39 protein-coding genes are annotated in these 40,844 nt (G+C 63.5%); 28 read left to right on the plus strand and 11 right to left on the minus strand.

What is annotated here, in order from left to right:
• The first annotated feature begins 95 nt into the window (after positions 1-95).
• Genes ACLP4W_RS10485 through ACLP4W_RS10510 form a run of 6 tightly spaced genes read left to right on the plus strand, consistent with a single transcriptional unit; the run spans position 96 to position 4,195 of the window.
• Positions 96-224: a hypothetical protein gene (locus ACLP4W_RS10485; RefSeq protein WP_442386066.1), complete on the plus strand. Its 129-nt coding sequence runs from the start codon at positions 96-98 to the stop codon at positions 222-224.
• Between the two features lie 31 nt (positions 225-255).
• Complete coding sequence (locus ACLP4W_RS10490) at positions 256-1,074, plus strand: coniferyl-alcohol dehydrogenase (RefSeq protein ID WP_442386067.1); 819 nt, start codon at positions 256-258, stop codon at positions 1,072-1,074.
• On the plus strand, positions 1,071-2,348 hold the full coding sequence (locus tag ACLP4W_RS10495; RefSeq protein WP_442386068.1) for a cytochrome P450: 1,278 nt from the start codon (positions 1,071-1,073) through the stop codon (positions 2,346-2,348). The genes ACLP4W_RS10490 and ACLP4W_RS10495 overlap by 4 nt, the downstream gene beginning before the upstream one ends.
• 2 nt (positions 2,349-2,350) lie before the next feature.
• A complete protein-coding gene (locus ACLP4W_RS10500) occupies positions 2,351-2,551 on the plus strand; it encodes a ferredoxin (RefSeq protein WP_442386098.1) in 201 nt (66 codons plus the stop codon).
• Positions 2,552-2,607: 56 nt separating this feature from the next.
• The gene (locus ACLP4W_RS10505) at positions 2,608-3,369 is read left to right on the plus strand and encodes a crotonase/enoyl-CoA hydratase family protein (RefSeq protein ID WP_442386069.1); all 762 of its coding nucleotides are present in this window, start codon (positions 2,608-2,610) and stop codon (positions 3,367-3,369) included.
• A gap of 52 nt (positions 3,370-3,421) precedes the next feature.
• Entirely contained in the window at positions 3,422-4,195 is a 774-nt protein-coding gene (locus tag ACLP4W_RS10510; RefSeq protein WP_442386070.1) for an SDR family oxidoreductase, read from the plus strand.
• A gap of 80 nt (positions 4,196-4,275) precedes the next feature.
• Here the strand turns inward: ACLP4W_RS10510 and ACLP4W_RS10515 are convergent, their stop codons facing one another.
• Complete coding sequence (locus ACLP4W_RS10515) at positions 4,276-5,427, minus strand: acyl-CoA dehydrogenase family protein (RefSeq protein WP_442386071.1); 1,152 nt, start codon at positions 5,425-5,427, stop codon at positions 4,276-4,278.
• A gap of 186 nt (positions 5,428-5,613) precedes the next feature.
• On the opposite strand from ACLP4W_RS10515, the gene ACLP4W_RS10520 reads away from it, so the two are divergent.
• Both ACLP4W_RS10520 and ACLP4W_RS10525 read left to right on the plus strand, forming a co-directional pair.
• Complete coding sequence (locus tag ACLP4W_RS10520; RefSeq protein WP_442386072.1) at positions 5,614-6,660, plus strand: acyl-CoA dehydrogenase family protein; 1,047 nt, start codon at positions 5,614-5,616, stop codon at positions 6,658-6,660.
• Between the two features lie 124 nt (positions 6,661-6,784).
• Entirely contained in the window at positions 6,785-7,777 is a 993-nt protein-coding gene (locus ACLP4W_RS10525) for a hypothetical protein (RefSeq protein ID WP_442386073.1), read from the plus strand.
• A gap of 24 nt (positions 7,778-7,801) precedes the next feature.
• Here the strand turns inward: ACLP4W_RS10525 and ACLP4W_RS10530 are convergent, their stop codons facing one another.
• Entirely contained in the window at positions 7,802-8,971 is a 1,170-nt protein-coding gene (locus ACLP4W_RS10530; RefSeq protein ID WP_442386074.1) for an NDMA-dependent alcohol dehydrogenase, read from the minus strand.
• Between the two features lie 594 nt (positions 8,972-9,565).
• Between ACLP4W_RS10530 and ACLP4W_RS10535 the strand changes: the two genes are divergently transcribed.
• The 4 genes from ACLP4W_RS10535 to ACLP4W_RS10550 all read left to right on the plus strand — a co-directional run bounded on the left by ACLP4W_RS10535 (position 9,566) and on the right by ACLP4W_RS10550 (position 12,643).
• On the plus strand, positions 9,566-9,769 hold the full coding sequence (locus ACLP4W_RS10535) for a ferredoxin (RefSeq protein ID WP_442386075.1): 204 nt from the start codon (positions 9,566-9,568) through the stop codon (positions 9,767-9,769).
• Between the two features lie 79 nt (positions 9,770-9,848).
• The gene (locus ACLP4W_RS10540; protein ID WP_442386076.1) at positions 9,849-11,057 is read left to right on the plus strand and encodes a CaiB/BaiF CoA transferase family protein; all 1,209 of its coding nucleotides are present in this window, start codon (positions 9,849-9,851) and stop codon (positions 11,055-11,057) included.
• Between the two features lie 52 nt (positions 11,058-11,109).
• Complete coding sequence (locus ACLP4W_RS10545) at positions 11,110-11,412, plus strand: hypothetical protein (RefSeq protein ID WP_442386077.1); 303 nt, start codon at positions 11,110-11,112, stop codon at positions 11,410-11,412.
• 40 nt (positions 11,413-11,452) lie between these two features.
• Positions 11,453-12,643: a CaiB/BaiF CoA transferase family protein gene (locus tag ACLP4W_RS10550; RefSeq protein WP_442386078.1), complete on the plus strand. Its 1,191-nt coding sequence runs from the start codon at positions 11,453-11,455 to the stop codon at positions 12,641-12,643.
• Between the two features lie 41 nt (positions 12,644-12,684).
• On the opposite strand, the gene ACLP4W_RS10555 is transcribed toward ACLP4W_RS10550, so the two are convergent.
• Together ACLP4W_RS10555 and ACLP4W_RS10560 are read right to left on the minus strand one after the other, a co-directional pair.
• Positions 12,685-13,530, minus strand: coding sequence for an SDR family oxidoreductase (locus tag ACLP4W_RS10555; RefSeq protein WP_442386099.1), 846 nt, complete (start codon positions 13,528-13,530; stop codon positions 12,685-12,687).
• A 20-nt stretch (positions 13,531-13,550) separates the two neighbouring features.
• Complete coding sequence (locus ACLP4W_RS10560) at positions 13,551-14,741, minus strand: amidohydrolase family protein (protein WP_442386100.1); 1,191 nt, start codon at positions 14,739-14,741, stop codon at positions 13,551-13,553.
• 283 nt (positions 14,742-15,024) lie between these two features.
• Between ACLP4W_RS10560 and ACLP4W_RS10565 the strand changes: the two genes are divergently transcribed.
• On the plus strand, positions 15,025-16,035 hold the full coding sequence (locus tag ACLP4W_RS10565) for a dihydrodipicolinate synthase family protein (protein ID WP_442386079.1): 1,011 nt from the start codon (positions 15,025-15,027) through the stop codon (positions 16,033-16,035).
• A gap of 33 nt (positions 16,036-16,068) precedes the next feature.
• Here ACLP4W_RS10565 and ACLP4W_RS10570 read toward each other — a convergent pair whose 3' ends face one another.
• Positions 16,069-16,983: a TIGR03619 family F420-dependent LLM class oxidoreductase gene (locus ACLP4W_RS10570; protein WP_442386080.1), complete on the minus strand. Its 915-nt coding sequence runs from the start codon at positions 16,981-16,983 to the stop codon at positions 16,069-16,071.
• A 44-nt stretch (positions 16,984-17,027) separates the two neighbouring features.
• A complete protein-coding gene (locus tag ACLP4W_RS10575; protein ID WP_442386081.1) occupies positions 17,028-17,342 on the minus strand; it encodes a hypothetical protein in 315 nt (104 codons plus the stop codon).
• A gap of 231 nt (positions 17,343-17,573) precedes the next feature.
• Between ACLP4W_RS10575 and ACLP4W_RS10580 the strand changes: the two genes are divergently transcribed.
• The 6 genes from ACLP4W_RS10580 (at position 17,574) to ACLP4W_RS10605 (ending at position 24,808) form a co-directional block, all read left to right on the plus strand.
• Positions 17,574-19,190, plus strand: a complete 1,617-nt coding sequence (locus ACLP4W_RS10580) for a flavin-containing monooxygenase (protein WP_442386101.1) — start codon at positions 17,574-17,576, stop codon at positions 19,188-19,190.
• Between the two features lie 11 nt (positions 19,191-19,201).
• The gene (locus ACLP4W_RS10585) at positions 19,202-20,302 is read left to right on the plus strand and encodes an alpha/beta hydrolase (protein WP_442386082.1); all 1,101 of its coding nucleotides are present in this window, start codon (positions 19,202-19,204) and stop codon (positions 20,300-20,302) included.
• Between the two features lie 343 nt (positions 20,303-20,645).
• On the plus strand, positions 20,646-22,112 hold the full coding sequence (locus tag ACLP4W_RS10590) for an aldehyde dehydrogenase family protein (protein ID WP_442386083.1): 1,467 nt from the start codon (positions 20,646-20,648) through the stop codon (positions 22,110-22,112).
• A gap of 41 nt (positions 22,113-22,153) precedes the next feature.
• Entirely contained in the window at positions 22,154-23,062 is a 909-nt protein-coding gene (locus tag ACLP4W_RS10595; RefSeq protein ID WP_442386084.1) for an enoyl-CoA hydratase, read from the plus strand.
• 52 nt (positions 23,063-23,114) lie between these two features.
• Entirely contained in the window at positions 23,115-24,290 is a 1,176-nt protein-coding gene (locus ACLP4W_RS10600; protein WP_442386085.1) for a thiolase family protein, read from the plus strand.
• An 11-nt stretch (positions 24,291-24,301) separates the two neighbouring features.
• Positions 24,302-24,808, plus strand: a complete 507-nt coding sequence (locus tag ACLP4W_RS10605) for an SRPBCC family protein (RefSeq protein WP_442386086.1) — start codon at positions 24,302-24,304, stop codon at positions 24,806-24,808.
• A 7-nt stretch (positions 24,809-24,815) separates the two neighbouring features.
• Here the strand turns inward: ACLP4W_RS10605 and ACLP4W_RS10610 are convergent, their stop codons facing one another.
• Together ACLP4W_RS10610 and ACLP4W_RS10615 are read right to left on the minus strand one after the other, a co-directional pair.
• A complete protein-coding gene (locus ACLP4W_RS10610) occupies positions 24,816-25,055 on the minus strand; it encodes a hypothetical protein (protein ID WP_442386087.1) in 240 nt (79 codons plus the stop codon).
• A gap of 5 nt (positions 25,056-25,060) precedes the next feature.
• A complete protein-coding gene (locus tag ACLP4W_RS10615; RefSeq protein WP_442386102.1) occupies positions 25,061-25,783 on the minus strand; it encodes an SDR family oxidoreductase in 723 nt (240 codons plus the stop codon).
• 325 nt (positions 25,784-26,108) lie between these two features.
• Between ACLP4W_RS10615 and ACLP4W_RS10620 the strand changes: the two genes are divergently transcribed.
• The gene (locus ACLP4W_RS10620) at positions 26,109-27,605 is read left to right on the plus strand and encodes a class I adenylate-forming enzyme family protein (protein ID WP_442386088.1); all 1,497 of its coding nucleotides are present in this window, start codon (positions 26,109-26,111) and stop codon (positions 27,603-27,605) included.
• 37 nt (positions 27,606-27,642) lie between these two features.
• Positions 27,643-28,503 carry an SDR family oxidoreductase gene (locus ACLP4W_RS10625; RefSeq protein ID WP_442386089.1) on the plus strand — a complete coding sequence of 287 codons (861 nt, stop codon included), beginning with the start codon at positions 27,643-27,645 and terminating at the stop codon, positions 28,501-28,503.
• Positions 28,504-28,523: 20 nt separating this feature from the next.
• Here the strand turns inward: ACLP4W_RS10625 and ACLP4W_RS10630 are convergent, their stop codons facing one another.
• The gene (locus ACLP4W_RS10630) at positions 28,524-29,951 is read right to left on the minus strand and encodes an aldehyde dehydrogenase (RefSeq protein WP_442386090.1); all 1,428 of its coding nucleotides are present in this window, start codon (positions 29,949-29,951) and stop codon (positions 28,524-28,526) included.
• Positions 29,952-30,316: 365 nt separating this feature from the next.
• Here ACLP4W_RS10630 and ACLP4W_RS10635 point away from each other — a divergent pair, with 365 nt between their 5' ends.
• The 6 genes from ACLP4W_RS10635 to ACLP4W_RS10660 all read left to right on the plus strand — a co-directional run bounded on the left by ACLP4W_RS10635 (position 30,317) and on the right by ACLP4W_RS10660 (position 38,411).
• Complete coding sequence (locus ACLP4W_RS10635) at positions 30,317-31,603, plus strand: amidohydrolase family protein (protein WP_442386091.1); 1,287 nt, start codon at positions 30,317-30,319, stop codon at positions 31,601-31,603.
• A gap of 41 nt (positions 31,604-31,644) precedes the next feature.
• Positions 31,645-32,052: a Zn-ribbon domain-containing OB-fold protein gene (locus ACLP4W_RS10640; protein ID WP_442386092.1), complete on the plus strand. Its 408-nt coding sequence runs from the start codon at positions 31,645-31,647 to the stop codon at positions 32,050-32,052.
• A gap of 32 nt (positions 32,053-32,084) precedes the next feature.
• A complete protein-coding gene (locus tag ACLP4W_RS10645; protein ID WP_442386093.1) occupies positions 32,085-33,266 on the plus strand; it encodes a thiolase family protein in 1,182 nt (393 codons plus the stop codon).
• A gap of 63 nt (positions 33,267-33,329) precedes the next feature.
• Positions 33,330-35,651 (plus strand): CaiB/BaiF CoA transferase family protein, encoded by a 2,322-nt coding sequence (locus tag ACLP4W_RS10650; RefSeq protein ID WP_442386094.1) that lies wholly within the window; start codon positions 33,330-33,332, stop codon positions 35,649-35,651.
• 58 nt (positions 35,652-35,709) lie between these two features.
• Positions 35,710-36,921 carry an amidohydrolase family protein gene (locus ACLP4W_RS10655; protein ID WP_324439670.1) on the plus strand — a complete coding sequence of 404 codons (1,212 nt, stop codon included), beginning with the start codon at positions 35,710-35,712 and terminating at the stop codon, positions 36,919-36,921.
• A gap of 5 nt (positions 36,922-36,926) precedes the next feature.
• Complete coding sequence (locus ACLP4W_RS10660; protein WP_442386095.1) at positions 36,927-38,411, plus strand: aldehyde dehydrogenase; 1,485 nt, start codon at positions 36,927-36,929, stop codon at positions 38,409-38,411.
• A 6-nt stretch (positions 38,412-38,417) separates the two neighbouring features.
• On the opposite strand, the gene ACLP4W_RS10665 is transcribed toward ACLP4W_RS10660, so the two are convergent.
• The gene (locus tag ACLP4W_RS10665; protein WP_324439673.1) at positions 38,418-39,587 is read right to left on the minus strand and encodes a thiolase C-terminal domain-containing protein; all 1,170 of its coding nucleotides are present in this window, start codon (positions 39,585-39,587) and stop codon (positions 38,418-38,420) included.
• Complete coding sequence (locus tag ACLP4W_RS10670) at positions 39,587-40,000, minus strand: Zn-ribbon domain-containing OB-fold protein (RefSeq protein WP_442386096.1); 414 nt, start codon at positions 39,998-40,000, stop codon at positions 39,587-39,589. The genes ACLP4W_RS10665 and ACLP4W_RS10670 overlap by 1 nt, the downstream gene beginning before the upstream one ends.
• A 237-nt stretch (positions 40,001-40,237) precedes the next feature.
• On the opposite strand from ACLP4W_RS10670, the gene ACLP4W_RS10675 reads away from it, so the two are divergent.
• Positions 40,238-40,844: FAS1-like dehydratase domain-containing protein (locus tag ACLP4W_RS10675; protein WP_442386097.1), on the plus strand; the 607-nt coding region annotated here is incomplete at its 3' end.

Here is a 40,844-nt window from a genome sequence, read left to right on the forward strand (position 1 = left end):
GGCCACTAGGGTTCGGGTTGCCGAGCGTGCCGATCCGATGCCGCGCGGTCATGTGTTGGGTGTTGTTTCCCCGTGAGTTTGGGAGAGGGTCGCCGATGACCGAGAAAACCTCGCTGGTCACTCAGGACAACTTGGACGGCAACGGCGGTGGGGGCAACGAAAAGGTGCAGTACCGGATCGCCCAAACTAGTTCACCCAGCGCAGCCAGCATCGCACTGCCGTGAGCACCGACTTACTCAAAGAGAGGCGACTGCCGTGAGCTCCGGCCAGCGACGGATCGTTGTCGTCGGGGCGGCATCGGGTATCGGCGCGGCGACGTCCACGTTATTTCGCGCCAATGGTGACTACGTTCTGGCGGTCGATCGCCGTCCGGGAGGTGATCTGCCCGCGGATGACTTCGCGCAGGTCGATTTACGGAATCCCGCCGAGATCGCTGCACTGCTGGCTGGTCTGGGATCCGGCTGGGATGTGCTTGCTCATGTGGCGGGGGTGCCGGGTACCCATCCCCCGCTCGACGTGCTGACGGTCAACTACCTCGGGTTTCGATTGATGGCCGAGGGCATGGCGGGATTGCTGCGACCGGGCGGGTCGATCATCGGGGTCGGTTCGATCGCCGGACTGGCTTGGCAACAGCGCGCTGCCGACATTGCCGGGCTTCTCCGCGCTACAACCGCCGCCGACGTGGCCGCCTGGCAGGCAGAACAGGATCCGAACTACCCGGTATACAGCACCTCCAAAGAGGCCCTCATCGTGTTCGCGAAGCAATTCGCGGCGACGGCCAGAAGCCAGCACGGCGTTCGGGTCAACACGGTCAGCCCGGGACCCGTCGAGACGCCCATCCTGCGCGACTTCGAGCAGTCGATGGGCAAGGACATCCTTGACATCGCCCGGACTACTGTGGGGCGGCACGCGACCGTGGCCGACATCGCGCCCGTGATCGCATTCCTCGCGTCATCGGCTGCCAGTTGGGTTGTCGGTCAAGACATTCAGATCGACGGCGGATTCGCGAACTCAATGCTGGCATCCGCGCTGGTTGCGGTGTGGACCACGAAGCGCTCTTGGGAGGAAGTATGACTGTTGATGACCACTCTGTAAGGTCCCCGCACCCCTACCACCCGCTCGACCTATCCGCCTCTGACTTCTGGGATCTCGACTTCGCGAAGCGAGACGAGACCTTCGCCACGCTCCGCGCAGAACCCGGCCTCAGCTGGCACCGCCCGATGTCGTCGATCTTTCCATCCGAGGAGACTGGCTACTGGGCGGTCACCAGGCACGCGGACATCAAGTACGCCAGCCAGCACAACGAACTGTTCGGATCGCGCTTCGGCATCAGCATTGATTACCTTCCCGCCGAGGTACAACAGATCAGCACCTTCTTTCTGGCGATGGACCCCCCGGACCAATCTCGGTACCGCCGGCTGATCAGCTCGGTGTTCACTCCGCGGCAGGTGCGTTTGATCGAAGACCAGATCCGCGCCAATGCCGCCGAGATCGTTGACGGACTTCTCGAAAAGCTGCACAGCGGTGAAGAACTCGACTTCGTCACGGAATGCTCGGCCAAGCTGCCCATGCGCACCGTCTCCGACATGATCGGCATCGACCCCGCTGACCGGGAAGCGGTCGCGTATGCCGCGGAGGCGCTCTTCGGCGGCACGGATGCCGAGTACGCGAACACCGAAGAGATCGCGACGCATATGTTCGCCCAGCTGACGTTCCTGAATACCACTGGGACTGAGTTGGCGAAGCGCCGGCGCGCCGAACCGGCCGACGATCTCATGACCCGACTGGTCAATGCGGAGGTTGACGGTGAGAGCCTAACGGATAACGACATCGGCTCGTTCATGGTGCTATTGGCGTCGGCGGGCAACGACACCACCAAACAGACGACGTCCCATGGTTTCAAGGCGCTTGTCGAACACTCGGAGCGAATGGCTTGGCTGCTCGAAGATTTCGACAATCGCATCGATGCGGCCGTGGACGAGCTGGTGCGCTGGTCCAATCCGGTAGTCGCCTTCGCGCGAACCGCGTTGGAAGATACCGAACTTGGTGGTCAGCAGATCGCGAAGGGCGAAAAGATTGCGCTGTTCTACTGCTCGGGGAATCGTGACGAGGCGGTGTTCGACCGGCCGAGGGAGTTTGACATCACCCGGACACACAATCCACATGTCGGATTCGGTGGTGGGGGCGCGCACTTCTGCCTCGGCGCCCAGGTGGCAAAGATGCAGTTGCGGCACCTGTTTCACCAGTTGCTCACGCGCCTACCGCCCGTGCAGCTGGGTGAGCCAAAGTATCTTCACAGCAATCTGATCTACGGCATCAAGCACATGTCCGTCAGGCTGGTGGAGTGACCATGGTACGCGTCGAATTCGACCAGGACTCCTGCATCGGGAGCGGTATCTGCGAATCGCTCGCCGAAGACGTGTTTCGCGTCGGCGACGACGGGGTGATGACGCCGGTCACCGACGTGGTCCCCGACGAACGTGAAGGCGCTGTCACACAGGCGGTAGCGCGCTGTCCGACGGGCGCGATCCGGGTCCGCTCGGAGAGTTGAGCTCCAATCTGCAGTATCGCCGGCGTGCCACGGCCGGCCCGATCCGAAGGAAGTACATGGCAGACGAAGTGCTGACCGAGCGTCACGGACGAGCCCTGGTGATCACTATCAACCGGCCGGAAGCCAAAAACGCCGCCAATCTGGCCGTAAGCCAGGGGTTGGCGGACGCGGTTGATGAACTGGATGCCAACCCGGAACTGTCGGTCGCGGTTCTCACCGGAGCGGGCGGAACCTTCTGCTCTGGAATGGATTTGAAGGCGTTTTCTGCTGGGGAGTTCCCCGCCATCGAGGGTCGCGGGCTCGGTTTCACAGAGAAGTTGCCGAGGAAACCGATCATCTCGGCGGTGGAGGGCCATGCTGTCGCCGGCGGCACCGAACTTGTCCTTGCCACCGATTTGATCGTGGCGGCCAAGTCAGCGAGATTCGGCCTGCCGGAGGTCAAACGCGGACTTGTCGCGGGCGGCGGGGGGCTGCTTCGGCTGCAGCATCGCATCCCCTACCAGAAGGCTATGGAACTCATCCTCACCGGGGACACCTTCACCGGGGAGGAGGGCCTGGCCTTCGGGTTCGTCAACGTGCTCGCCGAGGACGGCCACGCGCTCGAAGAGGCGCTGAAGCTGTCGGAGCGGATCACCAAGAACGGTCCACTAGCCATCGCAGCGAGCAAGGAGATCGTCATCAACTCATCCGACTGGTCTTCGTCGGAGATGTGGCAGCGCCAGATGGAATATCTCATCCCGGTGTTCACCAGCAAGGATGCGCAGGAGGGGCCGAGGGCATTCGCCGAGAAGCGGGAACCGAAGTGGACCGGTTCGTAAGCCATTCAAAGGGCGAGCCGAGACCAGCAGTCTAAATGGAGAGGAATATCGAATGTCGTTGACAGGCAAGGTGGTCCTGGTAACGGGTGGAGCGGGCGGCCTGGGCGAGGCCACCGTCCGCCAACTTAAGGAGGCGGGTGCAAGCGTCGTCATCGCCGACATCGCCGATGATAAAGGTAAGGCGCTCGCCGACGAGCTGGGTGGCTCGGTGGCCTATGTCCACACGGACGTACTCGATGACGGCTCGGTCGACGCCGCGCTGGACACTGCCGGGCAGCTCGGCGAGTTTCGCTATGCGGTGATTGCGCATGGCGGTTTCGGGGTCGCGGAGAAGGTGATTAATCGCGATGGCGAACCGGCGTCGATGGACGGGTTCAAAAAGACCATCGATCTCTACCTGACCGGCACCTACAACGTCTTACGGCTCGCGGCCGCGCGCATCGCCAAGCTTTCGCCGTACACCGACGACGGGGAGCGTGGCGCGGTGGTGATGACCGCCTCGATCGCCGGATACGAAGGGCAGATGGGGCAATCGGCCTATGCCTCGGCCAAGGGCGGCGTCATCGGGCTGACCCTGGTCTCCGCTCGCGATCTTGCGGCGGTCGGCATTCGCGTCAACACCATTGCACCGGGCACGATCCGCACGCCGCTGATGGAGCTGTTCGGCGAGGAGGGATTGCAGAAGTTCGCCGCCGCGATTCCCTTCCCGAAGCGCTTGGGCAAGCCGTCGGAGTACGCGTTGCTCGCGCAGCACCTGCTGGAGAACACCTACGTCAACGGCGAAGTCATCCGCATGGACGGGGCGCAGCGTTTTCAGCCGAAGTAGGCTTCGTGCGGCTCGGCCTGGCGTGGTGGCAGACGGCCGCCGCCGCGCCAGGCTTTGCTGGCGACATGGCTAACGAAGTCCTAGCGCGGTAGTCCGAGTCCGCGTTGCGCGATGATGGTGCGCTGGACCTCGCTGGTTCCCGCGTAGATCGTTGTTCCTAAAGAGAACCGCATGATCTGTTGGAGCTGTCCGTTCTGCGGCGCCGTCGGGTCGAATGGGTTTCGAAGGGCATCGGGGCCGACCATGTCGTTGAGGTCTTGGCTTGCGCGTTCGAGCGCTTCGGTGCTGAACAGCTTCGACATTGGGCCTTCGGCGGTCGATTTCTGTCCGGTCTCGTCCAGCCACGCGCAGCGGTACAGCAACAGCGAGGAGACCTCGACCTCAATGGCTGCGCGCGCGAGTCGCCGCCGCACGTCAGGGTCCTCGATGCGTGCGGTGCCCGAGGGGTCCGTTGTTTCGGCCGCCCACTTCTCAGCATGCTGCAGCAGTCGGGCAATGTGCGGGCCCCACCCCGAGGCATGTTCGTCCTCCAGTGCGAGCAGCAGGACTTGCCACCCCCCATTCACTTCGCCGATGCGCCATTGATCGCTGATGCGAAGGTCGCTGTAGAACGTGATGTTGGTCCGTTCCCCCGAGAGTGTCCACACCGCTTGCGCATCGAAACCGTCGGATGCGGTCGGAACGAGGAACATCGTTAGCCCCTTGTGCTTTGGCACCGACGGGTCGGTGCGTGTCAACAAGAAGACGTAGTCGGCGATGTGCCCATTGGTGGTGAACATCTTCGAACCGTTGATCACCCAGTGGTCGCCGTCCCGCACGGCGCGCGTGGAGGCTGCCGCGACATCCGATCCGCATTCGGGCTCGCTGAAGCCCAGCGCGATCGTCACGTCGCCGCTTGCGGCCCCTTCCAGTACGCGTTCTCGAACGAAGGCAGTGCCCACCTGGCGGACGACCGACGCGACCATGCGAGTCGTCTCCCCGAGGTACATCGGCGCGTCGGCTCGGTGAAGTTCGGCGATGAGGATCTGAGTCTGGAACGGGCTAAGGCGCTGCCCGTCGGCTAGATCGGCTGCATACCAACCCTTTTGGGCGAGCCCAGCGGTGAACTCGGGGTCGTGGTATACGCCGGTGGTGTAGATCTTTTCCTCGAGTTCCGGCGTCATCGCCGAGGAGATGTGCGCGCGCACCTCGGCCTGGAATCGCTCGAGTTCGGGATCCAGTCGCATGCGCATGTCAACGGGTCCCGAGGTTCGATGCCATTGATCCTCCGTACTACTCTGTGTGAGAGGAAGCATTCTCCCATACGGGGCGGGCGCTCGCCAAGGCCGTCGCGGAACCGGTGGCCGCGACAGGCGCTGGCCAACCTATTGTGAGATGCGTTGTGTCGCTTCGGTACGCACGTGGAGGAGAGTTGACCCATGGACCTTGCCCTCACTGACGAGCAATGCCAGCTGGTCGAGTCTTTCGCGCGGCTGTTCGCGCGGGAGTCCAACTGCGAACGGGTCAGGTCCGCGGAGCCGACGGGATTCGACCCTAAACTGTGGGCCGGGCTCATGGAGGCGGGTGTTTTGCACATGGCCGTCGACGAGGAGGCTGGCGGATGGGGGGCCGGCCGGGTCGAGCTGGCGTTGGTGGCCGAACAGTTCGGCAGAGCCCTCGGTTCGGCGCCGATGGTGGAGGCGCAGGTAGCCGTGAGTGTGCTTCGGGACTGTGCACGACAGGGCAACGAGGCGGCGGCCACCGCGCTCGCGTCGGCGCTGGAGGCTGACCAGCTGGTGACCTTCGCTCCGCGCCCGTCGGTCAGGGGCCGACTCGGCCTGGTGCCGGGAGGTGCGGTCGCTGATGCGGTGGTGGCGCTGGTCGACGACCAGTTGGTCTTTGCGCGCCTTGGGGACAACCGAACGGTGGTGAGCAATCTCGGTGCTATGCCACTGGCCGATGTCGACGTTCCGGCTGATCCGGCCGTGATCGCCCAAGCTCCGGGCGCGGCGCGCCTGTTCGATAGGGCTATCGACTGCTGGCTTGTCCTGACCTCCGCGGCGCTGGTGGGCGCTGCGGCGCGCGCGCTGGAGATCACCGTCGATTACGCGAACCAACGCAAGGCGTTCGGCACGCCGATCGGAGCATTCCAGGCTGTGTCACACCGGCTTGCCGACAGCGCGACGGCCGTCGATGGTGCCCGTTTGCTCGCCTATCGAGCCGCGTGCGCGGATGTCGACGAGCCCGACCGAGACAGCGAATTGGCGGCGATGGCGTTCGCCTTCGCATACGAATCGGCGCGTGATGTCACACAACGCGGTGTTCACTTCCACGGTGGCTACGGCTTCACCATGGAGCAGGACATTCAGCTGTTCTATCGGCGCACGCGCTGTTGGGCCAATGTCTTCGGTGCTGCGAACGTCGCACTCGACCGAGTTGCAGCCAAACGCTATGGCACGGGCGGCGATTTGCGTTCGATGGGGTGATCGGGGTGCGTCGCGGAGCCGGGTGATAGCGTGTGTTCTCAAACACGATCATGTGAGTTTCCGTGTATCGTCGCGCCGCAGTTGTTCACGTCGTCATTGACAACGCAGTCAAGAGGAGATCCCCGTGCCCGCAAACGTCGACTTTGAGGTCCGCGCCGAACCAACATCGCTGGATCACTATCGAAGAGGATGGTCACCGGGGCCCGGGGTGGGCTTGGCGGGCATGTGGATCGGGGCGGTGGTCTCTGATGCCGCGGGGCAGGACTACTGGGGAGTGCGCGGGGCCGATGACTTCCTCGTCGGCATGACGCACGTGGTGTCACCCATCTGCGGCTTCCGCAAGCTCGAGCGGTCTTTGGATGCCAATCCGCCGCACTTGTTCGCCGAATATTCCTCGGTCGACTGGTATGAGCCCGTCCAGTACGTCGACAGCGGCGAGCGTGTCCAGTTGACGTTCGGCAGCGGACGTGTCGAAAGAGACGCCGACGGGTGTCACTGGTACGACGCGAGCGGCAGGTGGGAGCTGCACGGACGCACGGTCACCGATGTCTTCGTGGTGCACGTCCCGGCCCAGCCGGGAGTCGACGAGCAGGTGTATTACCGCCACGAGTTGATGACGGCCCACGGCAGGATCGACGGTGTCGACGTCTCGGGGTTCATGCACCAGGACTACGCCTACGGTCCGCAGGGAAAGGTCTACGCCGAACTGCCGATCGCCCTTGCCCTGCAGGGGATGTGGGTGTCGTGGATGCACGAGTACAGCGACGGCGAGGTCGGCGGCGGATGTTTCTGGCAGGGCCGGGACGGCCTCGACTTCGGGCCCGGCTATCGGCTGAAGAATGGGGTGACGACCGCCCACAACGACTTCGTCGCTAAGCCCACGTTCGACGATGGCGGGAAGATCATCGCCCTGGACACCAGCGTCGGTGACGACACGTACTCCTTCGTGTTCGACACCAGCGGCAGCTTCGTGCACTTCTTCGGAAGGCTGGTGAAAAGTTCATCGGGTAGGCAGCCTTCGCGCAGCTGGTGCTGGGTGGAGTATGCCGGCGGCATGATGACGCCCGAGATCCTGAAGCTGGTCATGGAGCCCTATCGACTGGCTCGAGGACTCTGATCGGGTCCTTGGCAGCCGGCCGAATTAGGCCTCCGGAAATTCGATGATGCCCCTGATGTTGCGGCTCTGGCGTAGGTCGGCCAAGGCCTGGTTGATTTCCTCGAGGCGGTAGCGGCGCGTCACGAGTTCATCGAGCAGTAGCGAACCGGACTGGTACAGCGACAACAGTTTCGGCATGCTCGCGCGGGGATTCATGCCCCCGTAAAGCGCACCTTTGAGGCTTTTGTGGTTGCCGACGAGATCGGCCAGTGAGAACGGCACTGAGAGCTCCGTGAACGGCGCCATTCCAACGACCACGCAGGTCCCGCCCTTGCGGGTCAACATCATCGCGACCGGGATATTTTCGCCGCGTACGACGCCAACGGTGACGATGACCCGATCTGCCATCACGCCGGCGGTGATCTCGCGGACCATCTCGATCGCCGCCTCTGCGGACGCACAGGTGTGCGTCGCGCCGAATGTGGGTGCTAGCTCTCGTTTGAACTCAGTGGGATCCACTGCCACGACGTTTCTGGCGCCTGCCGCGCGAGCGCCCTGCACGGCGTTCATGCCGACACCACCGGTGCCGATCACCACCACGGTGTCGCCGGTTTCAGTGCCGGCCGACACCGTCGCCGAACCCCAACCGGTGGTTACGCCGCACGACACCAGGGCAGCGGCGTGAAACGGGATTGATTTGTCCAGCTTGATGACCGAGTCCTGGGAAACGACGACGTACTGCGAAAACGTCCCGAGTTGGGTCATCGCGGTCAGAAGCTGTTCGCCCAGCCGGCGTCTCGGAGTCAAATCCGTGGTCATCTCTTTGGAGAACATGTACGCACCGACGTCGCAGATGAACGTCTGTCCTGTAACGCACCACCGGCATTTACCGCATGCGGGTATGAAGGACATGCCGACGTGATCGCCGGGTCGCAGTCCTGTCACGTTCGGGCCGACCGCTTCGACGACGCCCGCGCCTTCGTGACCGCCGATCAGGGGGAAGTAGTCGGGAGGTTCGATTCCGAAGGCGCGCATCATGTCGGCCATCTCAGGCGGGGGCACTGCGTCGCCGGTTCCGAAGTGATCGTCGGAATGGCAGATGCCAGCAACCCGCATCCGCACCAGAACTTCGTTCGCGCGAGGCTGGTCCAGATCAATTTCGCAGACTTCCCAGTCGTGCCCGACACCGGGGAGAATCGCCGCTTCCGATTTCACCGTGGGTGCTCCATTTCCTTGATGCGAGGGAATTTCCCTGTCTGACAACGACTGTCAGGGTGATGGTAGCCGACGCGGTCAAGGGCGGCGGCCGATCGGCCGGCGTGAGCAATGGCTATGCGGAGCCCTCAAGCGCGGTCCAATCACGAGAAACCGCTGGTCATTGCGGCAGTTGGGCGATCGTCTTGCGATTGATGACAGGTATCGAACAGCGAAGCCACCCCCTTGGCAGTAAGCGACATATGTCGTTTATTGACAGTTATGTGGTGAGTTGGTTAGGGTGGCCGGGGGTGGGTGGTGGTTTGTTGTGGATGGAGGCGGCTACGACGACATCCTTGGACGCGACGTCGTCATGTGCCATCTCCTCCCGTCTAACCACAACACAACCATTGTGTGGGCCTGCCAGGAACAGGCGGTCGATGTGAAAGCCGATATTCTCTATTTAGAGAACAGGTACTTTATGCGTGCTGGTGCGCCAGTATCGATGGGATGCCATGGGCCGACGACGAAAGAGGATCCGCGGAAGCGCATAGGGAGCGAGGCCGGCGTCCTCCCCGGGCGTCCTCGTCGTCTGCGACAGGAGGCGCCGCAGAGATGAAGCTCAGAGTCGACAACACTCGGTGCCAGCGGCACATGGTGTGCGTGATGCTGGCTCCCGATTCCTTCGAACTTAGTGATGACGGGGCCCACGCAGCGGCGAGAGAAGAATTCGTGTCTGCCGACCGAGAGGATGAAGTGATCGAAGCATCCGAGGCCTGCCCCGAGCACGCGATCATCGTTGTTCGCGACACGACTTGATGGCGCGCGACAGTGTTTTCTCCTTGGTCGGCAACAGAAGCGGAGGCGCATCATTAGCGGCAACAGCGACAACAGGGTCTTGAACGGCGTTCGCGTTCTCGAGGTCGCCGCGTGGACGTTCGTGCCGTCGGCGGGTGCCGTGCTTGCCGAGTGGGGTGCCGAGGTCATCAAAGTCGAGCCGCGGGAGGGCGGCGATCCTCAACGCGGTTTGGTGACCTCGGGGATCGTCCAGGGAGGCGCGCAGGTCAACTACATGATCGAAGTGCCGAACCGTGGAAAGAAGTCAATCGGCATCGATCTGCGGACGCCGGGTGGACGCGAAGTTCTGCTCGAGCTGGCCAAGACCGCCGATGTCTTTCTGACGAGTTACCTTCCCAGCCGCCGCGAGCGCCTCGGTTTCGACGTCGACGACATCCGTGCGGTCAACCCCAACATCGTCTATGTCCGCGGCTCGGGCCACGGACCAAAGGGGCCCGATAGCGACAAACCAGGATACGACGGGGTCTCGTATTGGTCCCGCGGTGGGATCGCGACTGCGCTGACCGCGGCCACGGAGGGGGTTCCCGAACTGGTGCGGTCCCGCCCGGCGTTCGGAGACCTTCTTGGCGGTATGACGATCGCCGGCGGCATCGCGGCCGCGCTGTACAAGCGCGCTACCACCGGAGTCGGTTCGGTTGTGGATGTATCGCTGGTGGGGTTGGCGGCGTGGAATTTGGGCCCCGATATCGCCGTGAGTCGGCTCAACGATGGCTCACCGGCACCGATGTTCAGTCATGCCGAGGCTCCAAACCCGTTGGTGAACAACTACCGAACGAGCGATGGGCGATACGTCACCCTCATGATGTTGCAGCTCGATAAGTTCTTTGCCGAAGCCATGACCGATATCGGCCTGGCCGATGTGCTCAACGACGAACGCTTCTCGACACCGCTGCAGCGCTACGACAATCGCGTGGAGCTCATCAGGATGATCGACGAGGCCTTCGCCAAGCGCAGCCTAGCCGAGTGGCGGACCGCACTCGCAGGCCTCTCAGGTGCGTGGGGCGTAGTGCAGACCCCAGGAGAGGTTTGCGAGGACCCCGCATCCGTGGCCAACGGGTACATCGCCAAGACAGCCACGATGGACGGGGTGCCATTCGAATTGGCGGTCAATCCGGTGCAGTTCGACGAGCAGCAGGTGGTACCTCCGGGTGCGCCCGAGCATGGTCAACACACCGAGGAGATCCTGATGGACGCGGGGTTGGACTGGGACCGCATCCAGCAACTCAAGGATGAGGGAGCAGTGCTGTGAACAACCGAGCACTGCCCGCGGACATTGTGGCAACGGACGGGATGGGAACGAAATGATCAGGAACGGTACGCGTTTACGTAGTCAAGTCTGTGACGCCATGGTGATCGTGGTGAAGGCCTCGGCTAGCCTCGATGACCTGCGCTGTGGGGGTGCGCCGATGGTTGCCCTCGGTGCTGAACTCAGTGGCGGTGCGACTTTGGACCCCGCATTCGCCGGGGGCGCTGTTATGGGCAAGCGTTACGTGGATGAAACGGGGGCCGAAGTGCTCGTCACGAAGGGCGGCGTCGGCGCACTTAGTGTCGGGGGGACGCTCCTGCAGGTCAAGGAGAGCAAGACCCTTCCGGCGAGTGACTGACCCGCTGGCCCTGCGAAGTACTGATAAGCGAGGAGCTGGAATGAGTGGTCCGCTCGATGGGGTGCGGGTGCTCGATCTCAGTCAGATCGTTTCCGGTCCGTACTCGGCGATGATGCTTAGTGACCTCGGTGCCGACGTGATCAAGGTCGAGCCCACTGAAGCGACCGATCCGCTGAGAACGGGGCTTTTCGCCCGCGGCGGTCTACCTTCCCTCTACCTCAACAACAATCGCGGCAAGCGAGTGATCAGCCTCGACATCCGCTCCCAAGCGGGCCGCGAGATCGCGCTGGACCTTGCCGAGCGGGCAGACGTAGTTGTACAGAACATGCGCCCGGGCGTTGCTGATCGCCTGGGAGTCGGTTACGCGGAATGCAAGAACCGCAATGCGTCGATCGTGTATTGCTCGATCAGCGGGTACGGAACTGCGGGGCCGTGGGCGCAGCGGCCGGTCCTCGATCCGGTGATCCAGGGCCTCGTTGGGATCGTGGCGCGGCAGAAGAGCGAAGCCATTCCGCTACCGGATCTCGTTCGTATGGTCATCGCCGATAAATGGGCGGCACAGATGGCTACCCAATCGATACTTGCCGCGTTGTTCTGCCGGGAACGCACCGGTGAAGGCCAGCATGTCGAACTGTCGATGCTCGACACCGCGCTCTATCTGAGCTGGCCGGACCTGATGATGGACTACACGCTGCTCGGCGAGGGCGTGTCGAGTGGCCTGCGAGTCGTCGATATCTACCAGCTAACGGATTGCATCGACGCCAAGCTCATCTACTTCTGTGCCAACAACACTCAGCTGCGGGGTGTGCTGCGCGCATTGAATCGCGGTGACCTGTGCGATGATCCGCGGTTTTCCACCAGTGAGGCACTTACCCAACCGGAGAATTTCGAGGCCTTGGGCCGCATCATCGTCGACGAGTTCGCCAAGGTCCGTCGTGACGAGGTGCTTGCCCGGTTAGCCGAAAATGACGTGCCCTGCGGACCGATCCTGGAACCCACCGAGGTGCCTGTCAACGAGCAGATCATTGCCAACGAGGCGCTGGTTGAATGGGAACACCCCGAGGCCGGATGGATACGGCAACCGAGATCTCCCGTGCGCTTCTCGGGCACGCCAACCGAATTCAAGGCAGGTTGCGCTCAAATCGGCCAGCACACCGACGAAGTCCTGCAGGAATTGGGTATGACAGCCGACGGCATCGCGGCCCTACGCAAGTCCGGCGCCATCGCATGATCATGTCGCCGGCTGAACCGTGACACCGAAGACGGCGCCGCTTACGTATTGGCTTGTCCGATGAATTCTTCGGCCTTGGTCAGCAGGGCTTTTCGAATTCTGCCCCGGACGAACTCTGGACTCAGGCCTGTCAGGCAGTCGAGCAGACGGATGCTCGACGGGACGTACCAATGCAGGCGACGCGGATGGTGGTAGGCAGCCCATGCTGCCTCGGCAACCGCTGACGCCGGAATCATGCGCATCATGCCGCGTTTGGGCAAGCCCTGTTGGAGCTCCTCGTCGGTGACCGTCAGTCCGCCCTTGGAGTGGTTGGGCGTGGTCCGCAGAATTGCGGTGTCAATGAATCCGGGCAGCACATCGGCCACTCGAATTCCGTGTCGGCTCCACTCGACGCTGAGGGCCTCGGTCATCCCCTTGACGCCGTGCTTGGTGGCCGAATACACCGCCGACATCGGCATGCCATAGGTGGCCGCCGACGACGACGTCGAGAACATCATGCTACCGGGCGACTTCTTCAGATACGGCAAGCATGCGGAGGCGCCGGTCAGCACGGCCTTCAAGTTGATGTCGACGACGCGCATCGCCAAGTCGTAGGGCACATCCTCAAACCAACCGGACTGGCCGATGCCAGCGTTGTTCCACATCATGTCCAGCCCACCGTGCGCGTTGTCGGCGCAAAACGCCGCCAGTCCGGATCTCAGTGCCTCCGCGTCGGTCACGTCGATCTGGCGGGACCACAAGCGGTCGGCCTTGCCGTTGGCCGAGATCGACGCCAGGCCCTCCGCATCACGATCGACCGCGCCGACTCGCCAGCCGTTGGACAAAAACAGCTCGGCTCCGGCGCGTCCGATGCCACTTGCCGCGCCTGTGATGAAGATGGACTTCACCGACACGTCGGCGACGTCGCTCAAACGCTGGCCGTGACGCCGAGCAACCCGGCAAGGTTGCCGCCCATGATCTTTTCGACCGTGGCCGCCGGCAGATCCGCGATGCGGTCGGCGAAACTCACTGGATCACCGACGCCTTCGGGGTGTGGGAAGTCCGATCCGAACAGCACGTGGTCATCGCCCATGATGTCGAGGATCTCGTGGATGTCGTCCTCGAGGAACGGGTGAATGTAGAGCTGGCGCTTGAAGACTTCCACCGGTTCTTCGAGGAAGGTCTGCGGCATCATGCCGTAGGCCTTCTTGAGCTGCGCTAGTAGTCCCTTTACCCAGCTGGAGCCGTTCTCCACGCAGATGACCTTGAGGTCGGGGAAGCGTGACAGCGCGCCGTGACAGATCAGAGCCGCCAGGGTGTCCTCGATGGCGCGATGGCCGATGACGATTTCGCGCAGGCCGCTGATGGCGAACGGCAGTTGCTCATCACCACCTTCCCAGGCCGCCAGATGATTCGCGTAACCGCTGTCCGAAGCGTGGAACGTGACCGGGACGCCCGCGGCGACCACTTCGGCCCAGAACGGATCGAACTCAGGAAGGCCCAGTGACCGCGACTTACCCGTGATTGAGGGCACCGCGGCCGGGCGCACCAGGAAGGTGCGGGCGCCGCGCTCGAGGCACCAGTGCAGTTCCTTAATGGCCTCTTCCACGATGGCCAGGGTGATTACCGGGGTCGCGAAGATGCGCCCTTTGTAGTCGAAGGTCCAGTGTTCGTGCATCCACTGGTTGAGCGCGTGAATGATCGCGTGGGTCAGGATTACGTCATCGGTGGTGCGTTCCTCGACCAGGCTGGCCAGGGTCGGGTACATGGCGGCCCCCGTGATGCCCTGTTCGTCCATCAATTCCAGGCGCGCTCCGGGCTCCTGGTAGGCGGGGATGACGTCCATGGCCTGGCCGACGAACTCGCGGAACGATTTGCCCTCGGGATTGAGCCCGAGGAAGTAGTCTTCGGCGCTGCCCGGCCGCGCGACACGCCCGAAGGTGGGGTTGGGGATCATCTCGCTGATCTTGTTGTTGAACATGATTTTTGTGCGGCCATCGACTTCGACGTAGTTGACCTTGCCCCGGTACTCCGTCGGGAGGTACTTCGTGAGTGCGTCGCGGGTTTCGTACATATGGTTGTCGGCGTCGTAGACCGGATAGCCGATATTCCGGGACATGAAGTAAAACCTCCTGGTCAACAACTGAGAGTAACTATTCTCTAAGACGAGAATAAGATATCACGACCTCAGGCGCGAAGATACCCGGATGACTGGCGGCGAGACCCGATCGTCTAACTAGTCCGGCATGGCTGGTGTTCAGCTGAAGGTACGACACTTCTTTCGTCGGCGGAAAGACGCATTCTCAATGCTATGCCTGCAGTGATACGTTGCGTCTGAGGGGGCCGATGGGTGTCGCCGCGGCGTGTTAGTAATCTGCGAGACGGCTTGAAAGGACTGGGCAATGGTCAATGCGAAGGACGCACGTGCATGGGCGCGCGAAAACCTGCGGGGGATCGGGGACTCGCTCATCACACCGTTCGCCGGTGAGGACGGCGACCACATCGATTGGGACGCTTATCGAGCACTGGTGCGCTACTGCGTCGGCGATCTCGGCCACGCGATGCTTTGGCTCACCAGTGGATGTGGTGAGTTCTGGTCGTTGAGCATTCCCGAGCGCAAGCGGTTGCTGGAGGTCGCGGTCGAGGAGGCCCGCGCCATTAACCCTGACGTCGTCATCCAAGCGTGCACCGCCGCGCTATCGGCGAAAGACTGTCTGGAATTGACCCAGCACGCCCAGGAATCGGGCGCCGACATCGTCTACATCCAGACGCCGATGATGGAAGTCCACGCGGGCGAGGGCGTGTTGCGGTTTTTCAAATACGTGGCTGATCGCAGCGATATCGCGCTGGGGATGTTCAACTCACCGTCGGGCGGCTATGTCCTGACTCCCGCCGAAAGTGCCCGCATCTACGACGAGATTCCCGCCGTGTGTGCCACCAAGGAGGGTGCGTTCCGTCCATTCTGCTCACGCGTTCTGCACGATCTCGCACCCGAACTGGTCATCTGGGAATGCGATGTGTCGGTGTACCGGGCGGGTTGGTTGCGCGAGGGCATCGTCGGCCCGGCGCAGTTGGGCACCGTCGGCTATCTGTTCGAGACACCGCAACGGCGCATCCTTACCGAGTACTGGGAACTAATCTGGAACGACAAATTGGTCGAGGCGATGGACTACGCCAAGACCACTGGCCTCGATCAGTTCGACGTCGACCGCGGCCCTTGGTGGACCTGCTATCCCGGGCGATCGGACTACTTCACGCACTGGGCGGCCGGGCACAAGTACGCAACCTCGCTACTCGGCTTGTCACCGGGGTCCTATCCCTACACCAGGCCCCCTCAGGCTGCCGAGATCCCGCAGCAGGCGAAGGACCAGATGAAAAGGGCATACGTGCGGCTCGGTCTGATCGAGGGCTGATCGTGTCGCGTCGGGCGTGACGGCGCCGCGGTGCTAGCTCGGCGCAAACGCGACGAACCGATCAGCGAATTCGCGCATCCGTGCGATCACTTCGACTCGGTCGTTGCCGACGGCGGAGACAATGACCCAGGTGACACCCAGCGCGGCAAGCCGGTTCAGCACTGCAGCCTGCTCATCGACCGACTTGCCGTCGATCATGGTCGCGGCCGAGAAGCAGATGTCTAGCGGCCGGGTGCGGCCGATCGTCCCCGCGTACTGACGAGCCCAGATGATCGCGGCCTCCAGTTCGTCGAGGTTCGCGATGCCGGCTGTCCGTGAGGCTGCTTCGTAGCCGGCGGTGTTGAACGGCGCCCATCCCTCGCACAGCGACACCGCGCGGCGCACAGCGGCCTTACTATTGCCGCCCATCCAGATTGGCGGCCGCGATCCGCGCGTGGGCAGGGGACGGAAGCGAACGCCTCGAGCGGAGAAGTCACTGCCCTCGTGGGCGATGTCGTCGCCTGTGTAGAGCCGGGACAAGATGGCGATCGCCTCCTCTAGCCGCTCACCGCGACTGTCGAAATCGATTCCCAGAGACCGAAACTCGGGCTTGAGGTAGCCCGCACCCATACCCAGGATGAGGCGCTCGCCCGATAGCACATCCAGACTCTGGATGGACTTCGCGCCCAGGAAGGGATTGCGGTAGGCGGCGACGTAGATGTTCGTGAGGAGTTGGATTGTTGAGGTGGATGCCGCAGCGAAGGACAGCGCCACAAACGGGTCCAAAGCATGGTGGCCGCCGTGGTCGAGCCATTTCGAATCGGGCGCCGGATGGTCGGTCACGTGGACAGCCCCGTAGCCGCAACTTTCCGCGGCTGTTGCGATCTCGGCGATCGCCTCGGCGGTGATGAATTCCGATACCGCGTCGACGCGCAAAGTTGGTAGCTCGAAGGAGAATTGGAGATCCACTACGGTGTCCTTTCGGTTTGCGGCAACATGCGATCGGCGGCGGATCAGATCCCGGCACTTCCGAAGTGATCTTCAGGCAGATAACGACCCGTGTGTAGCGGCGCGCACAGCGGCCAGCGAGACAACCACAACGCCGCCATTCCCAGTCCCGCCAACCCGGCCAACGCGGCCACCGCCAGCGCCAGACGCGGGTAAAACGGAGTTGGCCCCCACACCACATTGGCGGGCACGAGCACTAGCGAGGCCGCGACCGCCGCCAAGGCACGACGAGTGTTGACGCTAAGCCCGCGAGCCTGCAGATAGCCCGTCAACCAATCGAAGTGGTCGGGCCGTCGCCACCACCCCGACAGCCACTTCATCGATTGCGCCCTCGCTATCGAGATCCCCCGCTGCCGCACCGCGATGTGGCGCACCCTACCACTTGCTGTCCTAGCAACGAGAACAATCATTCTTATTTATAGCAAGCGTGCGTTTGCGTACTATGCAAAGATCCCTCATGCGCTGCCAACATCGTCGTTCGGAAAGCGTGGGGACCGAAAGGAGCAAAAGTGGCGGGCGTCGAGGCAGCGGTTTTGGAGTCGTCGGGCAACATGCGCGGCGCCGATTTCGATGTGGTGATCATCGGAGCGGGGTTCGCCGGACTCTATGCGTTGCATCGGTGCCGGGAACTCGGATTTCGCACCAGGGTTGTAGAGAAGGCCGACGCAGTCGGCGGGACGTGGCTGTTCAATCGCTATCCCGGTGCGCGCTGCGATATCGAGAGCATTGAGTATTCCTACAGCTTTTCCGACGAGATCCAGCGGGAATCGGTGTGGACCGAGAATATGCCTGCCCAGCCCGAGATCGAGGCTTATCTCAACTTCGTCGCAGACCGCCTCGATCTGCGCCGCGACATCCAGCTCAACACCCGGGTTGTGGCAATGCATTGGCACGAACCGCAGATGCGGTGGACTATTAGCACCGCCGCCGGCGAGTCGATCACCGCGTACTTCGTGATCGCGGCCTCGGGCATCTTGTCGGTGCCGCTCGAACCGGCCATTGAGGGAATGGATTCGTTTGAGGGCCTGACTTTGTACTCCAACAGGTGGCCGCGAGAGGAAGTCGACCTCACCGGCAAGCGTGTCGGCGCGATTGGCACCGGATCCACAGGCGTTCAGCTCATCCCGGTCGTCGCCAAGCAGGCCGAACACCTCACCGTGTTCCAGCGCTCGCCGGCTTACACCTTGCCGTGGATCATTCGCAAGCTCGAGGACGGCGAACTCGACGAGGTGAAGGGCCGCTACCCGGAGATCCGGGCGGCCCAGCGCGAGCATTTCGTGGGTGCGGCACGATTGAGCGCGTTCTCGTTCATGCTCGGCATGCTGTCGCGTCCGCCGCTGCTGGGGGCCTCGGATGAGGAGCGCCAGCGGGCGATCGACAGCGATGGAGTGATGGGTGCGCTCAACTGGAGCGATGTCTTTACCGACATGGAGGCCAACGCACAAGCAACCAAGCTCTACGGCCAGGCGGTCGCACGGATCGTGAAGGATCCCGAGACTGCCGCATCGCTGACTCCCAGCCATCCGTTCGGCTGTAAGCGGCCCATCATCGACGACGGCTATTACGAGACCTATAACCGGGACAACGTCATGCTGGTCGACCTGCGCAAGGGTGCGCTCAAGCGCGTCACGCCAACCGGCATCGAGACCGAGCAGGGCTCCTATGACCTTGACGTGATCATCTACGCCACTGGCTTCGACGCGATGACGGGCGCGCTGACCAGAATCGATATTCGGGGGCGCGATGGAACGTCGTTGCGTGAGCACTGGAAGGAGCAGGGCGCGGGCTCGTATCTGGGACTGGCGCTGGCGGGCTTCCCCAACCTTTTCGTCATTCAGGCGCCGGGCAGTCCGGCGCCGTCGGCCAATTATGTGACCGCGCTTGAGATGAACGTGGAGTGGATAACGAACTGCATGGCCTTCATGCGAGACAAGGGCCACCGCAGCATCGAGGCGGACCCCGCCGCGCAGCAGGAGTGGATGACGATGACCACCTCGATGGTCGAGGGCACAGTATTTGTCCACCCGTCTTGTAACTCCTGGTACAACGGCGGCAATGTCGCCGGCAAGAAGAAGATGTACATGGGCTACGTCGGCGGCCTGCCTGAATACCGTCGAATTTGTGATCAGTCCGCTTCGGATGGATACCGCGGTTTCGCGTTCAGCTAGGTGCCCAGGTCATGATCCCGCTCAGTCAAGCGATGCGCGATATCGGCATGGTCATGCCACGCTCGCTCATCGAGGTGCGCCAGTGTCCCGACTGGAATGCTCTGCGGATCAGTGGATTACGCCGGCTCGCCGAGGTCGCGATCGACGAGGCGGCACTTACCGGAATGACACTGGTGGGTCCGATGGGCGAGTTGGAGCGCCCAGCGCGGGACTATGAACGGGTGGCCACTGAACTGGTCGGCCTGGGCGTCGCCGGTGCGCATGTCGAACCGGCACCGCTGCGGCCGTTGGAAACGGTGTCGCGCCGGTTCGGTCGCGTCCGCTACGAGCGGATGAAGTATAGCCACTGCCCGACTTTGCCTTCCTCGCTCGAGTCGGAGGGCCTGGGCGGCCCGGCGATGGGGGTGGTGCACCTGTGCCGGCACACCGACGGGCCGCGGCCGTGGCTGGTGTGGGTGCACGGGACAGGGCAGGGAGGTCCGGTCGACCTGGTGGTTTCCCGCGCGTACCGGTTCTTCAGCAGGCTCGGATTCAACATCGCATTGCCGATTCAGCCGGGGCAGGGTGTTCGGCGCCGTGCATGGCCGTCGTACCCGGACGTGGACCCGATCAAGAACGTCGCCGGCATGTTGCGGACAATCTCGGAGGTCCGCTCCGTCATGCGCTGGGTGCAACCGCAGGCCACCAGTGTCGCGATTGCGGGCCTTTCTTTGGGGTCTGCCATCGCGGTGTTCGTGTCGCACCTGGAACCGCAGGTCGACGGGGTTGCGCTGTATGTGCCGATCCTGGGGCTCAATCAGATGATCGCCCAGCACCAACAGCGCTGGGGTGACGCGGGTGCCGAACTTGGTCGAGTGATGCAGTCCCCGGCAGTGTGCGCTTTGACCTCGGTCGTCGACCCGCTGGCCGTCGAACCCGGCCCACCACCGGACCGTCGGCTGATTGTGGGCGCGTGGCACGACAGGATGGCGCTGCGGATGCCTGCGGAGGCGCTCCACAAACGGTGGAAGGGAACCCTGTACTGGCATGACGGCGGCCACGTAGGTGTCATGTTCTCCCCACAGGTCACTGAGGTCACCGAGGAGTTCCTCGGCCATGTTCTGGCCGCCTGACCGGAATCGATTTTGCGCGAATGGATTTCAAGGATGAGGGTGCTGACATTGGCGCGTGGTGGGCCGGGGGGTCATCTCGGCCGACGGCGGCTCACGATGTGGATATCCGCGTTCTATATACTCGATAAGCTGTATTCTCATTGGGTGGTCCAACGCGGGTCGGCGCTGTATGACGATCAACGCCGGTGCTTTCGTGGGCGCCGCCTGGCTCGAGGAGTTATGCACGCCGATGACCGCAGAATCGCTGAGTGTCAACAGCGCTTGTGGGTGCTTCAGCGCGTCGCATTGTCGTGTTCCCATCCGAATAGCGGCGTTGAACACCGCTTTTGATACAGGAGAGCTCATGCACGAACACCGGATGCTTATCGACGGACAGCTTGTCGAGGCCCAGGACGGGAAGACCTTCCAGAACGTCAATCCGGCTACCGAAGAGGTGCTGGGGCACGTCACCGACGGTTCGCACGCCGATGCCCAACGGGCGGTGGCGGCGGCACGGCGAGCATTCGACGCAACCGACTGGGGCCGCGACCACGACGGCCGCAAGAAGTGCCTCCTGCAGCTGCAGCAGGCGCTCGAGGCGGAGCGTGAGGAGATGCGCGCGGAGCTGATCGCCGAGGTGGGCTGTCCGGTGCTGCTGACGTATGGCCCGCAACTGGACGCGCCCGTCAACGAGGCGGTCAAATGGCCCGCTGAACAGATCTCGGAGTTCCCGTGGAAACGATCGCTGGGCGACAAGGATCCGTTCGGCTGGGGCATGGTCGCGTCTCGCGAGGTGTGGAAGGAGCCGATCGGCGTCGTCGGGGTGATCGTTCCGTGGAATTTCCCCTTGGAGATCACGCTGAACAAACTGGGACCCGTTCTGGCGATGGGCAATACGTGTGTGATCAAGCCGGCGCCCGACACACCGTTTAACGCTGCCCGGCTGAGCAGGTTGATCGCCGAGGACACAGACATCCCGCCGGGTGTCGTCAACATCGTCACGTCGTCGGATCATTCGGTCGGTGAGGTGCTGACTAAGTCGCCCGACGTGGACATGGTGGCGTTCACGGGATCGACGGCGACGGGCCGCAGGATCATGGAAAGCGCGGCCAGCACGCTGAAGGCGACCTTCCTTGAGCTCGGTGGCAAGTCGGCCAATGTCGTCCTTGATGACGCCGACTTCGGATCGGCCGTCGGGTCGGCCGCGGCGGTGTGCACCCATGCCGGACAGGGCTGCGCGATCTCCACGCGGCTGCTGGTCCCGAGGTCGCGGTATCAGGAGGCCGTCGACATCGTCACGGAGGCGATGAAAAACGTCGGCTACGGGGACCCAAACGATCCCGCCAACCTGCAGGGCCCGCAGATCTCAAAGCGCCAGCAGGAGCGTGTGCTCGGCTATATCGAAAAGGGCCGCGCTGAGGGCGCCAAGCTGGTCGTCGGAGGAGGCGTGCCCAAGCACCTGCCCAAGGGCTTTTTCGTCGAGCCGACGCTTTTCGTCGATGTGGACAACAAGATGACGATCGCCCAGGAAGAAATCTTCGGGCCGGTGCTGGTCGTGATTCCCTTCGAGGACGACGACGATGCCGTCCGGATCGCCAACGAGTCCGCCTACGGTCTGTCGGGTCAGATCAGCTCGGGCGACATCAACAGGGCACGCGACGTGGCCAGCCGGATCCGCACTGGCACGTTGGGCCTTAACGGTGCCGTCTGGTATGGCGCGGATACTCCTTTCGGGGGCTACAAGCAGTCCGGCGTTGGCCGCCAATGTGGCATCGAGGGGCTGGAGATATTCACCCAGACCAAGTCGGTCGCGGTCCCGGCCGGAGGCTGAGGCAATGACTGTCCAGCGCCGAATAAATTGCGGAGGACACGATGTCTGACTTCGAGTTCGTGAAGTACGAAAGCCTCGATGAGGGCCGCATCGTGCGCGTCTCGCTCAACCGTCCCCAACAGCGCAACGCGCAAAGTCGCGGCATGCTTGTCGAACTCAACGAGGCGCTGCTTGGCGCCGAAGCCGATGACGAGGTCCGGGTAGTCATCCTGGCGGGGGAGGGGCCCATGTTCTCGTCCGGTCACGATATCGGCTCGGCGCAGGCGATGGCCGAGTACATGCCGGGACCCAAACAGCACCCCACCATGAAGATCAACGGGGGCACCCGCGAGGGTACCGAGAGTCGGATGTTGCAGGAGTGGCACTACTTCTTCCAGAACACCGTGCGCTGGCGCAATCTGCGCAAGATCACCATCGCGCAGGTACACGGTGACGTGTTCTCGGCGGGGCTGATGTTGATGTGGGCGTGCGATCTCATCGTCGGCAGCGAAGAGGTGCGGTTCGCCGATGTCGTCGGAACCCGGCTGGGTATGTGCGGAATGGAGTACTTCGGCCACCCGTGGGAGTTCGGCCCCCGCAGGACCAAGGAGCTCATGCTGATGGGCGATGCGATCGACATTCATGAGGCGCATCGGCTGGGGATGGTCAGCAAGGTGTTTCCGCGCGACGTGCTCGCCGAGCGGACGCTGGAGATGGCGCGTCGGATCGCTGCGGTCCCCACGGTGGCGGCATTGCTGATCAAGGAGTCGGTCAACCAGACCGTCGACAACATGGGCTTCTACAACTCGTTGCAGGCGTGCTTTTCGCTGCATCAGATGAACCACGCGCATTGGGCTGAGGTGCGCGACGACGGTGGTGCGGTGGCAGGCGAAGAGCACGGCGTGCCCAATTGGCGGCAAGCCCCGCCAATTGTCACGGCGGTCAAGGATCGGGTGTATCCCCCCGAATAGGCCGCCCTCTCAACGAAGTCCACTCTAGAAACCCACAACAGAAGGACAGTCAATGGCGAAACCAGTCATAGTAGGTGCCGCGCGTACCGCGATCGGCCGAGCGTTCAAAGGGTCGCTCGTCAACACGACGCCCGAGGAGTTGGCGACGACCATTTTGGAGGCCGTCGTCGAGCGGTCCGGCGTCGACTCCGAGTCGATCGACGACGTTATGTTCGCCGAATCGCATTACGGCGGAGGCGATCTCGCGCGCTACGCAGCGGCCAAGCTCGGTATGCACGGTGTGCCCGGCCAGGCGCTGAACCGGCACTGTGCGGGCAGTCTGACCGCCGTGGCAAACGCCGCCGCACAGGTCAATGCCGGAATGGATCGCACAGTGGTGGCTGGGGGAGTCCAGTCGCTGTCGATGACGCCTTTGATGAAGGTCCGCATCCCCGGGCCGGAGTCGGCTTTCGAGGACATGTGGATACCGCCGTCGCATCCTGAGACGCCGGATGCGCCGACGCGGGACATGGCCATCACCGTCGGATGGAACACGGCGAAGGCGGCCGGCATCAGCAGGCGCGATATGGACGAGTGGGCCTTGCGGTCACACCAGCGAGCCATCAAGGCGATCGACGACGGCGTCTTCGCCGACGAGATCGTGCCGCTGAAGGTGACCGGGGCTGATGGGTCGGTGACAAGCTTCACTGTCGACGAACATCCCCGCCGCGACACCACCATCGAACGCCTCGAATCGCTGCCGGTGCTGCACCCGGAGATTGAGGGTTTCTCGATCACGGCCGGCAACAGCGGTGGCACCAACGATGCGGCCGCGGCTCTGGTGGTCATCGGCGCGGACGTCGCATCGTCTGGCGGGCTCAAAGTGCTTGGGACGGTTCGTGCCTGGGCCGCGGCGGGTGTGGAGCCCAAAGATACTGGCCTTGGAGCGATCCGGGCGATCGGCAAAGTTCTGGACCGGGCCGGCCTGTCGGCATCTGATGTCGCGCTCTGGGAGATCAACGAGGCGTTCGCTTCGGTTCCGATCGCGGCGTGCCGGGAATTCGGCATCGACGAAGAATTGGTGAACATCTACGGGAGCGGATGCAGTCTGGGGCACCCGATTGCGGCCAGCGGCGCTCGGATGCTCACGACCCTGTTGTACGAGCTGAACCGCCGCGGTGGCGGAATCGCTGTGGCAGCCATGTGTGCGGGCGGCGGTCAGGGCGGCGCCGTCGTCGTTGAGGTCTGACGGCGCGCACGATGGCCCAAGGTCATGTGATGGAGGCGTGTGGTCGGGTAGACGTCGCCGAGCTCGATCGGCCGACTTTGACAATTGGCATTGAGATCCCGGTCCGACCCGACCAGCTGTTCGAGATCCTGGAGGACGCCCAGGCGTGGCCGAAGTGGCTGACCGCGATAACCAAGGTCACGTGGACAAGCCCCGACCCGAAGGGGATCGGCACTACCCGAACGGTCGAGATCGGAGCCGCGTTCACTGCCGACGAGGAGTTTATCGCTTGGGAGACCAATCGGCGGATGGCGTTTCGGTTCGCTGGCTGTTCGCGGCCGATATTCCGCATCTTCGCGGAGGACTATCGAATCGCGCCGACCGACAACGGATGCCGGCTGACGTGGTCGGTGCTGAGTCGGCCTCGCGGGATACCAGAGCCATTGCTCAAGTTGATGGGACCCCTGTTGGGGCTGAGTTTGCGACGCAACCTGGCACGCTTACGCGGCTACGCCACGGCACGCTACGGCAACGCCTAGCCAGCGGTCACGGTCGTCGGCGAGCGTGGTCCTGCAGGATTTCCGCCATCGGGGCTCGGGTGAGCTCCTCGAGGTCGAGCAACATCGATCCACACAGCTTCACCAGGCCACACAGCACGTTTCGGTCATGTGCTGGTCTGTCACCGCGGTCTTCGAGTAAGTTCAGCACCTGCTCGATGTCGTCGCAGCTGTCGATCCAGGCACGCATGACATCGACGGCGCCCCCGTACGCGTCGGCTGGGTCCACGCCGATTAGCCGATGCGCCGAGGGGCGAGAATGACCGATTCCGGAACCACCGAGGGATTGTCGCGGGCGGCGGCCACCAGCGATGCCAATGTGTTCGCGACGTCGGCGACCGCTGACATACGCGCGGGGATCTGGCCGTGCTCCTTCCAGGCACAGTACAGTTCTGCCAGCAGGTCGCGATCGGCTCCGCGCAAGATCTCGGTGTCCTCCGTGGGCCCAATGGCAACCCTGATCAGCGCGAGTTCGGGATGCTCGCCTCGCCATGATCGAAGGACTTCGTCGAGTGCCGCCTTGCTGGCGTTGTATGCCGCCACTCCGGCCCTGGGACGCCCGACGTCGTGACTGGAGGCCACGAGGATCACCGAGGATCGCGACAGGTGGGGCAGGGCGGCGCGCAGCAAGTGCGATGCGCCAGCGGCGTTGACGGAGAATGCGTGCACCCAGGTAGCGATGTCGGTTTCGTGAACATGGGCGAACGGCAGGAAAGCCGCACTGAACACGACGGCATCGAGACCACCCAGAGCTGCGCTCGCCGACTCCACGGTCGCCTCGATTGCGCGGGGCTGGGAGACATCCAGCTCGTAGGCGAAGCCGTGCAGGCTGTCGGCCAAGGGCGTCAATCGGTCGATACGGCGCGCCGCCAGGGCGACGCAGGCGCCGCGGGCGCGAGCGGTGATCGCGAATGCCTCGCCGATGCCCGATGACGCGCCGACAACGAGTATCTTCATTCCGGCGAGGTCCCGGTAGCCGGCGGCCTCCCCGGGGGCTTCGAGCCGATCTGCTCCTCGTTGGTTGTCGCTCACGGCCGCGCGGTCCTTTCCGGCAATTGTGAGAGGAGTCGCATTCGATGATGAGAATCAAGATTATCACAAGCTGGGCGATAGCCGCCCTGTCGCTGCCGGGGCTCGTGGCCGGCATCAGTCAAGACCTCGAAAGTACACTCCCGGGGTCTGGCGGCATTAGACAGTAATGGACATAAGTCACTCATTGACGTTACGGTGAAATCGCAGTACCCGGAGGTCGTTGGGGTCCGGACCATAGCGGAGGATTGTTGTGAACTTGTCGTTATTACTCGACATGGCGGTTGATGGCTTCGGCGACCGGCCCGTGTTGGGCCGCAAGGGCGAAACATACACGGCCGCAGATGTTTCTGCGCTCTGTGACGTGGCAGCTGCGACACTGAAGGCCCGGGGCGCCACGGCGTTGGTGTATCTGGACGTCAACGCGCCGTGCTTCACCATCGCATTGTTCGCCGCGGCCCGCGCCGGAATTCCGCTGGTGCCGTTGAATTATCGACAGAGCAGTGACCAACTCATTGCGCTGCTGTCCAGGCATCCGGGTGCGCTCGTCATAACCTCAGTGCAGTTCGCGCACCCCTGTGCTGCTGTCGGGCTGGCGACTGTGACGCGCGAGGCCTGGCTTGCCGAGCTGGCCGGAAACCCCGTCGAGTCGTCGGACATCGCTGCGGAGGGCACTGCCGCTCCGGCCGCGATCATCTACACCAGCGGCACCACGTCAGAGCCCAAGGGTGTGGTAGTGCGCCACGAGAATCTGACCAGCTATGTGCTGGGCTCGGTTGAATTCGCCGGGGCCGACGAGGTCGAAGCCGCCCTGGTAAGCGTTCCCCCTTACCACATCGCGGGCGTCGCCAACGCCGTGACCAACCTCTACGCGGGCCGGCGAGCGGTTGTTCTCGAGCGGTTCAGCGGCGAGCAGTGGGTCGATGTGGTTCGCGCCGAGGCCATCACCCACGCGCTGGTGGTGCCTACCATGCTCGCGCACATCATGAGTGCAGAGGGCGATCGCAGCGTGCCATCGCTGCGCGCGTTGTCCTACGGTGGCGCGGCGATGCCCAGGCGCGTGATCGAACAAGCGCTCTGCGAGTGGCCGCATGTCGGTTTCGTCAACGCCTATGGCTTGACCGAAACGAGCTCGACCATTGCGGTCCTGGGTCCCGATGAGCACCGCGCCGCGATCGGGTCCTCGGATGCGCGCGTTCGGGACCGGCTCGGCTCCGCTGGGCAGGTCCTTCCCACGGTCGAGGTCGAGATCCGCGGCGCGGATGGCACGGTGCTGGCGCCCGGCGCGGTCGGCCGCATCTGGGTCCGCGGCGAACAGGTGTCCGGTGAGTATGCCGGCATGGGTTCGGTTCTTGACGCGGAGGGCTTCTTCGACACCAGGGATGAGGGTTATTTGGACTCGGACGGATTCCTCTTTGTCGGGGGAAGGGCCGACGACACGATCATCCGAGGCGGAGAGAACATCGCTCCCGCCGAGATCGAGGCCGTCATCCTCGCCCACCATGCGGTCACCGACGCCGTCGTCGTCGGTGTGTCAGACGCAGAGTGGGGACAGCGATTGGAAGCCGTGATTGTCGTGGCTCCAGAAAAGTCGGTCGACCCCGAAGAGATTCGCGAGTTCGTCAGGGCTCGGCTGCGCAGCTCGAAAACGCCTGAGCGCGTTGTCATCTGGGATGAACTGCCGCGCACCGAGACCGGGAAATTGGTGCGACGCAATGTGCTCGCACGTTTGACGCCCCAGCCCACCTAATTCGCGGGCGATCTCTGGAACGGCCGACTGCAGGGCCTTGACCGAGCTGACCGAAGGGACACACGTGCGGACAACGACGCTGGAAGGCCATGTCGCTCTCGTCACCGGAGCCGGTCGGGGCATCGGTCGCGCACACGCACTGCTGATGGCCGAACGTGGCGCGCGGGTGGTCGTCTCCGACATCGGCGTGGGTCTCGACGGCATCGGACGTGACTCCTCGGTGGCCGAGGGCGTCGCCGACGAGATTGTTCAAGCGGGCGGACACGCGGTTGCCGACACGAATGACATTTCCTCTTTTGAAGGCGCCGCGGCGGCCGTGCAAACTGCTGTGCGCGCCTTCGGCAAGGTTGACATCGTCGTCAACAATGCGGGCCTCGCCGGAGGTTCGGCAATCGCCGACATCTCCGAAGAACAGCTGGGGCGGGCGTTGGCATTACATCTATACGGTCCGATAGGTACCGCCAAGGCTGCATGGCCGATGATGAGATCCCAAGGCTGGGGCCGGATCATCAACACCGTTTCCGAAGAGGCGTTTCCCGTCAGCGCCGACGAGGATCGCGGCGGACTCGGATTGATCTACGGACCGGCGAAGGCGGCTATCTGGTCGGCCACAAGGGGTTTGGCCGCCGAAGGCCGAACCTGTGGTGTCACCGTCAACGCGATCTCACCGGGCGCATTCACCCGGATGAACGCCGAGCTGTTCGAGAATGCGCCGACAGATCTTGACCTAGATCCGGTTCACGTCGCCCGTGTGGCGGCGTGGCTTGCGTCTGACGACGCGTCCGACGTCACCGGCAGGGTCGTCCATGTCGCGGGCATTCACCGCCGGGAATACCTGATGCGCCGGCACGCCGACACCGATTTGATCAGGCGGATCAATGCGGCGCTCGCCGAATGACCATCCGATCGCGCCGGAATTTACGCGATGGGGGAGTAGCCCGTGGGGACGTCCTCGAAGATGGAGAACTTGGCCTCCAGATACTCGCCCAGGCCTTCGCGGCCACCCTCGCGCCCCAGCCCCGATTGTTTGAATCCGCCGAAGCTCACCCCGAAATCGGTACGGCAGGCGTTGTGGCCAACGGTGCCGGCGCGCAGCCGGCGCCCCACCGACCTGGCCCGGTCGACGTCGGGGGTGTATACCGATGCGTTGAGGCCGAAGACGGTGTCGTTGGCCAGTGCGATCGCGTGGTCTTCGCTGTCGGCGGGAATCACCACCAGCACCGGTCCGAAGATCTCCTCCTGCGCGATCGTCGAGCGGTTGTCTACGTCGGCGAAAAGCGTTGGCTCGATGTAGAACCCGCGATCGAGGTGTTTGGGCCGACCACCGCCGGTGACCAGGCGCTGCCCCTCGGCGATGCCTTTGGCGATGTAGCCCTCGACGCGGGCACGTTGCCGCGCACCGGCAAGGGGACCCATCTGGCTGTCCGCGGCGTATGGGTCGCCGACCTTGACTGCGGCGAAGCCGCTGGCGATCGCGTCGACGAGTTCGTCGTGGCGCTCCCTGCCGACGATGACGCGGGTCAGCGACGAGCACACCTGACCGGTGAGGAAGATCTCGTCGCCGACCAACTGGGCTGCGGCGGCGGCGAGATCCATGTCATCGAGGATGACGGCCGCCGACTTGCCGCCGAGTTCGAGCGTGCATCGAGCCACCCGCTCCGCACAGATGCCTGCGATGCGCTTACCCGTTGCCGAGGATCCGGTGAACGCGATCTTGTCGACGCGGGGATCGCGGACCAACAGCTCGGACACGGCGCGTTCGGCAGTCAGGATGTTGAGCACACCAGACGGCAGCCCTGCCGCTTGGGCGGCCTCGGCCAGCAGGTAGCCCTCACCTGGCGCTTCGGAAGCCATCTTCAGCACGATCGTGCAGCCAGCGATCAGCGCCGGTGCGATCTTCGAAGTCGAAAGGAAGAGCGGACCGTTCCACGGCACGATCGCCCCTACCACGCCCACAGGCTCGCGCGTGAGGAGTCCGAACGCGCCACCTGCGGTCGGCATGGCCGGTTCTTCGAAGGCATAGGTATCGGCCATGCCGGCGTAGAACCGGAGTCGGTTTGCGGCATCGGGAGCATCGTTGACGGCGTAAGCCATGATCATCCCGGATTCGCGGGGGAAGATCTGCAGATTGGCCTCATTGCGGGCCTCGAGCGCGTCGGCGAACGCGCACATGTACTCAGCGCGCTGTGCATGCGTCATACGAGGCCACGGGCCGTTGTCGAACGCGTCTCGCGCTGCGCTGACCGCCCTATCGATGTCCGCCGCCTGCGCCTCGGCCACTCGGAAGTAGACGTTCTCGGTGTGCGAGTCGATAACGTCGATCATCGCGTCGGACGACGGCTGCACCCAATCACCATCGATGTACAGGCGATCCGTGTTGCTTACAGGCGCCGTAGGAAGGTCCGTCGAAGTCAATCTAACCTCCGTGTGTTCGCGAGCCGATCGATGAGCGTTGAGCTACGGGGCGCTAACGGGGCGATCCTGCGGCCGGGTTCAGTAATGCTACCGAAAATCAACTTCGTGAACGCTTTTCGCGTACCCATCAGGCTCCCGAGCGTTTGTGTTCTTGTATACACTAGCCGTGTTGTGCTTGTATACGACTACTTGCACAACAGAGAGCGCTGGATTCCGCGGACGAGGTCGGTCCCTTTTCGCGAGCAGTTCGGCCCGACCGTGCAGACGATAAGTCAACCTTCGAGAGGGGACTAGCGATGGAAGCCGACGATCTGATCCTGATCAGCGTGGACGACCACATCAGCGAACCCGCTGACATGTTCGAGAACCACGTGCCGGAGAAATACAAGGAATTCGCGCCGCGTGTGGTCGCCGAAGCCAACGGAACACAGCAGTGGTACTACGGGAACATCCGCGGCCGCAACCTCGGCCTCAACGCCGTGGCAGGCAAGCCGAAAGAGATGTACAACCTCGACGCCTCGCGCTACGACGACATGCGGCCGGGCTGTTACGACGTGCACGAGCGGGTGCGCGACATGAATGCCGGTGGCACGCTCGCTGGGTTGAACTTCCCGAACTTCACCGGGTTCTCGGGCCAAGTGCTCAACCAGGGGCCCGATCGCGAGATCAACACCATCATGATCAAGGCGTACAACGACTGGCACGTCGACGAGTGGTGCGGCGCCTACCCCGGCCGCTTCATTCCGGCTGGCCTGCTCCCGCTATACGACGTCGAGGAGGCCGCCAAGGAGCTCCGCCGACTGGCAAGCAAGGGTTGTCACGCGGCGGTGTTCTCGGAGAACCCCGAGGCGCTGAACATGCCGAGCATCCACAGCGACGCATGGGATCCACTGTTTAAGGCGGCGTCCGACGAGGGCACCGTGATGTGCTGCCACCTCGGTTCCTCCTCCCGCACGCCCCAACTCACACCCGACGCCCCTCCGAACGCAGTGATGGCCGCCGCGCCGATCATGACAATGTTCACCATGCTGGATCTGATTTGGGCCGACTTCTGGGGCAAGTTCCCCGACCTGAAGTTTTCGCTCACCGAGGGTGACATCGGCTGGATCCCGTTCTTCCTCTGGAAATCCGAGCACGTCCTGGAGCGCCAGAGCGGCTGGACCAAACACAAGATGCCACCGGGCTACGACACGCCGACCGATGTCTTCAAGCGCCACATCCTGTCCTGCTTCATCAACGACCAGGTCGGGCCGCATCTGCTGGACTGGTTCAACATCGACCACGTCTTCTGGGAGTCCGACTACCCGCATTCCGACAGCGAGTGGCCGAATTCACCCGAGCAGGCGATTAGGACGCTCGGCCACCTCTCTGACGAAGTCATCAACAAGATCACGCACGAAAATGCCATCGCTGCATATCAATTCGATCCGTTCAAGTATCTCCCGAAGGAGCAGTGCACCGCGGGTGCGCTTCGGGCGCTGGCCACCGATGTCAACACCGTAACGATCGCAGGTCGGGAAGCCGATCAGCGAGACATCGACATGTGGAACAAATCCGAGTGGGCGACCAACAAGAAGAAATGAGCCGCCCATCTGAGCAACGGGGCGAAAAGGAATAGATATACGTGACGGCAGACGCTGCCTCCCAGGAGGTGTTCGATCGCTTCGACTCTGAGTGGATTGACCGCGACAACGTCGAGTTCTATCGCGGTCTCTTACGCCGGCAATTGCTCGTCAACCGTTGCGGGGACTGCACCAAGTGGTACCAACCCCCTTGGCCGACGTGCCCGTACTGCTGGTCGGCCAATGTGGTGCCGACCGAAGTGAGCGGCGCCGGTGTAATCGAAACCTTCACGCTCGCACCGAAATCCGAACACGCACTAGCGGTCATCTCGCTGGCCGAACAGGACGACTTACGGGCGTCGGGCTTGATCATCGACATTGCGCCGATAGAGCTGACGATCGGAGCAGCAGTCGAACTTGTCTGGCTGGAACGCGACGGCAAACCGGTCCCGGCCTTTCGGCCCGCATGAGAAGCGACGAGTAGATTGGGGCACCAACCGGTATGACGCGACGCTACCCAGCACGCGATCAGGTCGCCATCGTGGGCATCGGAACCACCCCCTTTTCAAGGGATTCCGGGCGCAGCGAGCTATCACTCGTAGTCGAGGCTTGCCAAAACGCCATCAAGGATGCCGGCCTGACCCGAGACGACATCGACGGCCTCTCCGGCGACATCTTTCGCAACGAGATCGTGCAAAGCGCCCTGGGAATTCCGGAGGCTGGCTGGTCGGTCAGCTGTCTGACCGCGTTCAACATCCAGATGACCAACGCCATGATGGCGGTCGCTTCGGGCGTATGCGAAACCGTCCTGGTGCACCACTCGATGTACCGGACGCCGATGTTGTCGGCGTCGGCCGCCAAGGACCCCTTTCGCAAGCGCGCCGGGACGTTCATCAGTACCCGGCGCCCGCAAAGTCATTGGCCGGACAGCATCGCCGGCGAGGCGTCGGTATACGCTCCATGGGCCCGGAAATACTTCGACACCTACAAAGCGCGCCCCGAACATCTGGGCTATATCGCCGTCAACGCCAGAAGTAACGCCCAGATGAACGACCATGCGGCGGTGCGTGATTCGCTGACGATCGACGACTACCTGAGTGCTCCGATGCTCTGGGATCCGCTACGGATGCTCGACATGGAGTTTCCGGTGGATGGTGCCGATGCCTTCGTCGTAACGACCGCCGAGCGGGCGCGGGACCTCCCGCATCGTCCGGTGCTCATCCACGCCGCGGTGGCGGGCCAGACCGATCGCACCGCCGAGGAGAACCTGCGCGACGTCGACCACTCGAGCCAAAAAGTGGTCAGCCAGCGGTTATGGGACGTCAGCGAGCTAACGATCGACGACGTCGACGTCTACTACCCTTTCGACGGATTCACCATCACCACGCTGAAGTGGATCGAAGACATCGGCTACTGCGGTCGCGGTGAGGCGGGCCAGTTCCTCGACGACCACTGGGATGGCGCGTCGGGGCGGATTGTCATCAACGGACGAGTACCGATAAATACGCACGGCGGCAACATGTCTGAGGGAGCATCACAAGGCAGCGGCCACATCCGCGAGGCGGTGCAGCAGCTTCGGGGTGATGCGGGGCAACGCCAAGTGCAGGGCGCCCGTGTGGCGCTGGCGACCCTTGGTGGCTTCTTCTTCACGCCTGGCGGTTTGATTCTGCGGGCCGCGGAATGACACTATGGCGATAACTGCGAGAATGATCATTTCCGCCGATCCACGATGCGAGAGGAATTGACGATGTCTGGGCCACTGGAAGGGCTTCGAGTCATCGACTGCACGTCGGGGATGGCCGGACCCAAGGCGGCCGGAATACTCGCGGATTACGGGGCAGACGTCATCTGGGTCGAACCGCCCGGTGGCGATCCGTTTCGCCGTGAACTCAACGTCGCCTATTCGGTGTTCAACCGAAGTAAACGCAGCATCGCCCTAGACCTCAAGGAAGCCACCGATCGGCAGACGGTGCACGAGCTGCTGGCCACCGCGGACGTCTTTATCCAGAGCTGGCGGCCGGGGGTCGCCGAGAGTCTTGGTCTGGGTTACAGCGCAGTGCATGAACGCAACCCAGCACTGGTGTACTGCTCGATATCGGGTTTCGGCGCCGAGGGGGAGCATCGCAACCTCCCGGGTTACGAGGCCCTCGTGCACGCGCTGTTGGGCACCATGGGCGACCAGGCGGGCTTTCGGGACGGGCCGATCTTCGTGGGCGTGCCGTCGGCCAGCTCGGGCGCGGCATACTTGGGTCTCATCGGTATCCTCGCGTCGTTGTACCGCCGGCAGAGCGACGGGTGGGGACGCCACGTGGAAACGTCGCTTCTCGACGGCATGATCGCCTACGTCTCGCAGAGCTGGGGCTACAGTGCACGCAATAAAGAGCGCTACCGCACCGGCGGCACCCGCTTCTACATCAAAACTCTTCGGTGCGCCGACGACGAGTACATCGGAGTGCACACTGCGGCCAGGGGCGCGTTCGATCGGCTGATGACGCTGGTCGGCATCGCCGACAGGGTGCGTCCAGTGGACGGCTCGGAGGCCAGCACGCCCTTAACGCCGGCCGAAGAGACGGCCCTAGCGGAAATACCCGATATCTTCGAAACGCAGCCACGCAAGGTATGGCTTGAGCGGTTGATCGAAGCCAATATCTGTGCAATTCCCGTACTGCGGCCGACTGAGGTGTTCGACGAACCCCAGGCCGTCCACAACGCGATGGTCGCAGAGGTCGCCGACCCGACGCTGGGGACGGTGCAGCAGATCGCACCGCCGATCAAGCACGGACGCACTCCCGCTGTTGTCGGCGCCGGGGCGCCGACCGCCGGGCAGCACACCGAGGAAATCCTGGCCGAACTGAAATCGGCGCCGCCGCCCGTGGTCGCTGAGCTTGGTCCGATCGACCAGCGACCCCTCCTGGAAGGTCTGAAAGTGCTCGACATCGGGCACTGGTTCGCCGGTCCGTACGCGTCGCGATTGCTCGCCGACCTGGGGGCGGACGTCATCAAGGTTGAGCCTCCGATTGGTGATCCAATGCGGGGTCTGGAACGTCCGTTCAGTAGCGCGCAGGCCGGCAAGCGGGCGCTCGGAGTCAACTTCACCCACCCGGAGGTCGGCGATATCCGCAACGGGTTGATCGAATGGGCGGATGTGGTGCACCACAATCTGCGGCCTGGCGTGGCCGAGCGCCTCGGGATGGGTTACGAGCAGGTAAGACATCTGAACCCCGAGGTGGTTTACCTGCACGCGACGGGCTGGGGCATCGACGGGCCCGACGTCAACAGACAGAGCCTGGCCCCGTTGATGGCGGGCTACGTTGGCGCGGACTACGAGGCCGCCGGGCTCTTCAATCCGCCGGTCGATCCCGTGGCCAACGAGGACTCCGGGGGTGGGCTTCTCGGGGCGGTCGGCGCGCTGATGGCGTTGTTCAATCGAGGACGAACCGGTCGCGGTCAGTTCCTCGACTCACCGCACTTCCACTCGGCGATGGAGGACGTGTGCCACATCGTGCGCCGGTCGTCTGACGGAAGTGTGCTGGGGGCCGGCAGTCTCGATACGTTGCAAACGGGAGTGGGCCCGCTGCACCGGCTGTATGAGACGGCTGACGGCTGGATCTGTGTGGTGGCGATCAAGGAGCAGGACATCGAGGCGTTGGGTCGAGTGCTCGACGTCGACATCCTCGGCGACCATCGATTCAGCACATCGGAACTGCGCGAGGCGAACTACTACGAACTCGAGGATGAGCTCGTCGGACGGTTCCTGTCCCGTTCCACGGCCGACCTGATCGGCGCGCTGAGCGCCGCGGGAGTACCGGTCGCCGAGCCCGTGTACGAGAACAACCGGCGTTTCATGGACGATCCGCAACAGCTTCGGCTAGGGCGGGTCGGTGAGTTCGACCATCCGCGTTACGGGAAGACACGCCAGCCCGGGGCATTGATTCGATTCGAGGGTGCGTCGGTGCCTCCGCTTCGCCGTGCTCCTGAACTGGGTGAGCACACCGACGAGGTCTTGGCGGCCCTCGGCATCGCGCCCGAGGACGTGGCTCGGCTACGGGACGCCGAGGCGATCCGATGACGGCGTCGGACATGACGAGGCAAATTGCCGAGCCGAATCTTCAGCGAGAGGAAGAACATTGAGCACCGAGACCGTAGCCGAGAAGATCTGGGTCAACTCCGGCGATGCGCACGTCCTAGAGCCGTCCGACCTGTGGAGTGAGCGGATGACGGCCGACATGGCTGCGCGCATGCCGCGCAGCGAAAAGGTCGATGAGCGCACTGAAATCCTGCACGTGGATGGCCGGTCCTTCGAGCGCAAGATCGGGCGCAACCCCACCATGACCAAGGAAGAGCTAGAGGCGGCAGGGGCCTGGGTCGAGGGATCGGCGCACCGGCAGGAGGGGATGACCTTCACCGAGATGGGTGGGTTCGACCGCCCGCCGGGCGCCTGGGACCTCGATCTGCGTTTGAAAGACCTCGATCACGAGGGCATCTGGGGCGAGATCGTCTATCCGTCGATCGGTCTGTGGAACGGTTTGATCAAGGATCCGGTGCTCTACCGCGAGGGCGTGCGGGTGCTGAACGACTGGCTCAAGGAAACCTTCATCGACAAAACCTCGCGGTCAATTCCGGCTGCGGAGATCTCGACCCGGTCGGTCGAAGATGCCGTCGCCGAGACGATCCGCGCGGCCAACCTGGGTTTCAAGGCGATCAGCTTGCCCTCCGGTCTCGACGACGACGGCATCGGCAATTGGAATTACGATGTCTGGGAACCGCTTTGGGCGACGGCTGAAGAGATCGGCATGGTGCTCGGAATCCATATCGGATCCGACGCCAAGGAGCCCGATGGCGGCTCACCCGGTTCTGTCTACCACGGTCCCGGCGGTGCGATCATCAACTGGGTCGAGACGGTGTTCGGGGGCCAGCGCGCCACCACCATGCTGGTGGCGTCCGGCGCGCTCGACCGCCACCCGAACTTGAAGGTGATTGTCTCCGAGGGTGGCGCGACCTGGGTACCGTTCATCGCCGACCGAATGGACGAGGCCTATCGACAACACGGAATCTATGTGCGGCCCAAGCTGTCTCGGCTTCCGAGCGAAATTATCTACGACCAGGTGTACGCCTCATTCCAACATGACAAATCCGCGGTGCAGGCCTATCTCGCGATGGGCTACGAGAAGGTCATGTGGGGCAGTGATTATCCGCACCTGGAGGGCACGTTCGGCCATACCCAACAGGTGATCCATCAACTGTTCGGCAACATCGACGAGAAGGCCGCGTACCAGATGACGCGCGGCAACTTCCTCGACCTGTTCCCGAGCGTCGGTGAACCGAAATTCGCGGCGTAGGCACGGTGACGATCACGAGCGGACCCGCCGCGCTTCTGAAGCACACCGATCGACTCTTCATCGGCGGCGAATGGCTCGCCCCCTCGTCGGGTGACCGGATCCAGGTAAGCGACTCGACGACCGAGGAGATCTTCCTCGAGGTGGCCGAGGCCAAGGCCGACGATATGGGGCGGGCCGTCGCGGCGGCGCGTGAGGCCTTCGACCACGGCCCCTGGCCGGGCATGACCCATGCCGAACGCGCCGTTTTCATGCGGCGCATCGCCGATGGTCTGTTGGCCCGGGGCGAGGACATAGGCCAGATCTGGCCGCGAGAAACCGGCGCATTGCACTCGATCGCGACCGCCGCGGGTCGAGACGGATTCGACATCTTCTCCTATTACGCCGGTCAGGCCGAGACATTTGCGTGGATCAAGCCGATGAAGCCGACCTTCGGCGAGTCGGGCTTGTTGATTCGCGAGCCCGTCGGCGTGGTGGGAGCCATCATCCCGTGGAACTCGCCGATGCGCTTGATCGGGTACAAGGTCGCTCCCGCACTGATCGCCGGGTGCACGGTTGTGCTGAAGGCATCGCCCGAGGCGCCCGGGGAGGCCTACGTGTTCGCCGAGGCCGTCGAGGCCGCTGGACTGCCGCCGGGTGTTGTGAACGTGGTGACGGCCGATCGTGCGGTGTCGGAGCTTCTGGTGCGCGACCCGCGTGTCGACAAAATCACCTTCACCGGCTCGACCGCGGCAGGTCGCACGATCGGGTCGATCTGCGGTGGGCGAGTGGCGCGATGCACCCTGGAACTGGGTGGGAAGTCCGCGGCGGTGATCCTCAACGACATCGACATCGCTAAAACCGCAACGCATCTCACTCGCCAGGAATGCCTGCTGTCAGGTCAGTCCTGTTCGTCACTGACGCGCGTTATCGTGCCCCGGCGACGCCACGACGAGATGGTGGAGGCCCTGGCCGAGGAGTTTCGCCGCGTCCGGGTGGGAGATCCGTTCGATCCAGCATCACAGCTGGGACCGCTGGTTTCCGAGCGCCAGCGCGCGCGCGTCGAGTACTACCTCGCCAAGGGGCGTCAAGCGGGCGCCGTGGTCGCGGCCGGAGGCGGGCGACCCGAGCACCTGCCGCGTGGCTATTACGTCGAGCCCACGGTGTTCGGCAACGTCGACAATTCTTCGACGATCGCCCAGGAAGAGATCTTCGGCCCGGTCCTCACCGTCATACCGGCGGACGACGAGGACCATGCCGTGGAACTCGCGAACGACACGATCTACGGACTCAATGCGTCGGTGTTTACCGACGACCTGGAGCGTGCGGTTGACGTCGCGGGACGGCTAAGGTCGGGAACGGTGGGCCACAACGCCTTTCGAACCGACTTCGGGATCGCCTTTGGCGGCTTCAAGCAGTCCGGCATCGGCCGCGAGGGCGGCACCGAGGGCCTGTTGCCGTTCCTGGAGACCAAAACCGTGATCCTCAAGGGTCCGTCCGCGAAATTGCCATAGCCTCATTCACGGAATCTGGTTGCCCAGCACCAAGGTGCCGGCCGCCGCGAAGTACGCGGCGACTCCGTGCGCGACGCTGATGCGAGCTCCATTGACTTGCGCCGGCGCGGTTCCACGTAACTGTCGGACGGATTCCTGGATCGCGAACATCCCGTACATCCCGGTGTGCGCGTAGGACAGGCCACCGCCGTTGGTGTTCATTGGCAGTCGTCCGCCAGGAGCGGTGTTGCCAGACGCGATGAACTGTCCGGCTTCGCCACGGCCAACGAAGCCGAGATCCTCGAGGCCGTAGATCGGGTTGTGCGCGAAGGCGTCATAGATCATCAGGTGATCGACATCGCCGTGCGTGATGTCCGCCTCCGCGAAGGCATTCGCGCTGGACACCCGGAACGCCTTCGACGTCGTCATGTCCTGCATCTGGGAGATCATCGGAGTCTCGGCAGACTCGCCAGTACCGAGCACATAGACCGGGGGATAGGCGAGATCCATGTCACGCGCCCGCTCTACGGTCGTCATGACCAGCGCGCCGCCGCCATCGGCCACCAGACAGCAATGCAGCCGGTGCATCGGCCAGGCGATCACACGAGAATCCAGTACGTCCCCGACAGTGATGGGATCACGGGCCAGAGCCCGGGGATTCATTGCCGCCCATTGTCGTTGGACGACCGGCACCGCTGCCAGCTGCTCGTGCGTCAGGCCGAAGTCCTTCATGTACCGCAGGACCCCGAGAGGGAATAAGGTCGCGGCGCCCATCGGGCCGTACGGCATCTCGAATTGAGCCCACGGCGAGGTGCGATCGAGACCGATGCCTGGGACACCTACGCCCGATCGTCCCGACTCCCCGTGGGTGATCAGGACAACCTCACACATGCCGGCCGCGAGCGCCGCGGCCGCATGGCGAACCAGCATCATGAAGGCACCGCCGCCCACGGACGTGCTGTCGATCCAGCGAGGGGTGAGTCCGAGGTAGTGGGATATCACCACGGGGCTTACCGGAGTGATGTTGACGCTGCCAGTGGTGGCGACACCGTCGATGTCGTGCGGATCTATTCCGCAGTCCGCCACAGCATTTCGCGCGGCGTCGAGATGCAAGCCGAGTACCGACATATCGGGGATCTTGCCGAGCCGGGTAGTTTCGGCGGCACCGACGATGGCGGCCACACCACGAATTCCCATCAGCGAGCGCCCGCGGGCCGGAACTGCGGAATCGATACGTCGCCTCGTCGCTCGAACGTGACTTCCAGCTGCATATCGAGAATCAGCTTCTCCGGCACGTTTTCGACCTCGACGATATTGGACAGCAAACGGGGACCCTCCTCGAGCTGCACCAGGGCGATCGCATAGGGGGCATCGAAACCCGCAGCCGGCCGGTGGCTGATGACGTACGAGTGCAAAGTGGCGCGACCGCTCACGGCGTTCCACTCGACGTCTTGAGACCAACATCGGGGGCACAGCGGCCGGGGCGGGAAGTAGAACTCGCAGCACTGCCCGCACCGCTGGAGGCGTAGCTCGCCCTCGGCGCACCCCTGCCAGAACCCTGCGGTCTCGGGGGTGGGCAGCGGTTCGAATTTGACTGTGTCAGAGGACATCGTGTTCTCCGTGGATACAGCGAGGGAAGCGCGGCTCGCTCTGTTGTGCAATCAGGACGACACCTTTCGGATCAGACCGAGTTGGTTGCTCGAGGGCACCACTCAGTATCGCCGCGAAGTTGACTCGCGGGTCGCTAGACGGGCATTATGAGTACACGTATACAAGAGTACTAGAGGACCCTGACGCACCGACGGGGTCTTGACAAGGCACCTGTTCGACAAGGGGTGAGGCACCGCGTGGCGACGATCACCGACGAAGCGCTGGCACAGTTGCGCGCGAAGGTGGGCACACCACGGCTCACCCGCGAGGAACCGACGCTCGAAGAGGCCACCAAGGACGCGATACGGCACTGGGCGCGTGCGATCGGCGACCGCGATCCACGATGGACCGACGAGGAGTGCGCGCGGAGCACTCCAGCGGGCGGAATCATCGCACCGCCGAGCATGATTTACGGCTTCTCACTTGAGGCCATCGGAGACCGAAGCGGATTGCCCGGGGTGCACTCGTTTTTCGGCGGCGCCGAACACGAGTGGTACCTACCCATCCGGCGCGGCGACCGCATCGACGTGTCGGTGAAACTGTTAGACGTCGCCATCCGGCACGGGGAGTTCGCCGGCCGCTCGGTGAAGCAAACGTCAGAAGTGCTCTTCACCAATCAGAACGGCGAAATCGTCGCGAAATCCATGCCGTGGGGCATCCGGACCGAACGAGGCGCGGGGAGCAAAGGGTCCAAGCACAAGGACCTCACGCCTGCACAGTATTCCGATGACGAGATAGCCCGTATTGCGCAGTGCTACGCCGAGGAACCGGCGAAAATCCGGGGCGCAAAGCCGCGGTACTGGG

The organism is Mycobacterium sp., from assembly GCF_052145595.1.
In the GTDB taxonomy this organism is placed as follows: Bacteria; Actinomycetota; Actinomycetes; order Mycobacteriales; family Mycobacteriaceae; genus Mycobacterium.

Coding starts and splice junctions, on each gene's coding strand:
- ACLP4W_RS10560 (WP_442386100.1), bottom strand. CDS start 14,741: ATGTCCCGGAATATCGGCTATCCGGTCTACGACGCCGACAACCATATG.
- ACLP4W_RS10485 (WP_442386066.1), top strand. CDS start 96: ATGACCGAGAAAACCTCGCTGGTCACTCAGGACAACTTGGACGGCAAC.
- ACLP4W_RS10500 (WP_442386098.1), top strand. CDS start 2,351: ATGGTACGCGTCGAATTCGACCAGGACTCCTGCATCGGGAGCGGTATC.
- ACLP4W_RS10595 (WP_442386084.1), top strand. CDS start 22,154: ATGTCTGACTTCGAGTTCGTGAAGTACGAAAGCCTCGATGAGGGCCGC.
- ACLP4W_RS10650 (WP_442386094.1), top strand. CDS start 33,330: ATGTCTGGGCCACTGGAAGGGCTTCGAGTCATCGACTGCACGTCGGGG.
- ACLP4W_RS10615 (WP_442386102.1), bottom strand. CDS start 25,783: ATGAAGATACTCGTTGTCGGCGCGTCATCGGGCATCGGCGAGGCATTC.
- ACLP4W_RS10580 (WP_442386101.1), top strand. CDS start 17,574: ATGCGCGGCGCCGATTTCGATGTGGTGATCATCGGAGCGGGGTTCGCC.
- ACLP4W_RS10520 (WP_442386072.1), top strand. CDS start 5,614: ATGGACCTTGCCCTCACTGACGAGCAATGCCAGCTGGTCGAGTCTTTC.
- ACLP4W_RS10600 (WP_442386085.1), top strand. CDS start 23,115: ATGGCGAAACCAGTCATAGTAGGTGCCGCGCGTACCGCGATCGGCCGA.
- ACLP4W_RS10515 (WP_442386071.1), bottom strand. CDS start 5,427: ATGCGCATGCGACTGGATCCCGAACTCGAGCGATTCCAGGCCGAGGTG.
- ACLP4W_RS10670 (WP_442386096.1), bottom strand. CDS start 40,000: ATGTCCTCTGACACAGTCAAATTCGAACCGCTGCCCACCCCCGAGACC.
- ACLP4W_RS10575 (WP_442386081.1), bottom strand. CDS start 17,342: ATGAAGTGGCTGTCGGGGTGGTGGCGACGGCCCGACCACTTCGATTGG.
- ACLP4W_RS10535 (WP_442386075.1), top strand. CDS start 9,566: ATGAAGCTCAGAGTCGACAACACTCGGTGCCAGCGGCACATGGTGTGC.
- ACLP4W_RS10550 (WP_442386078.1), top strand. CDS start 11,453: ATGAGTGGTCCGCTCGATGGGGTGCGGGTGCTCGATCTCAGTCAGATC.
- ACLP4W_RS10645 (WP_442386093.1), top strand. CDS start 32,085: ATGACGCGACGCTACCCAGCACGCGATCAGGTCGCCATCGTGGGCATC.
- ACLP4W_RS10545 (WP_442386077.1), top strand. CDS start 11,110: ATGATCAGGAACGGTACGCGTTTACGTAGTCAAGTCTGTGACGCCATG.
- ACLP4W_RS10585 (WP_442386082.1), top strand. CDS start 19,202: ATGATCCCGCTCAGTCAAGCGATGCGCGATATCGGCATGGTCATGCCA.
- ACLP4W_RS10495 (WP_442386068.1), top strand. CDS start 1,071: ATGACTGTTGATGACCACTCTGTAAGGTCCCCGCACCCCTACCACCCG.
- ACLP4W_RS10510 (WP_442386070.1), top strand. CDS start 3,422: ATGTCGTTGACAGGCAAGGTGGTCCTGGTAACGGGTGGAGCGGGCGGC.
- ACLP4W_RS10635 (WP_442386091.1), top strand. CDS start 30,317: ATGGAAGCCGACGATCTGATCCTGATCAGCGTGGACGACCACATCAGC.
- ACLP4W_RS10665 (WP_324439673.1), bottom strand. CDS start 39,587: ATGGGAATTCGTGGTGTGGCCGCCATCGTCGGTGCCGCCGAAACTACC.
- ACLP4W_RS10590 (WP_442386083.1), top strand. CDS start 20,646: ATGCACGAACACCGGATGCTTATCGACGGACAGCTTGTCGAGGCCCAG.
- ACLP4W_RS10605 (WP_442386086.1), top strand. CDS start 24,302: ATGGCCCAAGGTCATGTGATGGAGGCGTGTGGTCGGGTAGACGTCGCC.
- ACLP4W_RS10505 (WP_442386069.1), top strand. CDS start 2,608: ATGGCAGACGAAGTGCTGACCGAGCGTCACGGACGAGCCCTGGTGATC.
- ACLP4W_RS10565 (WP_442386079.1), top strand. CDS start 15,025: ATGGTCAATGCGAAGGACGCACGTGCATGGGCGCGCGAAAACCTGCGG.